We start from the raw sequence: 53,765 nt of genomic DNA, 5'->3' as shown, positions 1-53,765 counted from the left end.
CCCTGATGGCAGCGCCGCTGACATCCGCTTCCAGACCATACACGAACGTGCCGGACTGCCAGTTATAGCCGATTTGGCCGCCGCCGAATCCGCCCTTGGGGCTCACATCCAGGGTGAACGGCCCAGTGCCACCCGTGACGACATAGCCGGGCACCGTCCCGGTTGCGAGCGCGCCGGGATCGAAGGTCGCCGTCGGATCGCTCCAGCCATAACCGCCATGCACGCCGGCGTAAAAACCGGTCCAGCTGAATGCGACCGGCGCGGGCGGCGCCTTGGTGTAGGCCCTGGCAAGATCGGCCGCGGAGGCGGCGTGGGAGAGACACACAGCCGAGGCCAGAAGGGCAGCAGAGACGATGGATTTGGAGACAATGAATTTCATGACTTCCCTCGAACGCTGTGCGCGTGACAAGGCGGCACCGCTTAAGCCAAGGTATAGAGGTGGTCTCGCAATATTGCTGTAGCGTCGGCGACACAGCGTGGAACTGCGGAACACGGTTTGTGCGCGCGAAGTTCGCCTGACGCGACGCCGCCAGATTTTCGCGACATCAGATGCTCCTCAGACGCCAAGAACGCCATTTCAGCCGGCGTCGTTAGACCACGAGCTGCCTCGCCGCTGCCGAGATCATCACCAGCCCGCCGGTGATCACGGCGGCATCGAGGATCGCGGTGCGGATGTGCACCGGCATCGACGAAGGCCTTGGCGAAGAACGCCGGGCACGGCCATACCGAAGCAGAAGCTGCAGAAGCGAGATATCGGCGAAGCCCGAGACGATGGTCAATCTTTCTGGTCGCCTCTGATGCGGGCCACGGCTTGATCGGCGAGCGTAGCGAGCGCGGCTTCTTCCAGCGGGAAATCCGCTGCGAGCCAGGCGTCTTCAGCGAGCGCCAACACATGGCCGAGCGCAGGTCCTTCGGCGAGACCGCGGGCGATGAAGTCGGCGGCCTTCAGCGGAAATTTCGGCGCGGTCCAGCGCTGCGGCAGCTCGGCAAGCGCGCGCCAGCGTATCGAGGTGACGTCGCCGCCGTTGCGTGCCCAGCCAAGCAATACGCGATCGTGATAGCTCTCGGGCCCGAGCCGGTACAGCAAGCGCCGTGCATTGGCTTCGTCCTTGGTGGCGAGGCGCCACCAGCGGTGCCCCATCGAATCCAGCGCCTTGGCCTCGGCATTGGAGAGCCGCAGGCGCACGGCGAGGCGCTTGGCGTCTTCGGTGACGGCGACCGAGAGCGCGGCCAGGCGCCGCGTGCTGCTGGGGCTGAGGCCGAGCTCGCGCTCGATCGCGATCATCGTGTCCAGGGGACCCGTATAGACGACGCCGCCAGTCAACGCCTGCAGCAATCCGCCCTCGGCCATGGCTCGCACGGCCGCAGCCGCACCACCGGCGACCAGCAGCTTGAGCATCTCCATGCGCACCCGCTCGGCCGACAGGCTGGCCAGGCCCGCGCGTCGGCGGATGCAGGCGAGATAGCCGTCCGGGTCGGGATCGCCGGCGCCGAAGGCGGCATGGATGCGGAAGAAGCGCAGGATGCGTAAGTAATCCTCGGCGATGCGCTGGTCGGGATCGCCGATGAAGCGCACGCGCCGCGCTTTGGCGTCGTTGATGCCGCCGACATGATCGTAAACCACGCCGCGTGCATCGACCGACAGGCCGTTCATCGTGAAGTCGCGCCGCTCGGCATCCTTCATCCAGTCGCGGCCGAACGCGACCTTGGCCTTGCGGCCGAAGGTCTCGGTGTCCTCGCGCAGCGTCGTGACTTCATAGGGGTGGGCGTCGATCACCAGCGTGACCGTGCCGTGGTCGATGCCGGTCGGCACGCTCTTGATGCCGGCAGCCTTGGCCCGCCGTATCACCTCGTCCGGCAGCGCCGTGGTCGCGATGTCGATGTCACCCGGCGCAAGACCGAGCAGCGCGTTGCGCACGGCGCCGCCGACCACCCGCGCCTCCTCGCCATCGGTGCCGAGCAGCGCCAGGACGCGCGCGGTGCCGCCTGCGGTAAGCCAGGGCGCATCGGCGAGTAAAGGCTCCGCGCTCATGGACCCGCCCCTACTTTTCCGTGCCCGGCACGAGCTTGCCGTCCTCGATATGGGCGGGGACGTAGGTCGAATCCGGCGGCGCGCCGGAGAACTCCGCCAAGCCGATGAGGCCGGCGATGACCAGCACGATCGCCACCAGTGCAAGACGCGCGACGATCGCGACCGGCCATGAGGAGCGTGCGAACACACCGGACCGCGTCGCCGCCAGGAACAGCGCATAGACGGCAAAGGGGATGAGGAAGATTCCGATCTCGGTCAGAACCGTCCGGATCATGACGAATAGATCCGCTCATACAGCACACGCAGCATGCCCGCCGTCGCCCCCCAGATGTAGCGTTCCGCGAACGGCATCGCGTAATAGGATCGCGGCGTGCCGCGGAATTCCTTGCTGTGCACCTGGTGGTTCACCGGATTCATCAGGAAGGATAGCGGCACCTCGAACGCATCATCAACCTCGGAATGGTTGATGCTGAGCGAAAAGCCCGGCCTGACCCTGGCAACCGTCGGCAGGATGCGGAAGCCGAAGGCGGTGCCGTAGAGATCGAGATAGCCGAGCGGCTCGACGAAGTCGCGTGCCAGCCCGACCTCCTCCTCGGCCTCGCGCAGCGCCGCATCGAGCGGCGAGGCATCGATCGCGTCGATCTTGCCGCCGGGAAAGGCGATCTGGCCGGCATGGTCGTTGAGATGCGCCGAGCGCTGCGTCAGCAGGATGGTGGGCTCGGGATGGTCGACCACCGCGATCAGGACCGCTGCGGGACGCACCGGCTGCTCGCGCGCGATGATCTCGAGCATCTTGTCGGTGCCGGGATCGCCCGAGGCGGGGATGATGTTGGGATCATAGAGGCCGGGCGGCACGTCGAAGCCGAGCCGCGCCCTGGAGCGGGCGAAGAAATCCGCAGCGCCAAGCGCGACCGGCTCGTTCGTCAGGATAGGGTTGTTCAAATTCAAAGCGCCGCCCTCACCTGCTCCGCATCGGCCATGGCGAAGAACTCGCCGGCCGACTCGACACCGAACATCGGCTGGCCATCGACCATCCGCTCCTCGCCCATGTCAACCAGATCGTAATAGAGCGCGCGCGTCACCTTGGCCCAGAGGTCCGCGCGGACGTGCAGATAGGGCGTCAGCCCGCCATCCCTAGCCTGCTCGAAGCGCAGCCGGTGCGCCGCGTCGCAGGTGACCCAGTCGTCGACATTGGTGCGGAAGTGCAGCACGCGATGGCTGCCCTCGCCGTCCTTCTGCATCTCGACCGCCATGAACGGCGCATCGTCGACGCGGATACCGACCTTCTCCACCGGCGTGACCAGGAAATGCTTGTCGCCCTCGCGCTTGAGAATGGTCGAAAACAGCCGCACCAGGGCGGGACGCCCGATTGGCGTCCCCATGTAGAACCAAGTACCATCGAAGGCGATTCGGATGTCGAGATCGCCGCAAAACGGCGGATTCCACAGATGCACCGGAGGCAGGCCTTTCTTGGCGCCTTCGGCATTGGCAGCGCTTTTGGCGGCGGCAGTCAGTCCCTCGAGACCCCGATCGGCGCTCTGCCCTTGGTTCGCCATGGTTTGCCCTGACTTTGTGATTGGCACGATTGGTGCAGGTCTACGTTGTACTTAGGTGCGCGGTTCCATCCGGAATAGCCCGGTGTGGAGGTCGCCACTTCGTGATGCCGTACATACCCCGAAGCCGATAAGGTGGGGATAGGTTAATTCAACGAATACATGGCTTTCCTGCAAGTCTAGCATGGGGCCCATGATCTGGCGTGATGACCTGACGTGACAGGCTGACGATGCAAGCAAGCCGCGTTGCACAGGCTGAAGGAGCAAGCGAATGGCGGAGAGTGTCGAGAAACTCGAGGACGGGATCGTCCGTTCGGCCGAGCAGGTGTCGAGCCAGGTTCGCGCGGCCAAGGACGCGATCGCTTCGGTCATCTTCGGCCAGGATCGCGTGATCGAGAACACGCTGGTCACCATTCTCTCCGGCGGCCATGCGCTCCTGATCGGCGTGCCGGGCCTTGCCAAGACCAAGCTGGTCGAGACGCTCGGCGTCACGCTCGGTCTCGACGCCAAGCGCATCCAGTTCACGCCCGATTTGATGCCTTCCGACATTCTCGGCGCCGAAGTGCTGGACGAGAGCACCGCGGGAAGGCGCGCCTTCCGCTTCATTGCCGGTCCCGTGTTCGCGCAGCTCCTGATGGCCGACGAGATCAACCGCGCCAGCCCGCGCACGCAATCGGCGTTGTTGCAAGCGATGCAGGAGCAGCACATCACCGTCGCCGGCGCGCGTCACGATCTGCCGAAACCGTTCCACGTGCTCGCGACGCAGAACCCGCTGGAGCAGGAAGGCACCTATCCGCTGCCCGAAGCCCAGCTCGACCGCTTCCTGATGGAGATCGACGTCGACTATCCCGACCGCGATGCCGAGCGCCGCATCCTGTTTGAAACCACGGGCGCGGAGGAGACTCTGGCCAAGGGCGCGATGACGCCGGATGCGCTGATCACCGCGCAGCGCCTGATCCGGCGCCTGCCGGTCGGCGATTCCGTGGTGGAGGCGATTCTCTCACTGGTGCGCTCGGCCCGCCCGGGTCCGGACGCCGGCGAAGCCGGCAAGTTCATTGCCTGGGGCCCCGGCCCGCGCGCCAGCCAATCCCTGATGCTGGCGGTGCGCGCGCGTGCGCTGATCGACGGCCGCCTCGCACCCTCGATCGACGACGTGCTCGACCTTGCCGAGCCCGTGCTGAAGCACCGCATGGCGTTGACGTTCCAGGCGCGCGCCGAAGGCCGCACGATTCCGGACGTGATCCGGCAATTGAAGACACGGATCGGTTGATGGCAGCGGAGAACGGGCGGGCAGCGAAGGAGATATTGGCGATCCGACGTGCAGATGGCGAAAGCCGCACGCTCGCCGCTTCGTTGCCGCGCTTGGTGCTCGAGGCCCGCCGCATCGCCGCCAACGTCATCCACGGCCTGCATGGACGGCGCCGCGCCGGCTCGGGCGAAAACTTCTGGCAGTACCGCCGCTTCGTCTCGGGCGAACCGTCGCAGAACGTCGACTGGCGCCGCTCGGCGCGCGACGACCATCTGTACGTGCGCGAGCTGGAATGGGAAGCCTCGCACACGGTCTGGATCTGGCCGGACCGCTCGCCCTCGATGGCGTTCGCCTCGAAGACTGCGCGCGAGTCCAAGCTCGAGCGGACACTGATCGTCGCCTTCGCACTGGCCGAGCTGCTCGTCGCCGGCGGCGAGCGCGTCGGCATTCCCGGGCTGATGGCGCCGACCGCAAGCCGCAGCGTCATCGACAGGATGGCGCAGGCGATGCTGCATGACGATGCAGACCGACTAAGCCTGCCGCCATCCTTCGTTCCGGCCGCGCTGGCCGAGATCATCGTGCTGTCGGATTTCTGGTCGCCGATCGCCGAGATCAGGACGACGCTCGCCGGGCTGTCCAGCTCCGGCGCGCACGGCACGATGGTGCAGGTGGTCGATCCCGCCGAGGAATCGTTCCCCTATTCCGGCCGCGTCGAGTTCGTCGAGCCCGAAGGTTTTGGCGTGATCACCGCCGGCCGCGCCGAGAGCTGGGCGCAGGATTACACCGCGCGGCTTGCGCTGCACCGCGACCAGATCCGTGCCGAGACCAACAAGCTCGACTGGCTGTTCACGACGCACGCGACCGACCGCTCCGCCGCCGAGCTCTTGCTGTTCCTGCATGCCGGCATGCAGGTGAGCAAGTCGGGCGCCCGCACCACGACGATCAAGGCGGGGCCGGCCGCATGATGGGATTGCCGCTCGCCTTCACGCAACCGCTGCTCCTGATCGGCCTCGTCAGCCTGCCCGTGCTGTGGTGGCTCCTGCGCGTGATGCCGCCCCGGCCGCGCCGCATCGAGTTTCCGCCGACGCGGCTGTTGTTCGACATCACGCCGCTCGAAGAGACGCCCTCACGGACGCCGTGGTGGCTGACCGCGCTTCGCCTGCTCGCCGCCGCGCTGGTGATCTTCGCCGCCGCCGGCCCGATCTGGAATCCGCAAACGGGCGTCGCCGGGAGCAAGGCGCCGCTGATGATCATGTTCGACGACGGCTGGAGCGCCGCATCGCACTGGGACGTCAGGATCAGGACCGCCGATGAGCTTATCGCCAATGCCGACAATGACGGCCGCGGCATCGCGCTGGTGCCGCTGTCCGAGCCGAACCGCGACATCACGCTGATGCCGGCGGGTGCGGCGCGCGTCGCGCTGCGGCAGCTGGCGCCAAAGCCCTATTCGATCGACCGCGTCGAGACGCTGGCCGCGGTCGACCGTTTCCTCAAGGTCACCGGCGACTGCGAGATCGCCTGGCTCTCGGACGGCGTCGACACCGGCCGCGGCGAGGACTTCGTGGCCGGCCTCGGCAAGACCATCGGCGACCGCAGCCTGACCGTGTTCGCAGGCGGCACCTCCTCGCCGCTGGCCCTGGTCGCCGCCGAGAACGCCGCAGCTAAGATGACGGTGAAGGTGCTGCGCACCGACAGCGGGATTGCGGTCGGCACGGTACGCGCGCTGGACCAGAAGGCGTCGCCGATCGGCGAAGCGCGCTATTCGTTCGGCCCGCAGGACAAGGAAACCGAGGCGGCGTTCGACCTGCCGGTCGAGCTGCGCAACGACATCACGCGGCTCGAAATCTCCGGCGAGCGCTCGGCCGGCGCGGTGCAGCTGCTCGACAAGCGCTGGCGCCGCCGCGCCATCGGCATCATCTCGGGCGCGACCAGCGAGACCGCGCAGCCACTGCTGGCGCCGACCTTCTATCTCACCCGCGCGCTGGCGCCGTTCGCCGACGTCCGGCTCGCCGACAAGGGCTCGCCGCAGCAGGGCATCACGCAGTTCCTCGACCAGAAGCTGCCGATGATCATCCTCGCCGATGTCGGCACCATCGCCCCCGAGCTGCGCGAACGCCTCAATGCCTGGATCGACCAGGGCGGCGTGCTGGTGCGGTTCGCTGGGCCCCGGCTGGCACAGGCGGAGGACGACCTCGTGCCGGTCAAGCTGCGCAAGGGCGGCCGCACGCTCGGCGGCAGCCTGACCTGGGAGAAGCCGCAGCATCTCGCCTCCTTCGCCGCCGACGGTCCGTTCGCCGGGGTCGCAGTGCCGAAGGACGTCACCGTGAGCCGGCAGGTGCTGGCCGAGCCCGACGCCGTGCTCGCCACCAAGAGCTGGGCCTCGCTGGAAGACGGCACCCCGCTCGTCACCGGCGAGCATCGCGGCAAGGGCCTCGTCAGCCTGTTCCACGTCAGCGCCGACATGCGCTGGTCTGACTTACCGATGTCGGGCACCTTCGTCGAAATGCTGCGGCGGGTGGTCGACATGTCCGGCTACACCGCGAAGCCCGGCGCTGGCGTTGCCGGCGAAGCGACCACTGAGACCGTGGCGCCGCTGCACATCCTCGACGGATTTGGCGCGTTTGGTCCGCCGCCCGCGACGGCCAAGCCGCTTCCTGCGGATTACCGCGACCGCGCCACATCAGATCATCCGCCCGGCTTCTACGGCCCGGCAGAAGGACCGCTCGCCGTGAACACGCTTGCCAGCGCCGACCGCATCGCCGCCCTGAACACCGCGAGCCTGCGCGCCCGGCACGCCACCTACACCAATGCCGAGCCGCGCGATTTGCGCGGCTGGCTGCTGTCGACGGCGCTCGCGCTGTTCCTGATCGACGCCATCATCATCGCGGTGCTCGGCGGCGGCATTGCCGCGCTGCTGCGCCGCCGCGCCGCGCCCGCGATGATCGTGCTCGCCCTGCTCGCGGGATTCGCGGCGCTCTCGCCGGCGCCGTCGCGCGCCGACGGCGTCACGGACGAGTTCGCGATGAAGTCGGTGTCGCAGACCCGCCTCGCCTATGTCGTCACGGGCAATGCGGATGTCGATTCCATCGTCAAGGCGGGAATGAACGGGCTGACGCTGTTCCTGGCCCAGCGCACGGCGCTCGAGGCCGGTGATCCCGTCGGCGTCGATCCCGCGCGCGACGAGCTCGCGTTCTTCCCGCTGATCTACTGGCCGATCGTGCCGGGCGCGCCGAAGCCGCCGCAGGACGCCATCAACAAGATCGACGTCTACATGAAGCAGGGCGGCACCGTGCTGTTCGACACCCGCGACGCGATCGAGGCGCCGCCCGGCGCCAACGGCGCGGCGCAGACGCCGGCGATGCAGACGCTGCGCGAGATCCTGTCCTCGCTCGACGTGCCCGAGCTCGAGCCCGTGCCGCGCGAGCACGTGCTGACCAAGACCTTTTATCTGCTGCGCGACTTCCCCGGCCGCTTCACCGCCGGCCAGACCTGGGTCGAGACCTTGCCGCGCGAAGACGACGATGAGAGCGCGCAGCGGCCGGCGCGCGGCGGCGACGGCGTCTCGCCGATCATCATCACCTCGAACGACCTGGCCGGCGCCTGGGCGGTGCGGCCCGACGGACAGGCCATGCTGCCGGTGACCGGCGGCGACCCCCGCCAGCGCGAATTCGCCTACCGCGCCGGCGCCAACATCGTGATGTACACGCTGACCGGCAACTACAAGGCCGACCAGGTCCACGCTCCGGCGCTGATCGAACGGCTGGGGCAATAGGATCGACATGAACTACGGCATCGCGTTCACACCGCTTGTTCCTACCATCGTGCTGTGGCTCGCGCTCGTCGCGATCGTCATTGTCGCGCTCGTGCTGCTGCTGGCGCGCGCGCGCGGCGCCGCGGTGCGGGTGGCCGCGCTGGCGCTGTTCCTGCTGGCGCTTTCCAATCCCTCCTTCACCCGCGAGGACCGCGATCCCCTCACCTCGGTCGCCGCTGTCGTCGTCGACAAGAGCCCGAGCCAGAACTTCGGCAACCGCAATCGCGAAGCTGCGCAAGCGCAGGAGGCGCTGGTCGACAGCCTGAAGAAGATCAAGGGCCTCGAGGTCCGCGTCGTCGAGGCCGGACAGGCCGACGGCGAGACCGACGGCACCAAGCTGTTCGGCGCGCTGGCCTCGGCCTTGGCGGACGTCCCGGTCGACCGCGTCGCCGGCGCGTTCCTGATCACCGACGGCCGCGTCCACGACATTCCCGCGAACGCCGCCGCGCTCGGCTTCCAGGCGCCGGTGCACGCGCTGGTCACGGGCCAGAAGGACGAGCGCGACCGCCGCATCGCGATCACCGCCGCGCCGCGCTTCGGTATCGTCGGGCAGAGCCAGACCATCTCCTACCGCCTCGACGACCAGGGTGTCACCGGCGAGCGCGCCAGGGTCACGGTCCGCCGCGACGGCGAGGTCATCAACGAGCGCACGCTCTCCAGCGGCCAGGCCGCGAGCGTCGACGTCGACATCAAGCATGCCGGGCCGAACATCGTCGAGATCGAGGCCTCGCCGCTGGAGCGCGAATTGACGCCGGTGAACAATCGCGCCGTCGTCGCCATCGACGGCGTGCGCGACAAGCTGCGCGTGCTGCTGGTCTCGGGCGAGCCGCATTCGGGCGAGCGCACCTGGCGCAACCTGCTCAAGTCCGACGCCAGCGTCGACCTCGTGCATTTCACCATTCTGCGCCCGCCGGAGAAGCAGGACGGCACGCCGATCAACGAATTGTCGCTGATCGCGTTTCCGACCCGCGAGCTGTTCCAGCAGAAGATCAACGAATTCCAGCTGATCATCTTCGACCGCTATGCCCGCCAGGGCGTGCTGCCGATCCCCTATTTCGAGAACATGGCGCGTTACGTGCGCGCAGGCGGCGCCGTGCTGGTCTCGGCCGGCCCCGACTATGCCTCGAACAGCAGCATCTGGCGCACGCCGCTCGATTCGGTGCTGCCGGCCGAACCGGTCGGCGTCACCGAGAAGCCGTTCTATGCGCATCTGTCCGACCTCGGCAAACGCCATCCCGTCACGCGCGGGCTGGAAGGCTCCGCCAGCGAGCCGCCGCGCTGGAGCCGGTTCTTCCGCACCGTCGATACCCGCAATGCGGTCAACCCGCCCGTCATGACCGGCGTCGACGGCAAGCCGCTGCTGTTCCTGTCGCGCTTCGGCGAGGGCCGCGTCGCGCTCCTGCTGTCCGACCACATCTGGCTGTGGGCGCGCGGCTATGAGGGCGGCGGTCCGCATCTCGACCTGCTGCGGCGGATGTCGCACTGGCTGATGAAGCAGCCTGATCTCGACGAGGAGGCGTTGCGCCTCCAGGTGCAGGGCAAGGACCTCGTCGTGGTGCGTCAGACCATGGCGGACAGCGTCCAGCCCGTCAGCGTGACATCGCCGTCGGGCGTGTCGCAGGATCTGACGCTGAGCGCCGGCGATCCCGGCGAGTGGCGCGCCAGCCTGCCGGCGAGCGAGCTCGGCCTGTGGCAGGCGACCGACGGCACGCTGAAAGCGCTGATCAATGTCGGCCCGACCAATCCGAAGGAATTTTCGGAAGTCACCTCCACGGTCGATACGTTGAAGCCGCTGACACAGGCGACGGGCGGCGATGCCGTGCGCGTGGCTACTAGCTCGAGCGTCGAGCTGCCGCGCATCCTGCCGGTGCGCTCGGTCGGCATGTTCCACGGCGACGGGTGGATGGGCGTGCGGATGCGCGATGCCAGCGTGGTCAAGGGCGTCGGCGTGCTGCCGATCTTCTCCGGCCTGATCGGCCTGCTGCTGCTGCTCGGCGCATTCGCGGCGACCTGGGTGCGCGAGGGGCGGTAGTTGCCTGAACGACACATCGGCTGGGCGGCGAGTGCGCGCCCAACCGGCCTGCCGTTGACATCGGTGAACTGATCAGGCGATGTTATACTATAACATCGCGGCGTCCTGGGATTGACGCCCCGGTGTGGGGGTGGCGTTTTCCAGATGAAGTGGTTCCGGTCGAATAGCAGGCACGGCGCCCGGCTCGCGTTGTTCGCGATGCTGGTGCAGCTCGCGCTGACGTTCGGCCACAGCCATTGGTTCGCGCAGGCCGCGCCTTTTGCTCAATCATCGGTCCAGCACATCGAAGGCGGCGCCAAGGACGTTGCAGCGACCGACGGCGCCGCCGTCGAGAAGCAATCGCCCTCAAGTCCCGACCGCGAGCATTCGCGCGACGAGAGTTGCGCCATCTGCGCCATCATTGCGATGGCGGGCACGATCGTGTCGGCGACGCCGCCCGTGCTGTTGCTGCCGCAGGCGATCGAGCTGCTCCGGCGCAGCCTCGACGCCGAGTTCGCTCATCTGACATCGGCCCGCACGGCGTTCCAGCCGCGCGCCCCTCCTGCGTCCTGACTCCAACGCTTGATCACACCCAGCCTCGCCGCACATCGGCAAGTGCCTGGGAGAAGTTGAAGTCGAATTCCGTCGCGTCGCGACGGCAGGCCGCCTCCGATCAGCAGAGCATCATCCGGACGGCGCCTGAGTGGAATCAGGACCATGTCATTTCAATTGCGACGCGCGCAGCGCCTTGGCGGAGCAAGCCTGCTCCTGCTCGGCGCCGCCGCTACATCCGCGTTCGCCCAAGACTCGGCACAACGACCGGCACAAGACAAATCGTCGACCGAGCTCCCCGCCATCACCGTAACGGCGCCGAGCCCGATCGTACGCAGAGCAGTGGTGCCGACCCGCAACGCAGGCCGAGGCACGCGGACCGCGCGGGTGCGCAGCCGCGAGCAGGCAGCTGAAGCGGCACCGGCAGCTCCCGTGCTCGCCGCGCCTCAGCAAGGCGTGCTGCCTGTTGTGACCGATCAATTCGCGACCGTCACCGTGGTGCCGAACGAGGAGATTCGGCGCAACGGCGGCGGCACGCTCGGCGATCTCCTGTTCTCCAAGCCCGGCATCACCGGCTCTGAATACGCACCCGGCGCATCCAGCCGCCCGATCATTCGCGGGCTCGACACCAACCGGGTCGGCATTATCGAGAACGGAACAGGCAGCAACGGCGCGTCCGATCTCGGCGAGGATCACTTCGTGCCGATTGATCCGCTGGCAGCCACCCAGGTCGAGGTCATCCGCGGACCGGCGACGCTGCGCTACGGCTCCACCGCGATCGGTGGCGTGGTCAGCGCAACCAACAATCGAATTCCGGATGCCTTGCCGTCCTGCACGGCGCCCTTTCCGACTTACGGACTCCCGACCAAGGCGCCGCTGGCAAACGTGGGATCGCCGGGCTGCATCACCGCGGAAACGCGGACGGCCGTAACTTCGGTCGATCGCGGGACCGAAGGTGCCGTGCTGCTCGATGCCGGCGGCGGCAACTTTGCCTTCCACGCCGATGCCTTTGGCCGCAAGGCCGGCGACTACAACATCCCGAGCTATCCGTTCTTGACCGACCCGACGCTGCCGTTCAACGGACGCCAGCCGAATTCGGCATCGCAGGCCTACGGCGGATCTGTCGGCGGCTCCTACATCTTCGACGGCGGCTACGTGGGCGCGGCGATCACGCAGCACAACGCGCTCTATCACATACCCGGTATCGAGGGCAGCGAGTTCCTGACGCGGATCGACGGACGACAAACGAAGTTCACGACAAAAGGCGAGTATCGGCCGGACGCGGCGGCGATCGATGCGATCCGGTTCTGGGCCAGCGCCACCGACTATAAGCACGATGAGGTCGGGCTCGCCGACTCTGCCGACCTCAGCTCCCTCGGCGTGAGACAAACCTTCACCAACAAGGAACAGGAAGGCCGCGTCGAGGTGCAGCTTGCGCCGTTCGACGTCCGCTTTGCTGCGCTGACCACCGCTGTGGGCGTTCAGGCTTCGCACCAGAAGTTGACCGCGCCGAGTCCGGACGATCCAGGCAGCCCGATCAACGGACTGTTCGATCCGAACAAGAACACAAAGGTCGCCGGGTACATCTTCAATGAGTTCAAGTTCAGCGAAGCCACCAAGGCTCAGATCGCCGGACGCGTCGAGAGCGCAAGGTTGAGCGGCACGGCGCCGGCCTTCGTCCCCGATGTGTTCGACCTCGCCGTCGATCCGGCCGCGATCGGCCCCGCAACGGCGGTCAACCGCAACTTCACGCCGGTGAGCGGGAGCATCGGCCTGATCCACAGCCTTCCCTGGGATCTGGTCGCCAGCATCACCGGCCAATATGTCGAGCGTGCGCCGAAACCGGCGGAATTGTTTTCGCGCGGCGGCCACGATGCCACCACCACTTTCGACATCGGCAATCCCAATCTCGGCATCGAGACCGCCAAGTCGGTCGAGGCGGGACTGCGACGAGCGGTAGGACCGCTTCGCTTCGAAATCACCGGCTACTACACCAAGTTCAACGGTTTCATCTACCGGCGCCTGACCGGCAACACGTGTGAGGACGGCGTTTGCCAGCTTGGCGCTGGCCTCGAACTGAATCAGGCGGTCTATTCGCAGCGCGACGCGACATTCCGGGGCGGCGAATTCCAGTTCCAGTACGACGTGATGCCGGTCTGGAACGGGATCTGGGGCATCGAGGGTCAATACGACATCGTGCGCGCGACCTTCGACGACGGCACTAACGTGCCACGCATTCCGCCCCAGCGGCTGGGCGGTGGTGTGTACTATCGCGACGCCGAATGGTTTGCCCGGATCAACCTGCTGCACGCGTTCGCGCAAAACGACATCGCACCGATCGCGGAGACGCCGACGCCCGGCTACAACCTGCTAAGGGCCGAGGTCAGCTACAAAACGCAGCTCGATCAACGTTGGTTCGGCGCGCGCGAGATGCATGTCGGGCTCGTCGGCAACAACCTGTTGAACGAGAACATCCGCAATGCCGTCTCCTTCAATAAGGACCAGGTGCTGTTGCCCGGCATCGGCGTCAGGGCGTTCGCGAACTTCAAGTTCTAGGTAACGACACGCGCCGTCATTGCGAGGAGCCCTTGCGACGAAGCAATCCAGACCGCCTCCGCGGAAAGACTCTGGATTGCTTCGCTGCGCTCGCAATGACGGAGTATGACGCGCGCAGCCGCGCGTCTTCTCGACGGTCTCTTAGCCGGATGAGATACGAGCAGTGTCGTAGCCCGGATGGAGCGTAGCGTAATCCGGGGTTCTCTCGTTGCGGAAGACCTTCCCGGATTGCGCTGCGCTCCATCCGGGCTACGGCGTTTCCAACGACGCGCGCCGCCCTATGTCCGCGCTTTGCTCCAGTCGGGGCCGACCGCGCCCGACACGCCCTCGAAGGCGCCGTCGACGAGTTCGAACACCAGGATGCGCGCGGCATCGACCGGGCCGGGCATGGTGACGCGGCCCTTCGGCACCTGTTTGAAGCCGACGCGGCCGTAATAGGGCTCGTCGCCGACCAGCAGCACGAGGCGGTGGCCTTTTTCCCTGGCGTCCTTCAGCGCGCGCTCCATCAACTGACGGCCGATGCCGCGATCGCGGAACGGCGGCTCGACGGTGAGCGGCCCGAGCAGCAGCGCCGGCGTTTGGCCGATCAGAATCGGCAATTGCCTGACGGAGCCGACCAGGAGCGTGCCGATACGGGCCGTGAAGGACAGTTCGAGCAGATGGTCGACGTGCTCGCGGATCCGGTAGGCGCTCAGCACGAAGCGGCCGGGGCCGAAGGTGCGTTCGTGCAGCCGCTCGATCGCCTGAGCGTCGCCGGCGGCTTCGGGAAGAATGGTCAGTGAGAGATCGTTCATGTCAATTCGCGGAGTAGCACTTGCGCCTGCGAAGGTCCATGGGCGGCGGCGGTGCCCCGTTTACCTCCCGGCGGGCGAAGTGCAAGCCTGGCTCAACCTGCGTTCCGTTTCGACGCCGGCTGGGACAGATAGGCCAGCATCTTCATCTCCCGCCGCCCTCGCGTCACCGTATCGAGCACGAGCCCTGACGACACCGACAGCAAGGCCATGATCATCAGGCCCATCGACAGCACGGCAGTGGGCAGGCGCGGCACGAGGCCGGTTTCGATGAAGGTGATCACGATCGGAATCGCGAAGATGATCGACGCCAGCGCCAGCAGGATTCCGATCACCGTGAAGAAGCGCAACGGCCGCTCGCTGCGATAGAGCTTCAGCATGGTGCCGAGGATGCGAAAGCCGTCGCGCCAGGTGTTGAGCTTGGAGAACGAGCCTTCGGGGCGCGCATAATAGGGCGTCTCGACCTCGGCAACCGGCAGCGACAATTCCAGCGCATAGACCGCAAGCTCGGTCTCGATCTCGAAGCCGTCGGAGAGGACGGGAAAGGATTTGACGAAGCGGCGCGAGAACACCCGGTAGCCGGACAGGAGGTCCTTGAAAGCGTGGCCGAAGGTGTCGGACAGGAAGCCGGTCAGCATGCGGTTGCCGGTGCGGTGGCCGAGCCGGTAGGCAGCCTGGACCTGATCGACGCGAAGCCCGACCACCATGTCGAGATGCTCGTCGAGCAGCTTGTCGATCATGATGGGTGCGCTCGGCGCATCATAGGTGGCATCGCCATCGACCAGCACATAGACGTCGGCCTCGACGTCCGCGAACATGCGGCGCACGACGTGGCCCTTGCCCTGCCGGCGCTCGCTGCGCACGATCGCACCGGCTTCGCGCGCGACCGCGGCGGTCCGGTCGCGCGAATTGTTGTCGTAGACGTAGATCTCCGCCGCGGGCAGCGCCTTGCGGAAATCGGCAACGACGGTCGCGACCGCGGCCTCCTCGTTGTAGCAGGGCACCAGCACCGCGATACGAAGTTGCGTTGTGGTCATCAGGGCAGCACTCCGAGGCTTGTCGGCTCGCGCCCGAGCGGCGTGGTCTGCCGTGCGCGTCGAGCGGGTTACTAGCACAAGCTGCCCTCAGCGCCACGTCGCAATCACGGGCCTGCCATCGAGCACTTCGGCGATCCGCAGCCGCGTGCCGGGCGTGGTGCCCTCGGGCAATGCGGCATTGTCGAAGAATCCGCATTCGACGATCTCGCGGTTGGGCTCAGGGACGCGGTCCTGCCTGAACTGCCTGACCACGTAGACCGCGACGTGGTCGCGGCGGGAGACGTGGCTGTTGAGGAAGACGCCGTGCAGGATCGCCTCGCCGGTCAGATCGATGTCGCCCTCCTCCTTGAGCTCGCGCCGCAACGCCTCTTCCATGGTCTCGCCGAAATCGACGCCGCCGCCAGGCAAATACCAGCCGCTGACGTAGCTATGCCTGACCAGGAAGACGCGATTGTCGGCATCCAGCACCACGGCACGGACGCCGAGCGTCATGCCGCGGACGAGCAGGAAATAGCCGTGCAAGAACCGCCGCAGCAGCGGCTCGGCTTTCCGTCGGGCTCGGTTCAGACGTTCTCCCATCAGGCTCCTTGACGCCCCCTGTTTCAGGCCCTGCTTGCGCGGGGCGCGCGACCTTGCCATTACAGCGGAGCAATAGCGAGGCATTCGCGCGCCATGACTCCCTTCACGCTGGCTCCCTTCACGCTCGCCCACCTGTCCGATCCGCATCTGGCGCCTTTGCCGAAGCCGCGGCTGATCGAGCTCGCGGGCAAGCGCGCGTTCGGCTATGTCAACTGGACGCGCAACCGCCACAAGTACCAGCGCCGCGAGGTTCTCGACGCGCTCGTCGCCGACATGAAGGCGCAGGCGCCCGACCACATCGCAGTGACAGGCGATCTCGTCAACTTGGCGCTGGAGGCGGAGTTCGCACCGGCGCTGGCCTGGCTCGAAAGCGTCGGCCCGCCCGACCGCGTGACCGCGATCCCCGGCAATCACGACGCCTATGTCAGCGCGACGCGTCATCGCTTCGGCGAGACGTTCCTGCACTACATCGCCGCGGACACACCCGGCGGCGCAGCCTTCCCTGCGGTGCGCCGGCGCGGGCCGCTTGCCCTGATCAGCCTGTCCACGGCGGTGCCGACCCTGCCGCTGATGGCGACCGGCACGCTCGGGCGCGATCAGCTCGCCGCGCTTGCGGAGGTGCTCGAGCGGCTCGCCGCGGAAGACGTCTTCCGCGTGCTGCTGGTGCATCATCCGCTGAAGTCCAGCGCGCGGGCGAAGCGGATGACGGACGCGCCGGAATTGCTGGGACTGTTGAAGCGCCACGGCGTCGAGCTGGTCCTGCACGGGCACGACCACATTCATTCGACGATGTGGTTCGAGGGTCCAAACGGCAACATTCCCGCGCTCGGCGTGCCGTCGGCCTCCGCGCTGGCGCACGGACGTTATCCGGCGGCGGCGTACAATCTGTTCACCATCGAGAAGGACAATGCCGGCTGGCGCTGCGAGCAGACGGTGCGAAGCCTCGGGGCGGGGTTTCAGGTCGGGCAGATCAAGCATGTGCGGTTGATTTAGTCCCCGGTCGTCATTGCGAGCGCAGCGAAGCAATCCAGGAATCTCCGCGGAGGCAGTCTGGATTGCTTCGTCGCAAGGGCTCCTCGCAATGACGGCGGAGAGAGCCTCACCAGTTCCGCAAGACTGCCAGCACTGCAAGCCCGAACAGCGCGGCCGCGCCCAGCACGAAGCCGAACACGAACGGCCAGACGCGCGAACGGCGCGGCGGCGGCGCGGCGGTCGGTGCTTGCGGTTCGGGCTGGACCAACATCGCACGCTCGCGCTCGACCATGCGGCGCGCGACATAGTCGGTGACGGCCTCGACGATCACGGCGGTGTCGTGCGATTCGGCGAGCACGATGCGGCCGAAGCGGGTGTCCTGGACGAAGCGGTACATCCGCTTGTCGCGGCCCATCACGATATGGGCGACGACGTCGATCCACAGCCGCGGCGTATCGCCCTGGCTGATGCCGCGGTCGAACAGGTCGATCTGATCAGGCACCTGCGCGAACAGGGGATCGAGCGCGTCGTTGAGGATCTCGAGCCGTGCCACCTCGGCGTCGCGCAAATCGACGACGACGCCGGTGCGGTCGGCCGCCTCGATCCGCGCGCGCAGCAGCGCATCGCGCAGCCGCACCGGGCCCGGCTGGCCGGGATGGGTCCCGCTGGTCTCGGGCTCTGACATTGTCGGCCTCGTCCTCGACTTATGCCCATTAACCTATCAGCAACCAAACCCTCCGCAAAGACCTACAATTCCAGAGACTTACGGCGCCCACAGCCGTTTCACCTGTGCCAAAAACAGACGATCCCACCCAGGCAGGGCCTGGATGGGACCATCCGTCCTTGGACGTCTTCTTAAGTCGGGGCGATCAGGCCGAGACCCGCGAGGGCTCTTCCACGATCGAGAAGCGGACGCCGGCCTTGTGACGGCTTTCTTCCGAGACTTCCTTCCAGCACTCTTCGGCTTCCTTGCGGGTCTTGAACGGACCTTTGACCTGGGCCGAGCCTTCCACGAGCTTGTGGAAGTTCATCGAACCGAACTCGCCGCCGATCACCCAGAAATTGCTGCCTTTGGTCATTGTCAGTCTCCTGTTGAGGTGCGTGACCGGCCTGGACTCCAACCTGGCTTCCAGACCGGTCCGATCCGCCGTTAGCCGAACTGGTTCATCGTGTTGTGGACGCCGCCCGCCTTCAGCGCAGCTTCGCCCGCGAAGTACTCCTTGTGGTCGTCGCCGATGTCGGAGCCGGCCATGTTCTGGTGCTTCACGCAGGCGATGCCCTGACGGATCTCGGCGCGCTGGACGTTCTTGACGTAGCCCAGCATGCCCTGCTCGCCGAAATACTCGCGGGCGAGATTGTCGGTCGAGAGCGCGGCCGTGTGATAGGTCGGCAGCGTGATCAGGTGGTGGAAGATGCCGGCGCGCTTGGCCGAATCCGCCTGGAAGGTACGGATGCGCTCGTCGGCTTCCTTCGCCAGCGGCGTGTCGTCGTACTCCGCCTTCATCAGCTCGGCACGGTTGTACTTGCTGACGTCCTGGCCCGCTTCCTTCATCGCGTCGTAGACCTGCCAACGGAAGTTGAGGGTCCAGTTGAACGACGGCGAGTTGTTGTAGGCGAGCTTGGCGTTCGGCACCACCTTGCGGATGCGGTCGACCATGCTGGCGATCTGCTCGATATGCGGCTTCTCGGTCTCGATCCAGAGCAGGTCGGCGCCGTTCTGCAGCGAGGTGATGCAATCGAGCACGCAGCGGTCTGCACCGGTGCCGGGGCGGAACTGGTAGAGGTTGGAGGGCAGCCGCTTCGGACGCATCAGCTTGCCGTTGCGGTTGATGATGACGTCGCCGTTCTTGGCGTTCTCCGCGGTGATTTCCTCGCAATCGAGGAAGCTGTTGTACTGGTCGCCGATGTCGCCGGGCTTGTGGCTGACGGCGATCTGCTGCGTCAGGCCGGCGCCGAGCGAGTCGGTGCGGGTCACGACGATGCCGTCTTCGACGCCGAGCTCGAGGAAGGCGTGGCGGCAGGCGCGGATCTTCGCCAGGAAGACGTCATGCGGCACGGTGACCTTGCCGTCCTGGTGGCCGCACTGCTTCTCGTCGGAGACCTGATTCTCGATCTGCAGCGCGCAGGCGCCCGCCTCGATCATCTTCTTGGCGAGCAGATAGGTCGCCTCCGCGTTGCCGAAGCCGGCGTCGATGTCGGCGATGACGGGGACGACATGGGTCTGGAAGTTGTCGATCTTCTCGATCAGCTCCTTCTCGCGAGTCTTGTCGCCTTCCTTGCGCGCCTTGTCGAGCAGACGGAAGATGTCGTTGAGCTCGCGCGAATCGGCCTGACGCAGGAAGGTGTAGAGCTCCTCGATCAGCGCCGGCACCGCGGTCTTCTCGTGCATGGACTGGTCGGGCAGCGGACCGAATTCGGAGCGCAGCGCCGCGATCATCCAGCCGGAGAGATAGAGGTAGGTGCGGTCGGTCTTGCCGCCGAAATGCTTCTTGACCGAGATCAGCTTCTGCTGGGCGATGAAGCCGTGCCAGCAGCCCAGCGACTGGGTGTACTTGGTGGGATCCTTGTCATAGGCGGCCATGTCGGCGCGCATCACGGCCGCGGTGTAGCGGGCGATGTCGAGGCCGGTCTTGAAACGGTTCTGCAGGCGCATGCGCGCGACGGCCTCGGCCGAAACGCCGTTCCAGGTCGGCTGGGTCTCGAGGAGCGCCTGAGCCGCCTTGACCTCGTCCTGATACGAGGACGGACCCTGGAGGGTGCTGATACCGCGGGGCTGGTAATTCATGTGCCTGATCCTTTCGCTGACGATGGCGATGTCAGCCATCGACATTCTTGACAATGCATTGCGAGATGCGTGTCAGGAGCTAAACGCGAAAAGGAAAAGTTCGTACAGATGACTTGTTTTTAATTGGTGATGTCATGTAACATCTGAACGTGTATTAGATGTCACTTTGTAAAATTTGTAAACAATAGGTCAATGGTTCTGACCTTGATTGGGTCTGGAGATCTGAGACATGCCCGCCGATTCCGGCAAGAAACTCTTCGTCGGCCCGCGCTTCCGGCGAATCCGGCAGCAATTGGGGCTGTCGCAGACCCAGATCGCCGAGGGGCTCGGGATCTCGCCCAGCTATGTCAACCTGATCGAGCGCAACCAGCGCCCGGTCACGGCGCAGATCCTGTTGCGGCTGGCCGAGACCTATGACCTTGACCTGCGCGATCTCGCCACCGCGGACGAGGACCGCTTCTTCGCCGAGCTGAACGAGATCTTCTCCGATCCCCTGTTCCGGCAGATCGACGTGCCCAAGCAGGAGCTGCGCGACCTCGCCGAGCTCTGCCCCGGCGTCACCCATGCGCTGCAGCGGCTCTACGCGGCCTATACCGAGGCGCGTCAGGGCGAGACGCTGGCCGCGGCGCAGATGGCCGACCGCGACGTCGGCACGCGCTTTGAAGCCAATCCGGTCGAGCGCGTGCGCGAGCTGATCGAGGCCAATCGCAACTATTTTCCGGAGCTGGAGCAGGCGGCGGAAAATCTGCGCGACGAGTTGAACGAGCCCGCCGAAGGGCTGTATGCCGCGCTGATAACGCGCTTGCGCGAGAAGCACTCGATCCAGACCCGCATCATGCCGGTCGACGTGATGCGCGAGACGCTCCGCCGATTCGACCGCCACCGCCGGCAGCTGCTGATCTCGGAGCTGGTCGATCCGCCCGGCCGCGCATTCCAGCTCGCCTTCCAGCTGGGCCTGGCGGAATGCGCGCAGGCGCTGGAGACCATCATCGGCCGGGCCGGCCCGCTGGACGATGCGCCGCGGCGGCTGTTCCGGATCACGCTCGGCAATTACTTCGCGGCCGCCGTGATGATGCCCTACCCGGCGTTCCTCGCGGCCGCCGAAGCGCTGAACTACGACATCCACGTGCTGGCACAGCGCTTCAATTCCGGGTTCGAGCAGGTCTGCCACCGCCTCACCACGCTGCAGCGACCGAATGCGCGCGGCATTCCGTTCTTCCTCTTGCGCGTCGACAATGCCGGCAACGTCTCCAAGCGTTTCTCCTCCGGCACCTTCCCGTTCTCGAAATTCGGCGGCACGTGTCCGCTCTGGAATGTGCATTCGACCTTCGACACGCCGGATCGCCTGCTCAAGCAGGTGATCGAGCTGCCCGACGGCACGCGCTATTTCTCGATCGCGCAGATGGTGCGCCGCCCCGTGGCGCCGCATCCGCTGCCGCAGCCGCGCTTTGCCATCGGCCTCGGCTGCGAGATCCGCCACGCCGCCCGCCTGACCTACGCCACCGGCATGGACCTGGAGAAGGCCGAGGGCACCCCGATCGGCGTCAACTGTCGCCTCTGCGAGCGCGAGAACTGCGCCCAGCGCGCCGAGCCACCGATCACACGCACGTTGATCCTGGACGAGACGACGCGGCGGGTGTCGAGCTTTGCGTTCTCGAATGCAAGGGAGTTGTGAGGCACACACTCTCTCTTCCGTCATGGCCGGGCTTGACCCGGCCATCCACGCGCTTCCGCGTACGCAGAAAGACGTGGATGCCCGGGTCAAGCCCGGGCATGCCGACCAAGTGTGTGGTCGCCGCTCCGGTCATCAATAGCGCGCGCCCTCACGCCAGCGTATGCACAATCACCGGTCCCGCCACGGCGCGGGCGTCGCCGGCGAGCAGCGGGCCGAGATCCTTCTCGATCCAGGCGATGGCGCGCTTGTTCGCTTCCTCGGCCTGCTCGAACTTGTCGAAGATCGAGATCGCGGTGACCGTGTCGTCGCCGCCATAGACGACGTAATAGGCGCGGAAACCGTCGACGTCGCTGATGATGGGAACGGCGCCGTCCTTGATGCGGCGCGTCAGCTCTTCCGCGCTCCCGCTTTTTGCCTTGGCCTGACGGATGGCGGCATACATGGCATCCTCCCCTTCCGGCTATGATGTGAGGGCCTCGAGCCCGGGCGGATGTTACGCCGAAGCGCGCAGCCGATCCACGCTTGGTTAACCCGACCCTAATCCGCCCGCGCGATCTGCAACCAACGGTTAAGCACGCCTCAACATCGGTGCCTTAGTCTCGCCGCACTCACTTTTCGCAAACAAGGGCGGCCTAATCTGCCGGGCGAAGTGACATCAGGGGGTTCACCATGCGCATTGCGTTGCTGCTGACCGCGACCATTGTCGGCGCGCTATTCGCCAGTCCAACCATCGCCGGGTCGCTCGATGCCGGCGCGGCGCAGCCGCTGCCGCCGGGCTTCCAGAGCTACCGCGGCTACATGTTCGACATCTCCGAGAACCGCGACCGCAAGGATGTCGACAAGCTCACCGAGAACCTGAAGAGCCAGATCGACGTCGTCGAAGGCGTCGGCCTCTCCCCGCGCGTGCTGCGCTTCTTCCACACCGTTCCGATCGTCGCGAGCGAACTCGCCTGCCTCGACGAAGGCGCCGCCACCGCCTGCTACGGCCGGGTCACGCCGGACATGCAGCGCACCGCGCCCCGGACCCTGACGGTCTGGGACCCCGCCAAGCAGCGCTGGACCAATCCCAATGCCGTCGACCTCGCGGTCGATTCGGGCCTCGGCGTGATCATGCTGCGGCCGGACATGATGCGCTACGAGAAGGAGGCCGTGCTGCTGCACGAGATGCTGCACGCCTTCCACGCGCGGCTGCTGCCGGACGGCTACGCCAACAAGGGCGTGATCACCTACTACGCCCTCGCCAAGTCCAAGGACCTCTTGCCCAAGGAATCCTATGCGATGAAGAATCCCATGGAATTCTTTGCGGTGACCGCCAGCATCTTCCTGGCCGGCAAGAGCGAATTCCACGATCCGAAGTCGCGCGAGGCGCTCAAGGAGAAGATGCCGGACTATTACAAATATCTGGTCGGCGTGTTCGGCTTCGACCCCGAGCCGGCGGCCTCGAACGGCCCGGTCGCCTCGCTGAAATGAGCGGACGGCGCCAAGCCAAGCCAAAGAGCCGCGCGAACAGCGCGGCTTTTTTGTTTCGCACGCTCGGTAAGCTGCGGATGACGCACAGCCGGGAATTGCCAAGCCGGGGTCCGATCTGCATAGTCCCGCCCGCATCGATACCGTTTTTCGAAGGGGATGAGAGACCATGGCGGAAGCCGACCTGGATGTCGTGATCCGGCAACTGGCCAGACAGCTGCATACGGGCCTGATGACCCGTGCCAAGGAGCGGCGGGATCGCTTCAACAGCCTTGCGGCCAAGGCCAAGGGCAAGGAGACCGGCGAGCGCTTCAAGATGATGGCCAAGGCCACCATGGAGCAGGCGACCGCGGCCGCCAAGCGCCTGCAGATGTCCGCCGATAACGTCGCCGACAGCTACGCGCGGTCGATGCGCCTCGCCGCCAGCACGCCTGTTACGGTGAAAGCGGAGAAGAAGGCAAAGGACGAGAAGCCGGCGAAGAAGGCCGCAAAGAAAGCCAAAGCGAAAAAGAAGACGTAGTCGTTGCACCCAGGGCTATCGCATATGACTTGCGGCGGCGGCCTGCGCACGCGCCTCGTCCTTCGAGACGGCGCTGACGCGCCTCCTCAGGATGAGGCTAATCAGCATCGGTGCGCGTTGAAACTGCTGCCGCGCATTCCGCCCTCATCCTGAGGAGCCCGCCAAAGCGGGCGTCTCGAAGGATGGCCGCAAGGAAAAACTCCCAAATGCGATAGCCCTGCCGTTGAACCGATCGCCGCTACGGGATTGGCGATCTGGAGGCTCGCCGGCCTGTCTCCCAATTATCTCCGGCTTGATCGGATCGCCGCGTTGCGCGTTTGCGACGCGCTCCCTCGCGGCCGCCGCAATCGGGCCGGCCGCGACCTCAACGATTCCTCCGCCCCAGGCATGGGCTGGTCGAACAGTCGAGCGACATCCCTCACATGTATTGCCTCACACTTTGGAGAAAGCGCTCTTTCTCGCCAGGCGCGTAACCTTGGGATGCCCCATAATAGGGTTCATTGAAGTGATTATAGGGTACCGCCCGGTACTGGACCGGCGGCCTCGGTGGCGCGTAGGTCTGGCGATGATGCCGCCGAGCGTTTCCTCTCGCCGGAGGACCGGCGTAGTAGGGATTGAGGACGCACATCTGGCCGTTTGCCGACGCCCTGCATTGGTCCATCGTCGTGAAGCTGCATCGGTAGTATGGCGTCATTCCGCGAGAAATGACGTTCAAGCAAACGGGATAAGCCGGGTCATATTTTTGGGCTCGAGCCTGCCCCGCTGTCAGAGCGATACTCAGGGTCAGAATCGTCAAAGCCCATTTGCACATTGGAAGCTCCTCCAGGGGCGCACGACATGGATGCACTCTGGACCCTGCCAGTATTGATCCAACTCAATACTAGTTGAATTGGTTCATACGCGCAGCAGACAGCCGCGACAGTCTCGCTTTCCGCATCTCTCACCGATCTCGCCGCTATGCGGCAAGCCACCTGTCCTAAAGACGTGAGAGGGTACCGCCGCAAATGCCGCGCCAGATCCTCATCTTCGCGGCGCGGCCACCAGTGTCGGCTCGGCGCTGGCGAGTTCCGCGAGCTTGGCGCGCGCGGCCTCTCGCGCGTGACCGTCCTTGCCGGCGGGCAGCGCCAGCGCGGCTTCGAAATCGGCGCGGGCGTCGTCGGTCTGGCCGCGGGCGAGGAACGCAAGGCCGCGGTCGAGACGGGCCTGCGCATCGGTGGGGTCGAGGCGGACCGCCGTGCTGTAGCTCAGGATGGCGCGGTCGAGATCGCCCATTGCGGCGAGCGCGAGACCGCGCTGGTGATAAGGTGCCGCGCGCTTGGGATCGTGCGCGATCGCCTCGTCGTAATCCGCAATGGCAAGCTCGAAGTCGCCGTTCTGCCGGCGCGCCAGCGCCCGGTCGCGATAGAGCGAAGCGCGGTTGGGATTGAGGTGGATGGCCTCGTCGAAATCGGCGATCGCCCGCTTGAAGTCGCCGTGACGCAGCGCGATCCGTCCACGTCCCGCATAGGCGAAGGCGATCAGCGAGCCGCGCAGCGGCGAGAAGCCGATCACGGCCGAGCAGATGTCGGGATCATCCTCGTCGCCGCAATTGACGACCATGTGCGTGGACAAGCCGACGAGCACGCAAAGGACGATCAGCAATGGTACGGCAATTCTGGTCATCTTCGACGGTGGCCGGCAGCGCGCCAGCCACCCATCCCCTTTCGAAGGAATGGTCACGCCGAGGAGTTAACACTGGTTGGGGACCCCCCTGTGTGCGCCAGATCACAAAGCCAGACGCAATCCTTGCCGGCTCCGTCAGCCCCAGGGACTACGACGTGAGGAGGAGCGGCCCCACGGCCCGCGCGGTGGATAGTTCTCGTTGGCGCCGACCGACGGCGCCGCGCGCGCGCCGAGCTCGGCCGCCAGTTGCTGGAGCGCGGCGACGCGGTTCTGCGTCGAGGGGTGGGTGGCGAACAGGTTGTCCACCCCGTGGCCCGACAGCGGATTGATGATGAACATGTGCGCGGTCGCAGGGTTTCGCTCGGCCTCGTAGTTCGGGACCTGGTGCGCAGCGCCCTCGATCTTCACCAGCGCAGAGGCCAGCCACATCGGCTGTCCCACGATGCGCGCACCGAGATTGTCGGCGGCATATTCGCGGGTCCGGCTGATCGCCATCTGCACCAGCATGGCACCGAGCGGAGCGAGGATCATCAACAGGATCGAGCCGATGATGCCCGGACCGCTGTTGTTGTCGCGATTGCCGCCGAAGAACATGCCGAACTGCGCCAGCATCGAGATCGCACCGGCGATGGTCGCGGTGATCGTCATCAGCAGCGTGTCGTGATGCTTGATATGCGCGAGCTCGTGCGCAATCACGCCGGCGAGCTCCTCGCGGCTGAGCTGGTTCATCAGACCGGTGGTGACGGCGACCGCGGCGTTTTCCGGATTGCGGCCGGTGGCGAACGCGTTGGGCTGGATCTCATCCATCACGAACACGCGCGGCATCGGCAGGCCGGCGCGGCCCGCAAGCTCGGCGACGAGGCCGACCAGCTCCGGCGCGGTCGAACGATCGACCTCATGGGCGCCGTACATCGACAGCACCATGCGGTCGGAGTTCCAGTAGGTGAAGAGGTTGGTTGCGGCGGCAATGACGAGCGCGATCATGGCGCCCGAGGCGCCTCCGATCAGATAGCCGACGCCCATGAACAGGGCGGTCAGGCCAGCGAGCAGCATTGCGGTACGAAAATAGTTCATGGCCGTCTCCTGGGGCGGCCGCGGGCGAACCTCTGGCCGGCACCTTCGAAGTATGAATGCGGCCGCCGGCTGCAAGGTTCGTGCGTCGTGGAGCCGCAGACGCCAGCGGCGCCAGCCAGCCTTTCCGCCGCCACTAAAGCTTGACCGGGATTTGCGCAAAAACACACGCGGAGGCTTAGCAACCTGGAAAGCGCAATTTCCGCATAACTCGCGGTAACCGGGCACGCGGCATTGGCCTTGTGCATTGACCGGGTTCCCGTTGGCCTCCCGTCAGCAAGGTGACCGCCATGGTAGACCGCTCGAGCGCCGCCTCCGTCGCCCCCTCATCCGCCCCCTCCCCTCACGACGCCAGAACTGATGCGAAGGGTTTGCAGGACTCCCTGCACGAGCACCTCTTCACCAATGACGAGTCCGACCATGCTTCCACGACGCAGAGCGGGCAAGAATCGGGACGCCGCTGGCCGTATCTGCGGCGCGGAGCCAAGGTCGCGATCGGGCTCGCCATCGTCGCCGTGTTCGGCTGGCTGCCGCTGCGCGCGATCTGGGAAAATTCGAGCGTCGAAGCCGTGCTAAATTCCCGCCTCGTCACCTTGCGGACTCCGATCGGTGGCCGCGTCGCAGCCGCCCAGCGCGTCACTGACCAGGCCAAGCTCGAAGCCGGGACCGTCGTCCTGCGCGTCTTCAACTCGCGCGGCGATCGCACCCGGCTCGACGATCTCCGGCGGCAGAAATCGCGCCTGGAGAATGAACGGCCGAGCCTTGCGGCGAAGCTCGCTTCGGCGCAGGCGGCACAAAAGGATCTGGCGCGGCAGGCCGCGCTGTTTCGCGAAGGACGCGTGCTCCAGCTCGAGGCCCGCATCGCGGAGATCCAGACCTCGATCGAGGCTGCGGCGGCGCGGCGGGACGAGGCCAGTGCCGCCGTCGAGCGCGCCTCCTCGCTGGCAAAATCGGGCAATGTCTCGACCGTCGAACTGGCACGTCTGACGCGCGAGCTCTCGGTGTCGCAACAGACCGAGCTCGGTGCGCGCAAGCGGCTGGACGCGGCCAAGGTCGAGCTCGCCGCAGCGCGGAACGGATCCTTCCTCGGCGACAGCTACAACGACCGGCCGAGCTCGGTTCAGCGCGAGGAGGAGATGCGCCAGCGTGCCGGCGACCTCGAGGCCGATCTCGCGCGCACCGACACGGAGATCGCCTGGCTCGCCAACGAGATCATCGTCGAGGAGGTCCGGTTCGCGGATCTCACCGAAGCCAACATTACGACACCCGTCGCAGGCCGCGTCTGGGAAATGATGACATCTCCGGGCGAGGACGTGCAGGCAGGCCAGCCGTTGCTCAAAGTGCTCGATTGCAGCGGCGCCGTGATCACCGCCAATGTCACCGAGAACGTCTACAACCGCCTGCAGCTCGGCGACCACGCGACGTTCGAGCCCAATGACGGCGGCGAGCCGATCTCCGGCACCGTGGTCAACCTGACCGGCGCTGCCGGCGCGCCGGCCAATCTCGCCATCAATCCGGATGCGCTGAGCAAGGAGCCCTATCGTGTGACCGTGGCCTCGCGCGATGCCGCAGCTCGCGCCTGCACGGTCGGCCGCACCGGCCGCGTGGTGTTTGCGCGGCACGAGACCGCACCGTGACGGCGGCGCTGACGCCCGGCCTGATCGCGCTCGGCGCCTTCATGGCGATCGTACCGCTGCTGAGGCGCGACAGCACGATGGCACGCTCGTTCCTGGCCATTGTCTCGGTGACCTTGCTGCTGCGCTATCTCTATTGGCGGATCATGTCGACGCTTCCGCCGCCGCGCCTGACCGTCGATGCCGTGATCGGCTACCCCTTCATGCTGCTGGAGGCGGCCTCGCTCGTCGCGGTCGCGTTGTCGCTGCTGTTCCTGAGCCGGACGCGCGACCGCACCGGCGCAGCGAAGGTCGACGGCCGCACCACCGATCCGGGCGCACCGCTGATCGACGTCTTCATCTGCACCTACAACGAGGAACGAGGGATCCTCGAGCGTACGATCATCGGCGCGACGGGCATGGACTACGGCAATTACCGCGTCTGGGTGCTCGACGACGGAAGGCGGCCCTGGCTGCGGCGGCTGTCCGGCGAGCTCGGCTGCCACTATCTGACGCGGCCCGACAACCAGCACGCCAAAGCAGGCAACATCAATCACGCACTGAGGCATGTCGGGGCGCTGCCGGAGCGGCCGCAGTTCGTCGCCATTCTCGATGCGGACTTCGTGCCGCGGCCCGATTTCCTTGCGCGCACCGTCTCGCTCATGGACGATGCGTCGGTCGGCGTGGTCCAGACCCCGCAGCACTTCATCAATCCCGACCCGATCCAGACCAACCTCGCCGCGACCGACGTCTGGCCCGACGAGCAGCGCTTCTTCTTCGACATCCTGCTGCCGGCCAAGGACGCCTGGGGCGTCGCGTTCTGCTGCGGCACCTCCTCCCTCATCCGCTATTCCGGACTGATGCGGATCGGCGGCTTTCCGACCGATTCGGTGACGGAGGACTATCTCGTCACGCTGCGCCTCAAGGAACGCGGACTCAATACGATCTATCTCAACGAGCGCCTGACGATCGGGCTCGCGCCGGAAGGGCTGAAGGAATACATCACCCAGCGCGCCCGCTGGTGCCTCGGCTTGATGCAGATCGTGCGCGGCCGCAGCGGACCGCTCTCGCGGGACTCGAAGCTGCCCTTCATCGACCGCCTCTCGCTGGCCGACGCCTTCATGAGCTGGTCCGCGGTCTACACCTCGAAAGTGGCGGGCCTTGTGGTGCCCTGGCTGTTCCTGCTGTTCGGCATCCAGGCGGTGCGGGCCGATCTGAGCGAGCTGTTGCGGGTCTTTCTGCCCTTCTATGTCTGGAACGGCCTCAGCATGGCCTGGCTTTCGCGCGGCCGCTCGCTCGCAATGATGACGGATGTCTCCCAACTGATTGCCGCGCCTGCCGTGCTCAAGGCGGTGGCGACCGGCCTGCTGAAGCCGAAGGGACACAAGTTCAAGGTCACCGCGAAAGGCGGCGACCGCGACCGACGCTTCGTCGAATGGCCGCTGCTGCGCATCTACGGCTGCGCACTTTTCATCACGCTCGCATCGATCGCCTATGCCTTCATCCTGCAGCAGCGCGGCGAGAACATCGCCTATGGCGGACTGGCGCTGGCCTGGAGCTTCTACAACGCGTTCATCCTCACCGTGGTCTGCTTCGTCTGCATCGAGCAGCCGCGCAAGCGCAAGGCGGAGCGCTTCAATCGCAATGAGCCGGTGCTGCTGCGCCAGGACGGCAGGTCGCATCTGGCTCGGCTCGCCGATATCTCCATCACCGGCGCGCGGCTAATCGATCCCGATCCGCCGGCGCCTGGGAGCACCCTCGAGTGCCAGATCTACGGCCGCTCGATCGCGGCCATCGTGGTGCGGCGGACCATTGATGGATTTGCCGTGCGGTTCGCGGAAGGCATGGACACGCGCGTGCATGCAATCAGGGCGTTCTATGCCGGCGAATATGTTCGGGCCTATCGGGGCGTCAGGGCGCTCCCGGTCGGTAAGGCGCTGCTGATGCGGCTGTTCGGCTAGCGCCACGCACTGTTAGCGGCAAGGTCGGCTTCCTCTCCGCTAGGGGGCGGGATGCACCTCTCTCGAGCCATCCGACTCGACGCCTGTGGCCACTCGAGCGCTCTGGATATCGATCATCAATTGCTTCGCCATCTCCTGCAGGCGGTCACGATCCCGGTCGGTGAACTCCCGCGGCTGAGTATCGATCACACAAAGGCAGCCTACAACATGACCGGATGAAGTCCGGAGCGGGACCCCCGCGTAGAAGCGAATGCCTCGCTCCAGCACATGCGGATCGTCGGCGAAGCGCGGGTCTTCGGTCACATCCTCCGAAACCAGCATATCGCCTGCAGCGATCACATGCGCGTCGAGGGAGCCCTCGTGATTGCTCGGCAGACCTGCTTGAACTTCTTGGGCGCGGGCTTCAGCGGCGGTTAGCTGAATATGATCGACCAATGTCACCAGCGCGATCGGAACGTTGAACGCTTGCGCGACCTTTCTGGAGGCCTCATCCAGGTCCTGGCGTTTCGAGGCGTCCAAGCCAAGTCCGCGCAGCGCGGCGAGCTGCGCACGTTCGGCGTCGGCCGTGAGCTGGGGCGTATCGCCGAGAGCTGCCGCGCGACCGACCCATGCTTCAACCTGCTCGACGCATGCTTGGAGAGAGGCGAATGCCGCGTCGGCCGCCATCTGGGTCTTGAGCTCTCCCGTCTGTTCCGTTCCGGCGATCAAATTCCAGCAGCAGGCGGCAAGCTTCACCTGTGGAGCCCGACGGCGCAGGCGACGAAAGACATAGCGGGCGTAGACCTGCGGCTGCGGGTGAAAGTAGGACAGACACACCACGTCGACCCCCTGGAGATCGAGTTGCTCCAATGCTCCCCGACTGACCGCGATCGGCGGCAAGACCTTGGCGCCGATGGTGCGCTCCTCGAGCACCTGCGCGAGCATCTCCGCCGCTGCATGATCGAGCTCCGTGCGTCCAGCGAGACAGAGGACGCATGGTCGCTGCGCAGTGTGATTTCCCTCGTCCACTGCATTCGCTTTTTCGCGGATATGGTCATCAACCTCCCGGACAACCGAAATAGCCGTATCCGCAACAAGACGCCGGTAATTGGTGTCGATGCCGCTGCGCTGACGATCATTCTCCGCCAGGCGCAGCGCCGGAATTCCGACGTTGTCGTACAGCTCGCGCGAGGAACACTCGTCGACATAGTTCTCGGCGAACTCAACCGCCTCCTCCAGGTTGCCAGCCAATAACCGCTGGTAGAGTTGCTCCTCCGGCGCGAGCACAGGGTCGCTGCCGAGCAGAACGCCCAAGAACTCCAACTGCGGGACGTAGCGCCCCATGACGACGAGGCAGACGGTCAAAGGCGTCGCCAGAAACAGCCCGACGGGTCCCCAGAGCATCGTCCAGAAGATCGCGGCGATGATAATTGCGAGGGACGACAGCCCGGTGCTGGATCCGTAGAGCCAAGGCTCGACAACATTGTTGCTGACGAGTTCAGCCGTAACGAACAAACCGACGACCCAGAACAGCATCGTCCAGCCTGGATCGACGGCGATGGCCAGGGCAACGGGAAATATAGCAGCCAGGAAAGGACCGAGGTAGGGAATGAATCGAAGTACCGCTGCGAGCAAGCCCCAAAGAATCGCGTTCGGCACGCCAACAAAGTAGAGTGCAACACCGATCGGCACGCCGTAAGTCAGATTGACAACAAGCTGCATCAGCAGATAGCGGCTGACCCGCGAGGCAGCATCGTTGATGGCCTGAGTACTCTTCTGAAGGTCACCGGCTCCGGCTAACTTGATGAATCGGTCGCGCAGGTCTTCGCGCTCGAGCAGCACGAAGATCACGAAAATGACGACCAGCCCGGAAGTCGCAAGCGGTGCCAGCAATGGACCTATGACCGATCGAATGAGCTCCAGCGGTCTCGGCTGTGGCGGCTCCACCCGCACGGTGACAGGCTCCCGACTCTCACTACCGGTGCCAAGCCGGGAGGATGCTGCCGCCGACTTTTTCTCATCTCCCGAGATCTCTCTGCCGAGATCCTGCATCGTCGTGGTAACGGCGTCGACGACCCCGCCGCCCGGCGCGGAGCTTTGCAACGAGCGGATCTTCTCGGTGATGGTGGTCTGATAATTGGGAAGGTTGCTGGCGAGTTGGACCAGTTGGCGCCCAACGACCAAGGCGACCCCTGCGACGACGATGAAGGCAATGGAAACGGCAATTAGCACCGCTGCAATGCGGGGCACTTTCCAACGTCTCAGCCAATTGACCAAGGGCGTGAGAACGAAGCTCAGCAGGATCGCAAGGGCAAAAGGAACGAAGATTTCCCGGCCGAGATAGAGGGCTCCGATGGCTAGGACGATGCCGCCGGCCGTGAGCATGGGCGAGGTTGCGGCTCGCACGGCCGGTGTTCGTTGCGTCGACGCCGGAGGCAACTCGGCCACAGATCGAGCCTTTCCGTAACGGTTTCGACAGGTCAACCCCGATTCGGCGGGATTGATCCAACCGAGCCGATGGCTTGATTTCTGAATACATGCCCCTGCGCACCAAGGCGGGCGACCTATCGTCCTCTAGATCAGGTGCAGGGTGGGGATGGCCTGGGGCGGCCGCTTCCCCTAAACTTCGGCCGAATCCACGCCTGCCCTTCCCCGCCGGAACCCCCATGGTCCAGACCCGATTTCCGATCGCGGCCCTCGCGCTTATCGCATGCACGGCCACGGCATCCGCCCAAATGCTTCCGCCTCCTGCCAAGCCCGCAGTGCCGAAGGCCCCCTCGCCGCGCGGGGCCTCGTGCCACAATGGCGCGAGCTTCGATCGCTTCCTGACCGAGGTGAAGCAACAGGCGGTGGCCGCCGGCGTGTCGCAGCGCACGATCGCGGAGGCATCGCCCTATCTCGTCTACGACCAGGGCATCGTCAACCGCGACCGCGGCCAGCGCGTGTTCGGACAGCTCTTCACCGAATTCGCCGGCCGCATGGCCGCGGCCTATCGCATGCAGAACGGGCAGCAGCACATCAAGCAATACGCCGCGGCGTTTGCGCGCGCGGAAAAGGAATACGGCGTGCCGCCCGCGGTGATCGCCGCGTTCTGGGGCCTCGAGAGCGATTTCGGTGCCAACATGGGCAATTTGCCGACGCTGAAATCGCTGGTGTCGCTCGCCTATGATTGCCGCCGTTCGGAGATGTTCGTGAACGAGACCATCGCGGCGCTGAAGATCATCGACCGCGGCGATCTGCATCCCGACGAGATGATCGGCTCCTGGGCCGGCGAGCTCGGCCAGACCCAATTCCTGCCCGTGCACTACGTCAACTACGCGGTCGACTTTGACGGCGACGGACGGCGCGACCTGTTGCGCTCGCCGGCCGACGTGATCGGCTCGACCGCGAACTACATCGCAAACGGATTGAAGTGGCGGCGCGGCGAGCCGTGGCTCGAGGAGATCAAGGTGCCGCCGAACCTGCCGTGGGAGAAGACCGATCTCACGGTACGCGAGCCGCGCTCGACATGGGCGCAACTGGGCGTCACCTATCCCGACGGCCGGCCCTTGCCGAACGACAATCTCGCAGCCTCCGTGCTGCTGCCGATGGGACGCTTCGGGCCGGCCTTCATGGCCTATCCGAATTTCGCGGCCTACACCGAGTGGAACAACTCGCTGATCTACGCGACCACCGCGGGCTATCTCGCCTCGCGCATCGCCGGGGCCGCGCCGATGCGCAAGCCGGCGGCGCCGGTCGCGCAATTGCCGTTCAACGAGCTCAAGGAATTGCAGCAGCTCTTGGTGCGCGCCGGCTTCAACGTCGGCAAGGTCGACGGTGTGCTGGGGCAGCAGAGCCGCGCCGCGGTGAAGGCGACGCAGATCAAGTACGGCCTGCCGGCGGATTCCTGGCCGACCGCCGAGCTGCTCGCGCGCATGCGCGGCGGCACGGCGCAGGTCCTGCCCCAGACGACGGTGCGGTAGAATTTTCGCATCGCACAAGTCTCTTTCCGCGATTGCAATTTTCCATGAGGCTCCCATGTGAGTGGCTCAGGTTTTCTCCTGAGATTTCCCACCATTTGAAGCGAGCATCACATGTCCTTCTACGACGCCGTCGTCCCCGCCTATTTGCAGATGCTGAACAGCGTGACCGGGCTGCTCACCAAAGCTGAGGCGCATTGCGCGGCCAGGAAGATCGATCCCAGCGTCCTGCTCGGCTCGCGCCTCTTCCCGGACATGCTGCCGCTGTCGCGGCAGATCCAGCTGGTCAGCGACTATCCGACCAGAGGCTGTGCGCGGCTGACGCATAGCGAGGTCCCCTCGACGCCCGACACCGAAACGAGCTTTGCGGAGTTGAAGCAGCGGCTGGCGAAAACGATCGACTATTTCAAATCCTTCAAGCCCGAGCAGTTTGAGGGCGCCGACGCCAAGGACGTCACCTTTCCGATCGGCCCCGGCAAGACCATCACCATGACGGGACAGCAATTCCTGAGCTCGTTCTCGCTGCCGAACCTCTATTTCCACGCCGCGATCGCCCACGGCATCTTGCGTCACAACGGCGTTGAGATCGGCAAGCGCGATTTCCTCGGCGCGAACTGATTTCTGAAATCGCACGGCCGCGACAGTGGGATTTCACTGTCGCAGCCGACATTGCACACGAATTATGCTACGCGCGCCCTGCCGCGCAGCTCGTCTGCACTTTGCGTATGGCTCATCCCTTGCGCCCGATGCCGCGATGCACAATTGTTCGAGACCTCTCATCGCCTGGAAGCATTCCCATGAGCCGTTCGACCAAATTGTTTGAGACCTACAAGCTCGGCCCCATCACGCTGGCCAACCGTCTGGTCATGGCGCCGCTGACGCGCAACCGCGCCGTACCCGGCACCTTCGTGCCCGGTCCGCTCGCCGCCGATTATTACGCCCAGCGTGCATCCGCGGGCCTGCTGATCACCGAGGCGAGCCAGGTCTCGCAACAAGGTCAGGGCTACCAGGACACGCCCGGCATCTATAGCAAGGAGCAGGTCGCCGGCTGGCGCAAGGTCACCGACAAGGTGCATGAACGCGGCGGCAAGATCTTCATCCAGCTCTGGCATGTCGGCCGCATCTCGCATGTCGATCTGCAGGCGAATGGCGCAGCCCCGGTGGCACCGAGCGCGATCCGAGCCAAGGGCAAGACCTTCGTCAACGGCGGCTTCGCCGACGTCTCCGAGCCTCGCGCGCTCGAGCTCTCGGAAATCCCTGCAATCATCGACGACTTCAAGCGCGCCACGAAGAACGCGCTGGAAGCGGGCTTCGACGGCGTCGAGATCCACGGCGCCAACGGCTACTTGCTCGAGCAGTTCGCCAAGGACGGCGCCAACAAGCGCACTGATGCCTATGGCGGCTCGATCGAGAACCGCGCGAAGCTGATGCTGGAGGTCTCCAAGGCCGTCGTCGCCGAGGCCGGCGCCGAGCGCACCGGCATCCGCATCTCGCCGGTGACGCCGGCCAACGACATCTCGGATTCCAACCCGCAGGCCCTGTACGATCACATCGTCGACGGCCTCAGCGCGCTGAAGCTGGTCTATCTCCATGTGGTCGAAGGCGCCACCGGGGGGCCGCGCGACATCGCGCCGTTCGACTATGCATCGTTGCGCAACCGCTTCTCGGGCGCCTACGTCGCCAACAACGGCTACGATTTCGAGTTGGCCAGCAAGGTGCTGGACGCGAACGTCGCCGATCTCATCGCCTTCGGCAAGCCGTTCATCTCCAATCCCGACCTCGTCGAGCGGCTGAAGCAGGGAGCGGCGCTGAACGACTGGGACAAGAACACCTTCTACGGCGGCGGCGCCAAGGGCTACACGGATTACCCGACGCTCGCGGCCGAGCCGGCGGAGTAGGTTCTTCTCCACGCATGACGCTGTCATGCCCCGCGAAGGCGGGGCATCCAGTACGCCGCGGCTTCTCGGTTCAACCACGACCGTCTCTGGAATACTGGATTGCCCGCCCCTGTGCGCAATTGCGCACTAGGCGGGCAATGACACCGAGGGTGTGAAAAACCCTCGCACCACAACGACAAAAGAAAAAGGCCGGGATCGCTCCCGGCCTTTCGTGTTTGATATCGCTCTAAGCGCCGCTTACTTCACTTCCGCGCGCTTGGGCGGAGTGGCGGGCCACGACTTGATCAGGGTGTCGTAGTCCACCGTCTCGCCCTTCGGCTTCTCGTTGGCGAGCTTGCGCTGTGGCGCGATGGTGCCGTCCTTCTGGGCCTTGGCGAACCAGTACTCGGCCGACTCCTTCTTGTGCAGCTTCGGACCGCAGGCGCCCTGCACGCCGGACTTCTCCAGACGCTCCAGCACGGAGTCCTGGGCCGCCGCGAGAGCATCCATCGCCTGCTGCGGCGTCTTCGCACCGGACGACGCATCGCCGATGTTCTGCCACCACAGCTGCGCGAGCTTCGGATAGTCGGGCACGTTGTTGCCGGTCGGGGTCCACTGCACGCGCGCGGGCGAGCGGTAGAACTCGATCAGGCCGCCGAGCTTCGGCGCACGCTCGGTGAACGACTTGTCCCAGATGTCGGATTCACGGATGAAGGTGAGACCGACATGGCTCTTCTTCAAGCTCACCGACTTGGAGACGATGAACTGGAGATAGAGCCAGGCTGCCTTGCGGCGATCCGGCGGAGTCGACTTCAGCAGCGTGGCGGAGCCAGCGTCCTGGTAGCCGAGCTTCATGCCTTCCTTCCAGTAGGAGCCGTGCGGCGACGGAGCCATACGCCACTTCGGCGTACCGTCCGCATTCACCACCGGCAGACCCGGCTTCACCATGTCGGCAGTGAAGGCGGTGTACCAGAACATCTGCTGGGCGATGTTGCCCTGCGACGGCACGGGGCCGGACTCGGAGAAGGTCATGCCCTGCGCCTGCGGCGGGGCGTACTTCTTCATCCAGTCGAGATACTTCGTGATCGAGTAGACTGCGGCCGGACCATTGGTGTCGCCGCCACGCTCCACCGAAGAGCCGACCGGGCGGCAGCCCTCCATCCGGATGCCCCATTCGTCGACCGGCAGACCGTTCGGAATGCCCTTGTCACCGTTGCCGGCCATCGACAGCCAAGCGTCGGTGAAGCGCCATCCGAGCGAGGGGTCCTTCTTGCCATAGTCCATATGGCCGTAGACCTTGACGCCGTTGATCTCCTTGATGTCGTTGGTGAAGAACTCGGCGATGTCTTCATAAGCCGACCAGTTCACGGGCACGCCGAGCTCGTAGCCATACTTGGCCTTGAACTTGGCCTTGTAGTCGGCATTGGTGAACCAGTCGTAGCGGAACCAGTAGAGGTTCGCGAACTGCTGGTCGGGCAGCTGGTAGAGCTTGCCGTCCGGCCCGGTGCCGAACGACTTGCCGATGAAGTCGTTGACGTCGAGCATGGGGTTGGTGACGTCCTTGCCCTCGCCGGTCATGTAGTCCGACAGCGCAATGGTCTGGCCGTAGCGGAAATGCGTGCCGATCAGGTCGGAGTCGTTGATCCAGCCGTCATAGACGTTCTTGCCCGATTGCATCTGGGTCTGGAGCTTCTCGACGACGTCACCTTCCTGGATGAGATCGTGCTTGAGCTTGATGCCGGTGAGCTCGGAGAATGCCTTGGCGAGCGTCTGCGCCTCGTATTCATGAGTCGTGATCGTCTCGGAGACGACGTTGATCTCCATGCCCTTGAAGGGCTCGGCGGCCTTGGCGAACCACTCCAGCTCCTTCTTCTGGTCTTCCTTCGACAGCGTCGAAGGCGTGAATTCCGCGATCCATTTCTGGATCACGGCCTCGTCGGCGGCGCGAACCGGCGCCGAGACGGCGAACGACACCGCGATGATCGCAGCGGCGCTGGACATGGTCAGAAAACTATTCTTGGTCAATGGACCTTTCCTTCTCCTAAACTGTCGCATGTTGTTCCTCCGTTGCAGCGACAAACTTTTATACAGGCCCGGGTTGGTCCCGGATCTGGCCGTCCCTTCGCAAGCTTCAGACCGTGCGGAAAATGAGCGCGGCCGTGACCAGCGAAATTCCTGATGCGAGCCACAGGCTCGAGATTTCAAACCCCTCCTCGCCGATAGGCAGCGTAGCGATCGCGTCGGTGCCGACGAGGCCGATCCACGCGAGGTGGATGACGGCGGCCGCAATCAGCGAGATGAACAGGCGGTCGCCGCGCGTGGTCGGGATGCGCAGCACGCCGACACGCTCGGCCTCGGGATAGACCGCGGCGAGCCAGGTCATCACGAGAAGCGTGCAGGCGAGCGCGGCGAAGAAGATCGCGGTCGGCAGCGTCCAGGCCATCCATGCGATGGATTCCATTGATGCCTCCTCAGACGCGGCCGAGCGCGAAACCGCGCGCGATGTAGTTGCGGACGAACCAGATCACCAGCGCGCCCGGAATAATGGTGAGCACCCCGGCGGCGGCGAGCAGGCCCCAATCCATGCCGGCCGCCGACACCGTACGCGTCATGATCGCTGCGATCGGCTTGGCATGCACCGACGTCAGCGTGCGCGCGAGCAAGAGCTCGACCCAGGAGAACATGAAGCAGAAGAAGGCGGCGACGCCGATGCCGCTCGCGATCAGCGGCACCAGGATCTTGATGAAGAAGCGCGGGAAGGAATAGCCGTCGAGGAACGCGGTCTCGTCGATCTCGCGCGGCACGCCGGAGACGAAGCCTTCGAGGATCCACACCGCGAGCGGCACGTTGAAGATGCAGTGCGCGAGCGCGACGGCCCAGGGGGTGTCGAACAGGCCGATCGCCGAATAGAGATTGAAGAACGGCAGCGCATAGACCGCCGCCGGCGCCATGCGGTTCGACAACAGCCAGAAGAATAAATGCTTGTCACCGAGGAAACGGTAGCGCGAGAAGGCGTAAGCCGCCGGCAGCGCCACGGCGATCGAGATGATGGTGTTGAGGACGACGTATTCGAGCGAATTGATGTAGCCCGAATACCAGCTCTCGTCGGTGAAGATGCGCTTGTAGTGCTGCAGCGTCGGAGTGTGCGGCCACAGCGTCATCGTCGAGACGATCTCGCTGTTGGTCTTGAAGCTCATGTTGACGAGCCAGTAGATCGGCAGCAGCAGGAAGATCAGGAACAGCCCCATGATGAGGCGACGGCCGGGGATCGAATGCATCAGGCCACTCCTTCCCTTGGCTCGAGTGCGGGCACGGGCTTGAGCGCGGCCGCGGGCTTGGGCTCCGCCGCCGGCTCGCTCGAAGCCTGGACTTTGCGTTCGACACCGGCATTGGTCATGACGGTGTAGAAGATCCAGCAGACGATCAGGATGATGAGGTTGTAGACCAGCGACAGCGCCGCGGCCTTGCCGAGGTCGAACTGGCCGAGCGCAATCTTGACCAGCTCGATCGACACGAAGGTGGTGGAATTGCCGGGCCCGCCACCGGTGACGACGAACGGCTCGGTGTAGATCATGAAGCTGTCCATGAAGCGCAGCAGCACCGCGATCAAGAGCACGCGGTTCATCTTCGGCAGCTGGATCGCCTTGAACACGGCCCAGCGCGAGGCGCCGTCGATCTGCGCGGCCTGGTAATAGGCTTCGGGAATCGACTTCAGGCCGGCATAGCACAGCAGCGCGACGAGGCTGGTCCAGTGCCAGACGTCCATCACGATGACCGTGAACCAGGCATCGACGTCGTTGGAGACGTAATTGTAATCGAAGCCCATGGCATTGAGGACGTAGCCGAGCAGGCCGATGTCGGGACGCCCGAAGATCTGCCAGATGGTGCCGACCACGTTCCAGGGGATCAGCAGCGGCAGCGCGAGAATGACGAGGCAGGCTGCGACGGTCCAGCCCTCGCGCGGCATCGACAACGCGACGACGATGCCGAGCGGCACCTCGATGGCCAGGATAACGAGCGAGAAGAACAGGTTGCGGCCGAGCGAGGCGAGAAAGCGGCCGCCGAGATCGGTGGAGGGATCGAGCAGCTCCTTGAACCAGCCGACGCCGTTCCAGAAGAACTGGTTGTTGCCGAAGGTATCCTGCATCGAATAGTTCACCACCGTCATCAGCGGCAGCACCGCCGAGAAGGCGACGACCAGGAACACCGGCAGCACCAGGAACCAGGCTTTTTGGTTGACGGTCTTGTCCATCAGGCGGCTCCCTCCACGAGAAGGCTGTCGGCATAGACGTGGACGTGCGACGGATCGAATTTCAGCCCGGCGGTACCGTCCGCGCTGGTGAAGCCGCCAGGAGCGCGCGCCGCGAGCTTGGCATCGCCGACGCGCACGCGCGCGAAGCGGATGCGGCCGAGGTCGTCGATGCGATCGATCCTGGCGGTGAGCAGGCCAGGTGCGGGCGCGACCACCTCGACGAATTCGGGACGAACGCCGATCTCGATCTTCGCCCCGGCAGGCAGATTGTCGTAGCTGCGGTTCAGCGCGATGACGTGGCCGTCGATCCTGGCCTCGCGCCCCCTCACCTCGGCCGGCAGGATGTTCATGCCGGGCGAACCGATGAAATAACCGACGAAAGTATGCGCCGGCTTGTCGAACAGCTCGGCCGGCGTGCCGCTCTGCACGACGCGACCGTCATGCATGACCACGACGGTGTCGGCGAAGGTCAGCGCCTCGGTCTGGTCATGGGTGACATAGATCATCGTGAGGTCGAGCTCGCGATGCAGCGCCTTCAGCTTGGAGCGGAGCTGCCATTTCAGCTCGGGATCGATCACCGTCAGCGGCTCGTCGAACAGCACGGCGGCAACGTCGTTGCGCACGAGACCGCGGCCGAGCGAGATCTTCTGCTTGGCGTCGGCGGTCAGGCGCGTGGCCTTGCGGTTCAGATAGGGCTCGAGATCGAGCAGGCGACCGATCTCGGCGACGCGCCTGTCAATGTCGGCCTTCGGCACGCCGCGATTCTTCAGCGGAAACGCCAGATTCTCCCCCACCGTCATGGTGTCGTAGATCACCGGAAACTGGAACACCTGCGCGATGTTGCGCTTCTGGGTTGACAGCGGTGTGATGTCCTTGCCGTCGAACAGGATCTTCCCCCGCGACGGCGTGATGATGCCGGAGATGACGTTCAGAAGCGTGGTCTTGCCGCAGCCGGAGGGGCCGAGCAGCGCATAGGCGCCGCCCTGCCGCCAGGTCATGGTGACAGGCTTGAGCGCAAAGCTCTCCTGCGGCGCATCGTTGCCGCCGTAGGAATGGGCGAGATCGACGAGGTCAATGCGGGCCATGGCGCATCTCCCTCCTAAGAGCCCGGTGCCGCGACCAGACGGTCGGCAGCATCGAAGACGAAGACATCATTGGGATCGAGCACGGCATCGAGCATCTGGCCCGGCTCGAACTCGTGCACGCCGTGCAGCACCGCCACCCAATTCGATCCGTCGCGGGTCAGGTGCACGAAGCTCTCCGAACCCGTGATCTCGGTCACCGTGACAGTGGCGTGGAAGGCGTGACGGTCGGCCTCGCCATTGGCAAGCCCGAGCTGATGGGCACGAAAGCCGACGCGATAGAAGCCGTCGGGCAGACCGGCATAAAGCCCGGACGCGGGCGCTGCACTCCCGCCCGCATATTGGACCATGCCGTTCCCCTTCTCGAGGCCCACGAGATTCAGCGGCGGATCCGAAAACACCTGCGCAACGCGTAAGGTCTGCGGCCGGCGATAGACATTGGTGGTCTCACCCATCTGCAGCGCCTGGCCCTCCCACATGCACACCGTATTGCCGCCGAGCAGCAGCGCCTCCGTCGGCTCGGTGGTGGCATAGACGAAGATCGCGCCGGAGGCCTCGAAGATGCGCGGCAGCTCCGCCCGCAGCTCCTCGCGCAGCTTGTAGTCGAGATTGGCGAGCGGCTCGTCGAGCAGCACGAGGTCGGCACCCTTGACCAGCGCGCGTGCGATCGCGGTGCGCTGCTGCTGGCCGCCGGAGAGCTGGAGCGGCGTGCGCTTCAGGAACGGCTCGAGCCGCAGCAGCTTTGCGGCCTCGGCGACGCGCGCCTCGATCTCGTCGCGCGGCTTGCCCTGCACGCGCAGGGGCGAGGCGATGTTCTCGTAGACCGTGAGCGAGGGGTAGTTGATGAACTGCTGGTACACCATCGCGACCGAGCGCTGGCGCACGTCGGCGCCGGTGACGTCCTTGCCGTTGACGAACACCTTGCCCGTGGTCGGCTTGTCGAGGCCGGCGAGCAACCGCATGATCGAGGTCTTGCCTGACAGCGTCGGCCCGAGCAGCACGTTGAGCGTACCGCTCTCGAGCGTCAGCGAGACGTCACGGATGTGCGGCACGCCTTCCACGGTCCGGGTCACGTGATCGAGTGTCACGGTCATGAGCGTCCTCCCGTTTCCAGCAGGGGACTTTGCGCCACGGCATGGCTCCTGATCCAGTCGTCGAGGGTCGCGATCTCGTCGGCAGATAGTCGCAGGCCGAGCTTGGAACGGCGCCAGACCACGTCGTCGGCGGTGACGGCCCATTCATTGGCCATGAGATAGCGGACCTCGCGCTCGGTTAGCGTGGCGCCAAAGGCCTGGCCGAGATCCGCAGCCGATTTTGCATCGCCGAGCAGCTTGATGGCACGGGTGCCATAGGCGCGCGCCAGGCGCCGCGCATGCTCATGGCTGAGGAAGGGATAGCCGCGCTGCAGCTCGGCGATCAGGCCGTCGATGTCGGATACGTTCATGTCACCGCCCGGCAGCGGCCATTTGCCGGTCCAGCCCTCGCGCGCTTTCGCACTGCGCAAGTAAGGCGCAAGGCGCTCCAGGGCCTCTTCGGCGAGCCTGCGATAGGTCGTGATCTTGCCGCCATAGATCGACAGCAGCGGCACGCCGCCGGGCGTGTCGAGCTCGAACACGTAGTCGCGCGTCGCGGCCTTGGCCTCGCTGGCGCCATCGTCATAGAGCGGACGCACGCCGGAATAGGTCCAGACCACGTCGGCGGGCGCGACGGGCTTGGCCAGATATTCGCTGGCCGCCTTGCAAAGATACTCGATCTCTTCAGTCGTCGCCTTCACCTTGGCAGGATCGCCGTCATAGTCGCGGTCGGTGGTGCCGATCAGCGTGAAGTCGTCCTGGTACGGGATCACGAAGATGATGCGGCCATCGGCATTCTGGAACATGTAGGCGCGGTCGTGGTCGTAGAGCTTCTTCACGACGATGTGCGAGCCCTGCACCAGGCGCACCTTGGCTTTCGCATTCACGCCGGCGCCGCGGCCGAGCACGTCCTCGACCCAGGGTCCGCCAGCATTGATCAGCGCCTTGGCCTGGATCTGCGAGCGCGCGCCGGTCAGCGTATCGACCATGCTGACGGTCCAGACGCCGTCCGACTGGCGAATCTCGGTGGCGCGGGTTCGGGTGCGGATCTCGGCGCCCTTGTCGGCGGCATCGCGCGCATTGAGCACGACGAGGCGGGCGTCGTCGACGAAGCAGTCCGAATATTCGAAGGCGCGGCTGTAGCGGTTCGGGATCAGCGGCTTGCCGACCTCATCGCGCTTGAGATCGACCGAGCGGGTCGCCGGCAACAGGTGACGGCCGCCGATGTGATCATAGAGGAAGAGGCCGAGGCGCAGCAGCCAGGCCGGGCGCAGGCCGGCGTGATGCGGCAGAACGAATCGCAGGGGCCGGATGATGTGGGGCGCGATGCCCCAGAGGATCTCGCGCTCGATCAGGGCCTCGCGGACCAGCCGAAACTCGTAATATTCGAGATAGCGCAGGCCGCCATGCACGAGCTTGGTCGACCACGACGATGTCCCGCTCGCCAGATCGTTCATTTCGCACAGGAAAACGGTATTGCCGCGGCCCACAGCGTCACGCGCGATGCCGCAGCCGTTAACACCGCCTCCGATGATGGCGAGATCGAAAATACGCTCCAACAGACGCATCCCCCGGCGACCGCCCGTTCCATCGAGCGGCTACTTTCGCTTTTGATTAGATCACACCGAAAAACGAAAGCAAGATGAAAGAGAGGCGAAAGGAAGCGAAAGCGGAAGTTTCTTGGTGAGCAAGAGGAGTTCGTGTTGGGCAGCGCCAAGGCGATTTGGGAGGCACCAGCACCTTGATTGGTCAGCATCGAGCGATTATGGTCATACTAGTCAAAATGGTTTATCCCTATGATCAATCGTAACGTTGAACCCGACGCGCTTCCAACGAATGACAGCTGGACGTTGGCCAATGCCAAGGCGCGACTGTCCGAGGTGCTCGACCGCGCCCAGACCGGCCCACAGGTCATCACCCGTCACGGCAAGCCGAATGCCGTCATCGTTTCCGTCGAGGAATGGGCGCGCAAGACAGCGCGCAAGGGCACCCTGGCCGAATTCCTGCTGGCCTCGCCGTTGCGCGGCGCCGACCTTGAACTCGACCGGCTGCACGACGCGCCACGCGACGAAGTGCCATGAACCTTTTGCTGGACACCAACGTGCTTTCGGAAGTTCAGCGGCCCGCGCCTTCGCCAAAAGTTGTGGCATGGCTGGATAGGATCGATGAGGACCGTGCGTTCATCAGCGTCGCCTCGATCGCCGAGCTTCGCCGTGGCATCGCATTGCTTGAGGATGGTCGCCGACGCACCGCGCTGGCCGTCTGGCTTGCCCACGATTTGCCTGCGCGGTTTGCCGAGCGCGTCCTGCCGATCGACCAAACAGTGGCCGAGCGTTGGGGTGACCTCATGGCGCAGAGCCGCAAGAGCGGCGTCGCATTGTCCGTCATGGACGGCTTCTTTGCGGCGACTGCGCTGGTCAACGATCTCACACTCGTCACACGCAACGTGAAGGATTTTGCGGCCTTCGGCGTTCCGCTGCTCAACCCCTGGGACGACGCTTAGCCTCTATCTCAGCCGCACCACTGGTGCGGCTTCCGGTGCGGCATCCTGCACCTCGGCCGACGCATCGTCGACCTCCGCGCCCTTCGGCATCGCCTCGACCACCTCGATGCCCTTGCTGTGGCAGATGGTGGCGAGGCGCTCAGGGAGTTCCTGGTCGGTGACGAAGGTCTGGATCTGGGTGATGTGGGCGATGCGCACCGGCGCGCTGCGGCGGAGTTTTGTGGAATCGGCGACCAGCATGACGCTGCGGGCATTGGCGATGATGGCCTGCGCCACTTGCACCTCGCGATAGTCGAAGTCGAGCAGCGCGCCCTCCTCGTCGATCGCCGATGCGCCGATGATGGCATAGTCGACCTTGAACTGTCCGATCAGCTGCGTCGCGGTCGAGCCGACCACGGCGCCATCGGCGCGCCGCACCGTGCCGCCGGCGACCACCACCTCGATGCGCGGATGGCGGTAGAGCAGCATGGCGACATTGAGGTTGTTGGTGATGACGAGCAGATCCTCATGCGAGGTCAGCGCGCTCGCCACCTCCTCCGTCGTGGTGCCGATGTTGATGAAGAGCGAGCAGCCGTTCGGGATCAGCGAGGCGGCGGCAGCGCCAATCGCCTTCTTCTCGTCGGCGGCGACGAAGCGGCGCGCCTCATAGGCGAGGTTTTCGACGCCCGAGGCGATGATGGCGCCGCCATGGATGCGGGTCAGCGAACGCCGCTCACAGAGATCGTTGAGATCCTTGCGGATGGTCTGCGCCGACACCTCGAAGCGGCGCGCCAGCTCCTCGACCATGACACGGCCGGAGGCGCGCGCGATGTTGAGGATTTCGGCTTGGCGATGGGTCAATCCGGTCACGGCAACGGCCTCAAATCAGAATGATGCATGGTGCGGCGGTTTGCGCCCTCGGTCAATGCGGACGCCGATCACGGTTGACGGATGAAGGTCCTCACCATGCCATTTCTTACCACCCCATGGCACTTGCAAGACGTGCGAGCAGCGTCGGGTCGTCGAACGCGCTGGCGGAGGCGACCGCGCCTGCTCCAACCAGGTCAGCATGGCTGAGGCTGGTGCGGATGCCGACAGTCGGAATGCCGGCGGCCGTTGCGGACTGCACGCCGGTGCGGGAGTCCTCGAATGCGATCGAGGCTCGCGGGCTCGCGCCGACGAAACGCAGCCCCTCCTGATAGGGCAGCGGATGCGGCTTGCCGTGCGGCAGCTCGGCGCCGATCACCAGCGCCTTGAAACGATGCGTGATGCCGAGTCCTGAGAGCAGCAGCTCGGCGTTGAGACGCGGCGCGTTGGTCACCGCAACCATGGGAATGCCGGCGCCATCGGCGCGGTCGAGCAGCGCCATCAGGCCCGGCAGGGGCGCGATCTGCCCGGCCACCAGCGTGCGGAAGACCTCCTCCTTCTCTTCGAGGATGAGGGCGCGCCGCTCCGGCGCCTCGTGGGGCAGAAAGCGCTCGCCGATCGCGACATTGGCGAAGCCCTGCAGCTCGAGGGAGAAACGTGCGTGATCGAAGACGTGTCCGTGCGGGCCGAGCACCTGGTTGAAAGCCTTCAAGTGCAACGGATCGGTGTCGGCGAGCGTGCCGTCGATGTCGAACAACAGCGCCCGGCCCGTTCCATCGTGTTTGGTCTCGATCATTTCCGTACTTTCCCAGATGCGCGGCGCATCGATGCGGAAGGCGTATCAATACGGCCTCGATCGCGCAATGACGCATCCACATGAGGCAGGTGACACTCGACAAAGTCGCGTGCGACTGCAACACTGATTGCAAGATCAAAAAGGAGGAAACGATGACGATCAACCGACGCGATCTGGCTCTCTCGACGCTCGCCGTGTCCGCACTTGCGTTCGCCACGCCGGCGCTCGCCGCTTCGGCAGACGAGGACGCCGTGGCGAAGAGGGTCGAGGCCTTCCGCCTCGCCCAGATCGCGGCCGATCCCAAGGCGCTCGGCGCGCTCTGCGCGGAGGAACTGAGCTACAGCCATTCCAGCGGCAAGGTCGAAGACAAGGCGGCGTTCATCGCCAACGCCACCGACGGCAAATCGAAGTTTCTGTCCATCGAATACAAGGATCCCACCATCAAGGTCGTCGGCCCCGCAGCGATCGTGCGTTTCCACTGGCTGGGCGAGCAGGAGATGGCGGCCGATGGGAAAAAAGTATCGACCAACCTTCACATCCTGATGAACTGGCAGAAGCAAGGCGACGAGTGGAAGCTGTTGTCGCGGGCGGCGACGAAGTTGTGATCACGTCTTTCCCCTCTCCCCTTGCGGGAGAGGGTGGCTTCGCAAAGCGAAGCCGGGTGAGGGGTATTTATCCGTGGGTCTAACTCTCTATTGAATTCGCGGAGCCAACCCCTTATCCGGCGCTTCGCGCCACCTTCTCCCGCATCCGCCTTCGCCAAGGCTTCGGCGGACATGAGGGGAGAAGGAAGAAGGCAGCAACATCAAGGGCGGCAAAAAGTTCCGACCACGCCTCGCGGGCCGGAATGACAGTTACGCCGCCTCCTTCACGTCGCCATTCACCAGCCTGCGCGCGGCGCGCTCGGCTTCGCGGGCGTTGCGGAAGAGCTGGCCTTCGAGACGGTTGAAGCGGTGCGATGAGGCGAAGAAGCAGTAGCCTCCAGAAGAACGAACGACGATACCTGCGGTCTGCGAATCGACTTCGATGATGTAGCTGTCCGGCATAGTCCGTGGCTTCCTCAGTGCGGGCAAACAACGGCGCTCCTGCCCAAAGGTTCCCAAGGGCATTTGCGGCCGTTTCCACCCCGAATCGACACGCAATTGATTACGCCGGGACCTCATCCGTTTTATGACTGGTTCTTGACTGGTTCTTGGCGAAGCCGCGACGATGTGACTTGCTCGTGCCGCGTTCTGCGGCGCTGCAAGGCCTCGCAATATGGGACAGTGCGTCGCGCGCGATTACGTCGCGATCGGCGGATCGTTTCGCTGGATCGCCTGGGGACGGCCGTGGTCGTCGATCGAGACGTAGGTGAAATGACCGTCGGTGACGAGGAACGGATGCAACTCCTTGCGCCGCAATGCCCAGGCCTCGAGATGCACGGTCAGCGAGGTGCGCCCGACGCGCACGAGATTGGCGTAGACCGAGACGAGATCGCCGACATAGACCGCTTTGCGAAAATTCATCGCCTCGATCGCGACCGTCACGGTGCGCGACCGCGCAACCTTCGAGGCGAACACGCCGCCGCCGACGTCCATCTGGCTGAGCAGCCAGCCGCCGAAGATGTCGCCATTGGCATTGGTGTCGGCCGGCATCGCCAGCGTGCGGATGCAGAGATCGCCGCTCGGCCCGGTCGCTTGTTCGCTCATATGGCTCTCACTTGAAATTGTCCCAGCCCGGATCAGGCGCGAAACGCGCGCCGAATCGTTCCGCCAGCGCGCGCAGAGTGGATACGATGTTTTCCACGCCGCGCGTGCGCGCGTAATTCAGCGGACCGCCCCGGAACGGCGCATAACCCGTACCGAAGATCATGGCGCCGTCGACCGCATCGGCATCGTCGACGATACCCTCGCGAAGCGCCGCGACGCAGACATTGGACATCGGCAGCACCAGGCGGTCGATCATCTGGTCGGTGACGCGCGGGCCGGTCTCCGGCAACGCTGCTTTCTCCGCCTTGCCGTCCTTCCAGGTGTAAAAGCCCTTGCCGGTCTTGCGGCCGAGCTCGCCCTTGGCGACCTTCTCGCGCAGCCAGGCCGGCGTCGGCGGCAGGAGATCGCCGAACTTGGTGCGCAGCATGTCGCCGACGTCGAGGCAGATGTCGAGCCCGACCTGATCGGCCAGCTCGATCGGACCCATCGGCATGCCGAACTGCACGGCCGCTTCATCGATCAGGCGCTGGTCGATCTTCTCGTCCAGCATCACCATCGCTTCCAGCATGTAAGGCGTCAGCGCGCGGTTGACGAGGAAGCCGGGCGAGCTCTTCACAGGCAATGGCAGGCGGTCGATCGCTCCGACGAAGGCGAGCGCCTCTTTCAGCACGTGTGCATCGTTGCCTTCATGGCTGACAACCTCGACCAATTGCAGCCGCGACACCGGGTTGAAGAAATGCAGGCCGACCAGCCGCTCCGGCCGCGCCAGCGTGGTGCGCAGATCCTGCAGCGGAATGCTGGACGTGTTCGTCGCAAGGATGGCTCCGGGCTTCATCCGCGGCTCGAGTCCGGCATAGACCTTCTGTTTCAGCTCCAGCTTTTCCGGCACCGCCTCGATAATGAGGTCGGCGTTGCGGACGCCCTCGCCGTCCATGTCGGGGATCAGGCGATCGAGCGCGTCGCGCACGTCGGTGGGCTTGCGGATGATCTTGCCGTAGAGGTCGGCCGCGCGCTTGACCGCGCCTGCGATCGGCTCCGGCTTCATGTCGGCGAGCGACACGCGAACGCCCTGCCCCGCACACCAGGCCGCGATGTCGCCGCCCATCGCGCCGGCGCCGATGACGTGGACATGCTTCACCGTGCTGCCGGCGCCTGCCGCCTTCTTCATCTGCTCGCGCAGGAAGAAGACCCGGATCAGATTCTGCGCGGTCGGCGTCACCATCAGCTTGGCGAACGAGGCCTGTTCGGCCTTCAGCATCGCGGCCTTGCTGCCGCCATGTGCTTCCCAGAGATCGATCAGCGCATAGGGCGCTGGATAATGCTGGCGCGATGCGGCCTTCGCGGCCTCCGCGCGCATGCGCTTGGCCAGCAGGCCGCGCACCGGCCCGAGATTGGCGGCGCGCGCCAGCAGTCCAGGCTTGGCCCGCTTCAGGCGGCCGAACAGCGCATCCTTCACCGCGCCCTGGACATGCCGCTCCTGCGTCACGGTGTCGACGAGGCCGAGCGATCTGGCTCGGCGCGCATCGATGGTGCGCCCGGTCAGCATCAGCGCCATCGACTGCGTCGGATTGACGAGCGCAGTGAAACGCGCGGTGCCGCCAAGGCCGGGATGCAGGCCGAGCATCACCTCCGGGAAGCCGAAGCGCGCACCTTCGATCGCGATGCGCGCCTGGCAGGCCAGCGCCACCTCAAGGCCGCCGCCGAGGCAGAAACCGTGGATGACCGCGACCGTCGGCAGCCTCAAGGCTTCCAGATGGTCGACCACCGCATGCGCGGCGCGGATGCGCGTCTCCACCATGCCGGCATCGCTGGCCCCGCGGAATTCATTGACGTCGGCGCCGGCAATGAAGCCGGACGGCTTTGCCGAGCGGATGACGAGACCGGCGGGACGCTCGGTCTCGATCGCCGCGAGCACGGCGTCGAACTCCTCCATCACCTCGGAGGACAGCGTGTTGGCGCTGGCATCAGCGCGGTCGAACAGCAGCCAGGCGACGCCGTCTTCATCTCGCGTCAGCTTGAAATGCTTGTAAGGACCATCCGGCGCAGGGCGCGGCCCGAGCTCCAGCACGCGGTCGGCGAGCACGGTCATGATCTTGGAATCCATGGTCATACCGCCTCGATCAGCATGGCGCCGCCGAGCCCGCCGCCGATGCATTCGGTGGCAATTCCGCGCCGCGTGCCGAGCCGCTTCATCGCGTTGACGAGATGCAGCACGATGCGGTTGCCGGAGGTGCCGACGGGGTGGCCCAGCGAAATCGCACCGCCGTCGACGTTCAGCCGCTCGCGGTCGATCTCGCCGGCCGCGCCGTCGAGCCGCAATATTTCGCGGCAGAACTTGTCGTCGTTCCAGGCGGCGAGACAGCCGAGCACCTGCGTTGCGAAGGCCTCGTTCAGCTCCCAGGTCTCGACGTCCTTGAGGGTGAGGTCGTTGCGCTTCAGCAGCGGCGTCACCGACATCACCGGACCGAGCCCCATGATGCTGGGGTCGAGCGCGGCCCAATGGCTGTCGACGATCGCAGCTTTCGGCGTCAGCTTGTGCTTTGCAACGGCAGCGTCAGAGGCGAGGATCACCCAGGAGGCACCGTCGGTGATCTGCGAGGAATTGCCGGCGGTGACCTGGCCCCACGGGCGTTCGAACACCGGCCGGAGCTTGGCGAGCGTCTCCGCCGTCGAATCCGGGCGCACGCCATCGTCGTGGTCGAAGAACTTGCCGTCGCGGGAAAACGCGGTTTCGACCTCGCCTTTCAGATAACCCGCGCTTTGCGCATGCGCGAGCCGGCGATGACTCTCGGCCGCATAGGCATCCGACTGCGCGCGCGTGATGCCGAAGAGATGGCCGACGACCTCGGCTGTCTGGCCCATGTTCAGCTCGGTGACGGGATCGGTCAGGCCGCGCTCGAGGCCGATGATCGGCTTGAGATCGCGCGGCCTCAGCTTGAACGCCGAGGCGAGCTTCGCGGCCATGCCCTTTGCGGTGGCAAGGCCGGCGAACCAGCGCACGCCGGAATTCGGCCAGACCAGCGGCGCGTGGCTGAGCGCCTCGGTGCCGCCGGCCAAAACCATGTCGGCATGGCCTTCGCGGATATAGCGGTAGGCGGTGTCGATCGACTGCATGCCCGAGCCGCAATTGATCTGCACGGTGAAGGCGACCATGTCCTCGCCCATGCCGAGCCGGAGCGCGGCGACGCGGGCCGGGTTCATCTCGTCCGCGATCACGTTGACGCAGCCGAGGATGACCTGGTCGAAGCTATCGGGCGAGAACGGCTGGCGCGCCAGCAGCGGTCGGCCGCATTGCACGGCGAGATCGACCGGCGTGAACGGCCCTGGCCCCGAACGCGCCTTCAGGAACGGCGTCCGGCTGCCGTCGACGATGAATACCGGTCGTGCCATCAGCTCGCCGCCCTCTGCTCACCGAGTTCCTGGAAGAACTGATGCACATTGACGGTTTTCTTGTAAATCGGCGACAGCGCCTCCGGCGCAAAATCGTCGACCTCTATCACTTTTGTGACGGCTTCGCGGGCAGCGGCGAGTTGCTCGCCCTCGGCTTGCGTGATTACGCCCTTGGTCACCGCCTCCTTCCAGTCGCGGATATGCGCAGCACGCATGCGCCTGGCGATCGCATCCGTCGCCGCGACCAGCTTGAACGCGCGCTCCAGCCGGGCAAAGCCGCCGTCGTCGTCGACATGGGCCAGATCCGGCGTGAGGCGCTCGCGTGCCGCCGACGGCTCCAGCACGATGGCAGCGCATTGGTGCACGATGCGGTCGGACGGGCCGAGCACGCGGGCGCCGAACGGCTGCACCACGAGCCTGAGGAAGCCGGCGACGAAGCGGTTCGGCAGATTGGCCAGGATTTCGGCGAGCCGGTTCTCGATGGTTTTGAACCCGGTCGCCATGCACCATTCCAGCGCGGCAAAATCCTCCTTCTGCCGCCCCTCGTCCTGCCAGCGCTTCAGCGCGGCCGAGAGCAGATAGAGCTCGGACAGGATGTCGCCGAAGCGGGCCGACAGCATTTCCTTGCGCTTGAGCGCGCCGCCGAGCGTCAGCAGCGCCATGTCGGCGCAGAGCGCAAAGGCCGCCGAGTAGCGCGAGAGCTGGCGATAGAAGGGCGTGGCAACGCCCGCATCGGGCACTGGGGCGAATGCGCCAAAGGTCCAGCTGCGACCCATGGCGCGGAAGAGTGTCCTGAAGCTGTGGCCGACATGCTTCCAGAACGCCTTGTCGAACGCGCCGAGGCCGCGCTCGCGATCGCTATCGGCGAGCGCGTTCATCTCGTCGAGCAGGTAAGGATGGGCGCGGATGGCTCCTTGTCCGAACACGATGAGATTGCGGGTCAGGATGTTGGCGCCTTCGACGGTGATGCCGACCGGCACGGCGCGGTGGAGATTGCCGAGATAGTTTTGCGGACCGTCGATCACGGCCTTGCCGCCATGGATGTCCATGGCGTCGTCGACCGCGGTGCGCATCCGCTCAGTCGCGTGCAGCTTCATGATGCCGGAGATGACGGCGGGATGGATGCCGGCGTTCAGTGCCGCGCAGGTGAGCCGGCGCGCGGCGTCGAGCTGGTAGGCGGTCGCGACGATGCGGGCGAGCGGCTCCTCGACGCCTTCGAACTTGGAGATCGAGATGCCGAACTGCTCGCGGATGCGCGCATAGGCGCCGGTGGTGCGCGCGGCATAGGCGGCCCCGGCGGCCGACAGCGACGGCAGCGAGATGCCGCGGCCGGCGGCGAGCGCCGTCATCAGCATCTTCCAGCCCTGCCCCAGCCGCTCCTTGCCGCCGATGACGTAATCGAGCGGGATGAAGACGTCGCGGCCCCAATTCGGGCCGTTCTGAAAGACCTGCATCGAGGGCAGATGACGCTGCCCGATCTCGACGCCGGGCAGGTTCGTCGGGATCAGCGCCACGGTGATGCCGAGCTCTTCCCGGCTGCCCACGAGATGATCGGGATCATAGGCCTTGAAGGCGAGACCGAGCAACGTCGCGACGGGACCGAGCGTAATGTAGCGCTTGTGCCAGTTGAGGCGGAGGCCGACCACCTCGCGACCCTCGAATTCGCCCTTGCAGATGATGCCGGTGTCGACCATCGAGGCGGCGTCGGAGCCGGCTTCCGGGCTGGTGAGGCCGAAGCAGGGAATCTCGCGGCCGTCGGCGAGGCGCGGCAGCCAGCGCTGCTGCTGCTCTGTGGTGCCGAAGCGCATCAGGAGCTCGCCCGGGCCGAGCGAGTTCGGCACCATCACGGTGACCGCGGCCGCGATCGAGCGGGTCGAGATCTTGCGCACCACTTCCGAATGCGCGTAGGGCGAGAAGCCGAGGCCGCCGTACTCCTTCGGAATGATCATGCCGAAGAATTTCTCGCGCTTGACGAAGTGCCAGACGTCCGGCGGCAGGTCGCGCGACTCCCAAAAGATCTTCCACTCATCGAGCATGGCGCAGAGCTCGTCGACGGGGCCATTGAGGAAGGCCCGCTCCTCGTCCGTCAGCGTCGCCTGCGGGACCTTCAGCAGCTTCGACCAGTCGGGGTTGCCGGTGAAGAGATCGGCATCCCACCAGACGTCCCCCGCCTCCAGCGCCTCGCGCTCGGTGTCGGACATCGCCGGCAGCACGCCGCGCGCCCATGAGAAGATCGGCTTTGTGATGGTGTCGCGGCGGAAGCTCATGGCGGACCTCATGCATCGGCGCGGTTTTCGGGCATTTTAGCGGAAAGTGGCTGGCGGAGGCGAACATCTCGCCTGCAACATTGACGCGGCCGGGCGGCCGCCCGAGCCATAACGGCGGGGGCGGGGGCGGTCTCTTTTACCCATCTGACGCTGGCG

Annotated in this window: 47 protein-coding genes and 2 pseudogenes; 18 read left to right on the top strand and 31 right to left on the bottom strand. The window is 65.4% G+C overall.

Going from position 1 to position 53,765, the window contains the following annotated elements:
- From I6F36_RS36665 to I6F36_RS36640, 6 genes and pseudogenes are all read right to left on the bottom strand, one after another.
- A pseudogene (locus I6F36_RS36665) lies at window positions 1-379 on the bottom strand (porin family protein); the annotation flags it as partial.
- 211 nt (window positions 380-590) lie between these two features.
- Window positions 591-711 (bottom strand): annotated as a pseudogene (locus tag I6F36_RS39940) (sulfite exporter TauE/SafE family protein); the annotation flags it as partial.
- A 64-nt stretch (window positions 712-775) separates the two neighbouring features.
- Window positions 776-2,032 carry a CCA tRNA nucleotidyltransferase gene (locus tag I6F36_RS36655; RefSeq protein ID WP_225173117.1) on the bottom strand — a complete coding sequence of 419 codons (1,257 nt, stop codon included), beginning with the start codon at window positions 2,030-2,032 and terminating at the stop codon, window positions 776-778.
- A 10-nt stretch (window positions 2,033-2,042) separates the two neighbouring features.
- The gene (locus I6F36_RS36650; RefSeq protein WP_036013774.1) at window positions 2,043-2,306 is read right to left on the bottom strand and encodes a DUF6111 family protein; all 264 of its coding nucleotides are present in this window, start codon (window positions 2,304-2,306) and stop codon (window positions 2,043-2,045) included.
- On the bottom strand, window positions 2,303-2,974 hold the full coding sequence (locus tag I6F36_RS36645; protein WP_225173116.1) for a CoA pyrophosphatase: 672 nt from the start codon (window positions 2,972-2,974) through the stop codon (window positions 2,303-2,305). Before I6F36_RS36645 ends, I6F36_RS36650 begins: the two co-directional genes overlap by 4 nt.
- Window positions 2,975-2,976: 2 nt before the next feature.
- The gene (locus tag I6F36_RS36640; protein ID WP_225173115.1) at window positions 2,977-3,588 is read right to left on the bottom strand and encodes a DUF1285 domain-containing protein; all 612 of its coding nucleotides are present in this window, start codon (window positions 3,586-3,588) and stop codon (window positions 2,977-2,979) included.
- A gap of 268 nt (window positions 3,589-3,856) precedes the next feature.
- On the opposite strand from I6F36_RS36640, the gene I6F36_RS36635 reads away from it, so the two are divergent.
- The 6 genes from I6F36_RS36635 to I6F36_RS36610 all read left to right on the top strand — a co-directional run bounded on the left by I6F36_RS36635 (window position 3,857) and on the right by I6F36_RS36610 (window position 13,764).
- Window positions 3,857-4,855 (top strand): MoxR family ATPase, encoded by a 999-nt coding sequence (locus tag I6F36_RS36635; RefSeq protein ID WP_025038173.1) that lies wholly within the window; start codon window positions 3,857-3,859, stop codon window positions 4,853-4,855.
- Complete coding sequence (locus I6F36_RS36630) at window positions 4,855-5,799, top strand: DUF58 domain-containing protein (protein ID WP_036013782.1); 945 nt, start codon at window positions 4,855-4,857, stop codon at window positions 5,797-5,799. The genes I6F36_RS36635 and I6F36_RS36630 overlap by 1 nt, the downstream gene beginning before the upstream one ends.
- Entirely contained in the window at window positions 5,796-8,606 is a 2,811-nt protein-coding gene (locus tag I6F36_RS36625) for a DUF4159 domain-containing protein (RefSeq protein WP_225173114.1), read from the top strand. Before I6F36_RS36630 ends, I6F36_RS36625 begins: the two co-directional genes overlap by 4 nt.
- Window positions 8,607-8,613: 7 nt before the next feature.
- Complete coding sequence (locus I6F36_RS36620; protein WP_225173113.1) at window positions 8,614-10,677, top strand: hypothetical protein; 2,064 nt, start codon at window positions 8,614-8,616, stop codon at window positions 10,675-10,677.
- Between the two features lie 144 nt (window positions 10,678-10,821).
- The gene (locus I6F36_RS36615) at window positions 10,822-11,229 is read left to right on the top strand and encodes a DUF2946 domain-containing protein (protein WP_036013788.1); all 408 of its coding nucleotides are present in this window, start codon (window positions 10,822-10,824) and stop codon (window positions 11,227-11,229) included.
- Between the two features lie 144 nt (window positions 11,230-11,373).
- Entirely contained in the window at window positions 11,374-13,764 is a 2,391-nt protein-coding gene (locus tag I6F36_RS36610) for a TonB-dependent receptor (protein WP_225173112.1), read from the top strand.
- A gap of 278 nt (window positions 13,765-14,042) precedes the next feature.
- Here the strand turns inward: I6F36_RS36610 and I6F36_RS36605 are convergent, their stop codons facing one another.
- From I6F36_RS36605 to I6F36_RS36595, 3 genes are all read right to left on the bottom strand, one after another.
- Window positions 14,043-14,558: a GNAT family N-acetyltransferase gene (locus I6F36_RS36605; protein ID WP_036013792.1), complete on the bottom strand. Its 516-nt coding sequence runs from the start codon at window positions 14,556-14,558 to the stop codon at window positions 14,043-14,045.
- A gap of 92 nt (window positions 14,559-14,650) precedes the next feature.
- Window positions 14,651-15,592, bottom strand: coding sequence for a glycosyltransferase family 2 protein (locus tag I6F36_RS36600; protein ID WP_036013795.1), 942 nt, complete (start codon window positions 15,590-15,592; stop codon window positions 14,651-14,653).
- An 87-nt stretch (window positions 15,593-15,679) separates the two neighbouring features.
- Complete coding sequence (locus tag I6F36_RS36595; protein ID WP_036013806.1) at window positions 15,680-16,171, bottom strand: NUDIX domain-containing protein; 492 nt, start codon at window positions 16,169-16,171, stop codon at window positions 15,680-15,682.
- Between the two features lie 108 nt (window positions 16,172-16,279).
- Between I6F36_RS36595 and I6F36_RS36590 the strand changes: the two genes are divergently transcribed.
- Window positions 16,280-17,164, top strand: coding sequence for a metallophosphoesterase (locus I6F36_RS36590; RefSeq protein WP_036013809.1), 885 nt, complete (start codon window positions 16,280-16,282; stop codon window positions 17,162-17,164).
- Window positions 17,165-17,270: 106 nt separating this feature from the next.
- Here I6F36_RS36590 and I6F36_RS36585 read toward each other — a convergent pair whose 3' ends face one another.
- The 3 genes from I6F36_RS36585 to I6F36_RS36575 form a co-directional block, all read right to left on the bottom strand.
- Entirely contained in the window at window positions 17,271-17,828 is a 558-nt protein-coding gene (locus tag I6F36_RS36585; protein WP_225173111.1) for a hypothetical protein, read from the bottom strand.
- Window positions 17,829-18,012: 184 nt separating this feature from the next.
- Complete coding sequence (locus I6F36_RS36580; protein WP_036013800.1) at window positions 18,013-18,222, bottom strand: hypothetical protein; 210 nt, start codon at window positions 18,220-18,222, stop codon at window positions 18,013-18,015.
- Window positions 18,223-18,293: 71 nt separating this feature from the next.
- Window positions 18,294-19,928, bottom strand: coding sequence for an isocitrate lyase (locus I6F36_RS36575; RefSeq protein WP_036013803.1), 1,635 nt, complete (start codon window positions 19,926-19,928; stop codon window positions 18,294-18,296).
- 229 nt (window positions 19,929-20,157) lie between these two features.
- Between I6F36_RS36575 and I6F36_RS36570 the strand changes: the two genes are divergently transcribed.
- Window positions 20,158-21,603, top strand: coding sequence for a short-chain fatty acyl-CoA regulator family protein (locus I6F36_RS36570; RefSeq protein WP_036013804.1), 1,446 nt, complete (start codon window positions 20,158-20,160; stop codon window positions 21,601-21,603).
- A gap of 148 nt (window positions 21,604-21,751) precedes the next feature.
- Here I6F36_RS36570 and I6F36_RS36565 read toward each other — a convergent pair whose 3' ends face one another.
- Window positions 21,752-22,045 (bottom strand): hypothetical protein, encoded by a 294-nt coding sequence (locus I6F36_RS36565; protein ID WP_036013813.1) that lies wholly within the window; start codon window positions 22,043-22,045, stop codon window positions 21,752-21,754.
- 227 nt (window positions 22,046-22,272) lie between these two features.
- Between I6F36_RS36565 and I6F36_RS36560 the strand changes: the two genes are divergently transcribed.
- Together I6F36_RS36560 and I6F36_RS36555 are read left to right on the top strand one after the other, a co-directional pair.
- A complete protein-coding gene (locus I6F36_RS36560) occupies window positions 22,273-23,073 on the top strand; it encodes a hypothetical protein (RefSeq protein WP_036024809.1) in 801 nt (266 codons plus the stop codon).
- 166 nt (window positions 23,074-23,239) lie between these two features.
- The gene (locus I6F36_RS36555) at window positions 23,240-23,590 is read left to right on the top strand and encodes a hypothetical protein (RefSeq protein ID WP_036013820.1); all 351 of its coding nucleotides are present in this window, start codon (window positions 23,240-23,242) and stop codon (window positions 23,588-23,590) included.
- Between the two features lie 418 nt (window positions 23,591-24,008).
- Here the strand turns inward: I6F36_RS36555 and I6F36_RS39935 are convergent, their stop codons facing one another.
- The 3 genes from I6F36_RS39935 to htpX form a co-directional block, all read right to left on the bottom strand.
- Entirely contained in the window at window positions 24,009-24,401 is a 393-nt protein-coding gene (locus tag I6F36_RS39935) for a DUF3551 domain-containing protein (RefSeq protein WP_081494629.1), read from the bottom strand.
- 209 nt (window positions 24,402-24,610) lie between these two features.
- The gene (locus tag I6F36_RS36545; protein ID WP_225173110.1) at window positions 24,611-25,252 is read right to left on the bottom strand and encodes a tetratricopeptide repeat protein; all 642 of its coding nucleotides are present in this window, start codon (window positions 25,250-25,252) and stop codon (window positions 24,611-24,613) included.
- A gap of 135 nt (window positions 25,253-25,387) precedes the next feature.
- Window positions 25,388-26,326, bottom strand: a complete 939-nt coding sequence (gene htpX / locus I6F36_RS36540; protein ID WP_036037078.1) for a zinc metalloprotease HtpX — start codon at window positions 26,324-26,326, stop codon at window positions 25,388-25,390.
- A 287-nt stretch (window positions 26,327-26,613) separates the two neighbouring features.
- Here htpX and I6F36_RS36535 point away from each other — a divergent pair, with 287 nt between their 5' ends.
- Together I6F36_RS36535 and I6F36_RS36530 are read left to right on the top strand one after the other, a co-directional pair.
- Window positions 26,614-27,960 (top strand): HlyD family secretion protein, encoded by a 1,347-nt coding sequence (locus I6F36_RS36535; protein ID WP_225173109.1) that lies wholly within the window; start codon window positions 26,614-26,616, stop codon window positions 27,958-27,960.
- On the top strand, window positions 27,957-29,897 hold the full coding sequence (locus tag I6F36_RS36530) for a glycosyltransferase (protein ID WP_225173108.1): 1,941 nt from the start codon (window positions 27,957-27,959) through the stop codon (window positions 29,895-29,897). The genes I6F36_RS36535 and I6F36_RS36530 overlap by 4 nt, the downstream gene beginning before the upstream one ends.
- Before the next feature lie 39 nt (window positions 29,898-29,936).
- Here I6F36_RS36530 and I6F36_RS36525 read toward each other — a convergent pair whose 3' ends face one another.
- Window positions 29,937-32,261, bottom strand: a complete 2,325-nt coding sequence (locus I6F36_RS36525) for an AI-2E family transporter (protein ID WP_225173107.1) — start codon at window positions 32,259-32,261, stop codon at window positions 29,937-29,939.
- A gap of 281 nt (window positions 32,262-32,542) precedes the next feature.
- Here I6F36_RS36525 and I6F36_RS36520 point away from each other — a divergent pair, with 281 nt between their 5' ends.
- The 3 genes from I6F36_RS36520 to I6F36_RS36510 all read left to right on the top strand — a co-directional run bounded on the left by I6F36_RS36520 (window position 32,543) and on the right by I6F36_RS36510 (window position 35,733).
- Entirely contained in the window at window positions 32,543-33,838 is a 1,296-nt protein-coding gene (locus tag I6F36_RS36520; RefSeq protein WP_109145014.1) for a lytic murein transglycosylase, read from the top strand.
- Window positions 33,839-33,949: 111 nt separating this feature from the next.
- Complete coding sequence (locus tag I6F36_RS36515; RefSeq protein WP_225173106.1) at window positions 33,950-34,453, top strand: DUF1993 family protein; 504 nt, start codon at window positions 33,950-33,952, stop codon at window positions 34,451-34,453.
- A gap of 179 nt (window positions 34,454-34,632) precedes the next feature.
- The gene (locus tag I6F36_RS36510; protein ID WP_225173105.1) at window positions 34,633-35,733 is read left to right on the top strand and encodes an alkene reductase; all 1,101 of its coding nucleotides are present in this window, start codon (window positions 34,633-34,635) and stop codon (window positions 35,731-35,733) included.
- A 237-nt stretch (window positions 35,734-35,970) separates the two neighbouring features.
- Here I6F36_RS36510 and I6F36_RS36505 read toward each other — a convergent pair whose 3' ends face one another.
- The 7 genes from I6F36_RS36505 to glpD form a co-directional block, all read right to left on the bottom strand.
- Complete coding sequence (locus I6F36_RS36505; protein ID WP_036013842.1) at window positions 35,971-37,713, bottom strand: ABC transporter substrate-binding protein; 1,743 nt, start codon at window positions 37,711-37,713, stop codon at window positions 35,971-35,973.
- Between the two features lie 130 nt (window positions 37,714-37,843).
- Complete coding sequence (locus tag I6F36_RS36500) at window positions 37,844-38,173, bottom strand: DUF2160 domain-containing protein (RefSeq protein ID WP_036013844.1); 330 nt, start codon at window positions 38,171-38,173, stop codon at window positions 37,844-37,846.
- 10 nt (window positions 38,174-38,183) lie between these two features.
- Complete coding sequence (locus I6F36_RS36495) at window positions 38,184-38,990, bottom strand: carbohydrate ABC transporter permease (protein ID WP_036013847.1); 807 nt, start codon at window positions 38,988-38,990, stop codon at window positions 38,184-38,186.
- The gene (locus I6F36_RS36490) at window positions 38,990-39,964 is read right to left on the bottom strand and encodes a carbohydrate ABC transporter permease (RefSeq protein WP_036024799.1); all 975 of its coding nucleotides are present in this window, start codon (window positions 39,962-39,964) and stop codon (window positions 38,990-38,992) included. Before I6F36_RS36490 ends, I6F36_RS36495 begins: the two co-directional genes overlap by 1 nt.
- Window positions 39,964-41,049: an ABC transporter ATP-binding protein gene (locus I6F36_RS36485; protein WP_225143206.1), complete on the bottom strand. Its 1,086-nt coding sequence runs from the start codon at window positions 41,047-41,049 to the stop codon at window positions 39,964-39,966. The genes I6F36_RS36490 and I6F36_RS36485 overlap by 1 nt, the downstream gene beginning before the upstream one ends.
- Before the next feature lie 14 nt (window positions 41,050-41,063).
- On the bottom strand, window positions 41,064-42,140 hold the full coding sequence (locus I6F36_RS36480) for an ABC transporter ATP-binding protein (RefSeq protein ID WP_057026248.1): 1,077 nt from the start codon (window positions 42,138-42,140) through the stop codon (window positions 41,064-41,066).
- Entirely contained in the window at window positions 42,137-43,687 is a 1,551-nt protein-coding gene (glpD, locus tag I6F36_RS36475) for a glycerol-3-phosphate dehydrogenase (protein WP_128262995.1), read from the bottom strand. The genes I6F36_RS36480 and glpD overlap by 4 nt, the downstream gene beginning before the upstream one ends.
- A 228-nt stretch (window positions 43,688-43,915) precedes the next feature.
- On the opposite strand from glpD, the gene I6F36_RS36470 reads away from it, so the two are divergent.
- Together I6F36_RS36470 and I6F36_RS36465 are read left to right on the top strand one after the other, a co-directional pair.
- Entirely contained in the window at window positions 43,916-44,200 is a 285-nt protein-coding gene (locus tag I6F36_RS36470; RefSeq protein WP_225173104.1) for a type II toxin-antitoxin system Phd/YefM family antitoxin, read from the top strand.
- On the top strand, window positions 44,197-44,622 hold the full coding sequence (locus I6F36_RS36465; protein ID WP_036013859.1) for a type II toxin-antitoxin system VapC family toxin: 426 nt from the start codon (window positions 44,197-44,199) through the stop codon (window positions 44,620-44,622). Before I6F36_RS36470 ends, I6F36_RS36465 begins: the two co-directional genes overlap by 4 nt.
- A 3-nt stretch (window positions 44,623-44,625) precedes the next feature.
- On the opposite strand, the gene I6F36_RS36460 is transcribed toward I6F36_RS36465, so the two are convergent.
- Both I6F36_RS36460 and I6F36_RS36455 read right to left on the bottom strand, forming a co-directional pair.
- Window positions 44,626-45,471 (bottom strand): DeoR/GlpR family DNA-binding transcription regulator, encoded by an 846-nt coding sequence (locus tag I6F36_RS36460; protein ID WP_036013860.1) that lies wholly within the window; start codon window positions 45,469-45,471, stop codon window positions 44,626-44,628.
- Window positions 45,472-45,577: 106 nt separating this feature from the next.
- Entirely contained in the window at window positions 45,578-46,264 is a 687-nt protein-coding gene (locus tag I6F36_RS36455) for an HAD family phosphatase (RefSeq protein ID WP_225138021.1), read from the bottom strand.
- A 152-nt stretch (window positions 46,265-46,416) separates the two neighbouring features.
- Between I6F36_RS36455 and I6F36_RS36450 the strand changes: the two genes are divergently transcribed.
- Window positions 46,417-46,869, top strand: coding sequence for a nuclear transport factor 2 family protein (locus tag I6F36_RS36450; RefSeq protein WP_036013866.1), 453 nt, complete (start codon window positions 46,417-46,419; stop codon window positions 46,867-46,869).
- Window positions 46,870-47,118: 249 nt separating this feature from the next.
- Here I6F36_RS36450 and I6F36_RS36445 read toward each other — a convergent pair whose 3' ends face one another.
- From I6F36_RS36445 to I6F36_RS36425, 5 genes are all read right to left on the bottom strand, one after another.
- The gene (locus tag I6F36_RS36445; RefSeq protein WP_036013862.1) at window positions 47,119-47,310 is read right to left on the bottom strand and encodes a hypothetical protein; all 192 of its coding nucleotides are present in this window, start codon (window positions 47,308-47,310) and stop codon (window positions 47,119-47,121) included.
- 234 nt (window positions 47,311-47,544) lie between these two features.
- Window positions 47,545-47,952: an acyl-CoA thioesterase gene (locus tag I6F36_RS36440; RefSeq protein WP_025038210.1), complete on the bottom strand. Its 408-nt coding sequence runs from the start codon at window positions 47,950-47,952 to the stop codon at window positions 47,545-47,547.
- 7 nt (window positions 47,953-47,959) lie between these two features.
- Window positions 47,960-50,056 carry a 3-hydroxyacyl-CoA dehydrogenase NAD-binding domain-containing protein gene (locus tag I6F36_RS36435; protein WP_225173103.1) on the bottom strand — a complete coding sequence of 699 codons (2,097 nt, stop codon included), beginning with the start codon at window positions 50,054-50,056 and terminating at the stop codon, window positions 47,960-47,962.
- A 2-nt stretch (window positions 50,057-50,058) separates the two neighbouring features.
- Window positions 50,059-51,342, bottom strand: a complete 1,284-nt coding sequence (locus I6F36_RS36430; RefSeq protein WP_225147892.1) for an acetyl-CoA C-acetyltransferase — start codon at window positions 51,340-51,342, stop codon at window positions 50,059-50,061.
- Window positions 51,342-53,609: an acyl-CoA dehydrogenase gene (locus I6F36_RS36425; protein WP_225173102.1), complete on the bottom strand. Its 2,268-nt coding sequence runs from the start codon at window positions 53,607-53,609 to the stop codon at window positions 51,342-51,344. The genes I6F36_RS36430 and I6F36_RS36425 overlap by 1 nt, the downstream gene beginning before the upstream one ends.
- Window positions 53,610-53,765: the final 156 nt, after the last annotated feature.

The sequence above is a fragment of the Bradyrhizobium sp. BRP19 genome, assembly GCF_020194195.1.
In the GTDB taxonomy this organism is placed as follows: Bacteria; Pseudomonadota; Alphaproteobacteria; order Rhizobiales; family Xanthobacteraceae; genus Bradyrhizobium; species Bradyrhizobium yuanmingense.
This window is presented reverse-complemented; position numbering and strand designations above follow the sequence as displayed.

What these genes read in the sequence shown, in the direction of transcription:
- I6F36_RS36605 (WP_036013792.1), bottom strand. Translation starts at nt 14,558, where the DNA reads ATGAACGATCTCTCACTGACCATTCTTCCCGAAGCCGCCGGCGACGCT.
- I6F36_RS36655 (WP_225173117.1), bottom strand. Translation starts at nt 2,032, where the DNA reads ATGAGCGCGGAGCCTTTACTCGCCGATGCGCCCTGGCTTACCGCAGGC.
- I6F36_RS36425 (WP_225173102.1), bottom strand. Translation starts at nt 53,609, where the DNA reads ATGAGCTTCCGCCGCGACACCATCACAAAGCCGATCTTCTCATGGGCG.
- I6F36_RS36490 (WP_036024799.1), bottom strand. Translation starts at nt 39,964, where the DNA reads ATGGACAAGACCGTCAACCAAAAAGCCTGGTTCCTGGTGCTGCCGGTG.
- I6F36_RS36535 (WP_225173109.1), top strand. Translation starts at nt 26,614, where the DNA reads ATGGTAGACCGCTCGAGCGCCGCCTCCGTCGCCCCCTCATCCGCCCCC.
- I6F36_RS36510 (WP_225173105.1), top strand. Translation starts at nt 34,633, where the DNA reads ATGAGCCGTTCGACCAAATTGTTTGAGACCTACAAGCTCGGCCCCATC.
- I6F36_RS36430 (WP_225147892.1), bottom strand. Translation starts at nt 51,342, where the DNA reads ATGGCACGACCGGTATTCATCGTCGACGGCAGCCGGACGCCGTTCCTG.
- I6F36_RS36445 (WP_036013862.1), bottom strand. Translation starts at nt 47,310, where the DNA reads ATGCCGGACAGCTACATCATCGAAGTCGATTCGCAGACCGCAGGTATC.
- I6F36_RS36650 (WP_036013774.1), bottom strand. Translation starts at nt 2,306, where the DNA reads ATGATCCGGACGGTTCTGACCGAGATCGGAATCTTCCTCATCCCCTTT.
- I6F36_RS36435 (WP_225173103.1), bottom strand. Translation starts at nt 50,056, where the DNA reads ATGGATTCCAAGATCATGACCGTGCTCGCCGACCGCGTGCTGGAGCTC.
- I6F36_RS36635 (WP_025038173.1), top strand. Translation starts at nt 3,857, where the DNA reads ATGGCGGAGAGTGTCGAGAAACTCGAGGACGGGATCGTCCGTTCGGCC.
- I6F36_RS36615 (WP_036013788.1), top strand. Translation starts at nt 10,822, where the DNA reads ATGAAGTGGTTCCGGTCGAATAGCAGGCACGGCGCCCGGCTCGCGTTG.
- I6F36_RS36610 (WP_225173112.1), top strand. Translation starts at nt 11,374, where the DNA reads ATGTCATTTCAATTGCGACGCGCGCAGCGCCTTGGCGGAGCAAGCCTG.
- I6F36_RS36600 (WP_036013795.1), bottom strand. Translation starts at nt 15,592, where the DNA reads ATGACCACAACGCAACTTCGTATCGCGGTGCTGGTGCCCTGCTACAAC.
- I6F36_RS36520 (WP_109145014.1), top strand. Translation starts at nt 32,543, where the DNA reads ATGGTCCAGACCCGATTTCCGATCGCGGCCCTCGCGCTTATCGCATGC.
- I6F36_RS36465 (WP_036013859.1), top strand. Translation starts at nt 44,197, where the DNA reads ATGAACCTTTTGCTGGACACCAACGTGCTTTCGGAAGTTCAGCGGCCC.
- I6F36_RS36595 (WP_036013806.1), bottom strand. Translation starts at nt 16,171, where the DNA reads ATGGGAGAACGTCTGAACCGAGCCCGACGGAAAGCCGAGCCGCTGCTG.
- I6F36_RS36515 (WP_225173106.1), top strand. Translation starts at nt 33,950, where the DNA reads ATGTCCTTCTACGACGCCGTCGTCCCCGCCTATTTGCAGATGCTGAAC.
- I6F36_RS36555 (WP_036013820.1), top strand. Translation starts at nt 23,240, where the DNA reads ATGGCGGAAGCCGACCTGGATGTCGTGATCCGGCAACTGGCCAGACAG.
- I6F36_RS36455 (WP_225138021.1), bottom strand. Translation starts at nt 46,264, where the DNA reads ATGATCGAGACCAAACACGATGGAACGGGCCGGGCGCTGTTGTTCGAC.
- I6F36_RS36495 (WP_036013847.1), bottom strand. Translation starts at nt 38,990, where the DNA reads ATGCATTCGATCCCCGGCCGTCGCCTCATCATGGGGCTGTTCCTGATC.
- I6F36_RS36585 (WP_225173111.1), bottom strand. Translation starts at nt 17,828, where the DNA reads ATGTCAGAGCCCGAGACCAGCGGGACCCATCCCGGCCAGCCGGGCCCG.
- I6F36_RS36630 (WP_036013782.1), top strand. Translation starts at nt 4,855, where the DNA reads ATGGCAGCGGAGAACGGGCGGGCAGCGAAGGAGATATTGGCGATCCGA.
- I6F36_RS36640 (WP_225173115.1), bottom strand. Translation starts at nt 3,588, where the DNA reads ATGGCGAACCAAGGGCAGAGCGCCGATCGGGGTCTCGAGGGACTGACT.
- glpD (WP_128262995.1), bottom strand. Translation starts at nt 43,687, where the DNA reads ATGCGTCTGTTGGAGCGTATTTTCGATCTCGCCATCATCGGAGGCGGT.
- I6F36_RS36620 (WP_225173113.1), top strand. Translation starts at nt 8,614, where the DNA reads ATGAACTACGGCATCGCGTTCACACCGCTTGTTCCTACCATCGTGCTG.
- I6F36_RS36470 (WP_225173104.1), top strand. Translation starts at nt 43,916, where the DNA reads ATGATCAATCGTAACGTTGAACCCGACGCGCTTCCAACGAATGACAGC.
- I6F36_RS36505 (WP_036013842.1), bottom strand. Translation starts at nt 37,713, where the DNA reads ATGTCCAGCGCCGCTGCGATCATCGCGGTGTCGTTCGCCGTCTCGGCG.
- I6F36_RS36580 (WP_036013800.1), bottom strand. Translation starts at nt 18,222, where the DNA reads ATGACCAAAGGCAGCAATTTCTGGGTGATCGGCGGCGAGTTCGGTTCG.
- I6F36_RS36565 (WP_036013813.1), bottom strand. Translation starts at nt 22,045, where the DNA reads ATGTATGCCGCCATCCGTCAGGCCAAGGCAAAAAGCGGGAGCGCGGAA.
- htpX (WP_036037078.1), bottom strand. Translation starts at nt 26,326, where the DNA reads ATGAACTATTTTCGTACCGCAATGCTGCTCGCTGGCCTGACCGCCCTG.
- I6F36_RS36500 (WP_036013844.1), bottom strand. Translation starts at nt 38,173, where the DNA reads ATGGAATCCATCGCATGGATGGCCTGGACGCTGCCGACCGCGATCTTC.
- I6F36_RS36525 (WP_225173107.1), bottom strand. Translation starts at nt 32,261, where the DNA reads ATGCTCACGGCCGGCGGCATCGTCCTAGCCATCGGAGCCCTCTATCTC.
- I6F36_RS36450 (WP_036013866.1), top strand. Translation starts at nt 46,417, where the DNA reads ATGACGATCAACCGACGCGATCTGGCTCTCTCGACGCTCGCCGTGTCC.
- I6F36_RS36560 (WP_036024809.1), top strand. Translation starts at nt 22,273, where the DNA reads ATGCGCATTGCGTTGCTGCTGACCGCGACCATTGTCGGCGCGCTATTC.
- I6F36_RS36570 (WP_036013804.1), top strand. Translation starts at nt 20,158, where the DNA reads ATGCCCGCCGATTCCGGCAAGAAACTCTTCGTCGGCCCGCGCTTCCGG.
- I6F36_RS39935 (WP_081494629.1), bottom strand. Translation starts at nt 24,401, where the DNA reads ATGTGCAAATGGGCTTTGACGATTCTGACCCTGAGTATCGCTCTGACA.
- I6F36_RS36625 (WP_225173114.1), top strand. Translation starts at nt 5,796, where the DNA reads ATGATGGGATTGCCGCTCGCCTTCACGCAACCGCTGCTCCTGATCGGC.
- I6F36_RS36480 (WP_057026248.1), bottom strand. Translation starts at nt 42,140, where the DNA reads ATGACCGTGACACTCGATCACGTGACCCGGACCGTGGAAGGCGTGCCG.
- I6F36_RS36545 (WP_225173110.1), bottom strand. Translation starts at nt 25,252, where the DNA reads ATGACCAGAATTGCCGTACCATTGCTGATCGTCCTTTGCGTGCTCGTC.
- I6F36_RS36485 (WP_225143206.1), bottom strand. Translation starts at nt 41,049, where the DNA reads ATGGCCCGCATTGACCTCGTCGATCTCGCCCATTCCTACGGCGGCAAC.
- I6F36_RS36575 (WP_036013803.1), bottom strand. Translation starts at nt 19,928, where the DNA reads ATGAATTACCAGCCCCGCGGTATCAGCACCCTCCAGGGTCCGTCCTCG.
- I6F36_RS36440 (WP_025038210.1), bottom strand. Translation starts at nt 47,952, where the DNA reads ATGAGCGAACAAGCGACCGGGCCGAGCGGCGATCTCTGCATCCGCACG.